General features: G+C 64.3%; 46 protein-coding genes, 2 tRNA genes and 6 pseudogenes. 26 read left to right on the top strand and 28 right to left on the bottom strand.

The window, feature by feature from the left end:
• Positions 1-164 precede the first annotated feature (164 nt).
• Positions 165-1,344: pseudogene (locus AC1DN0_RS24560) on the top strand (PDDEXK nuclease domain-containing protein).
• A gap of 461 nt (positions 1,345-1,805) precedes the next feature.
• Here the strand turns inward: AC1DN0_RS24560 and AC1DN0_RS24555 are convergent.
• Complete coding sequence (locus AC1DN0_RS24555; protein ID WP_441632917.1) at positions 1,806-2,069, bottom strand: hypothetical protein; 264 nt, start codon at positions 2,067-2,069, stop codon at positions 1,806-1,808.
• Positions 2,070-2,490: 421 nt separating this feature from the next.
• On the opposite strand from AC1DN0_RS24555, the gene AC1DN0_RS24550 reads away from it, so the two are divergent.
• Complete coding sequence (locus AC1DN0_RS24550; protein WP_441632915.1) at positions 2,491-3,651, top strand: hypothetical protein; 1,161 nt, start codon at positions 2,491-2,493, stop codon at positions 3,649-3,651.
• Between the two features lie 544 nt (positions 3,652-4,195).
• Here AC1DN0_RS24550 and AC1DN0_RS24545 read toward each other — a convergent pair.
• From AC1DN0_RS24545 to AC1DN0_RS24435, 23 genes are all read right to left on the bottom strand, one after another.
• Complete coding sequence (locus tag AC1DN0_RS24545) at positions 4,196-4,609, bottom strand: VOC family protein (protein ID WP_441632913.1); 414 nt, start codon at positions 4,607-4,609, stop codon at positions 4,196-4,198.
• Between the two features lie 70 nt (positions 4,610-4,679).
• Complete coding sequence (locus tag AC1DN0_RS24540; protein ID WP_441632911.1) at positions 4,680-6,140, bottom strand: N-acyl-D-amino-acid deacylase family protein; 1,461 nt, start codon at positions 6,138-6,140, stop codon at positions 4,680-4,682.
• Between the two features lie 12 nt (positions 6,141-6,152).
• Positions 6,153-7,139, bottom strand: coding sequence for a Bug family tripartite tricarboxylate transporter substrate binding protein (locus AC1DN0_RS24535; protein ID WP_441632909.1), 987 nt, complete (start codon positions 7,137-7,139; stop codon positions 6,153-6,155).
• An 81-nt stretch (positions 7,140-7,220) separates the two neighbouring features.
• Positions 7,221-8,303, bottom strand: a complete 1,083-nt coding sequence (locus AC1DN0_RS24530) for a threonine ammonia-lyase (protein ID WP_477111819.1) — start codon at positions 8,301-8,303, stop codon at positions 7,221-7,223.
• Between the two features lie 42 nt (positions 8,304-8,345).
• The gene (locus AC1DN0_RS24525) at positions 8,346-9,332 is read right to left on the bottom strand and encodes an N-carbamoyl-D-amino-acid hydrolase (protein ID WP_477111820.1); all 987 of its coding nucleotides are present in this window, start codon (positions 9,330-9,332) and stop codon (positions 8,346-8,348) included.
• A gap of 262 nt (positions 9,333-9,594) precedes the next feature.
• Complete coding sequence (locus AC1DN0_RS24520; protein WP_477146075.1) at positions 9,595-10,551, bottom strand: LysR substrate-binding domain-containing protein; 957 nt, start codon at positions 10,549-10,551, stop codon at positions 9,595-9,597.
• A gap of 123 nt (positions 10,552-10,674) precedes the next feature.
• The gene (gene hutG, locus AC1DN0_RS24515; protein ID WP_441632901.1) at positions 10,675-11,499 is read right to left on the bottom strand and encodes an N-formylglutamate deformylase; all 825 of its coding nucleotides are present in this window, start codon (positions 11,497-11,499) and stop codon (positions 10,675-10,677) included.
• The gene (locus AC1DN0_RS24510) at positions 11,496-12,500 is read right to left on the bottom strand and encodes a hydroxyacid dehydrogenase (RefSeq protein ID WP_441632899.1); all 1,005 of its coding nucleotides are present in this window, start codon (positions 12,498-12,500) and stop codon (positions 11,496-11,498) included. Before AC1DN0_RS24510 ends, hutG begins: the two co-directional genes overlap by 4 nt.
• A 79-nt stretch (positions 12,501-12,579) precedes the next feature.
• Positions 12,580-13,842, bottom strand: coding sequence for a Zn-dependent hydrolase (locus AC1DN0_RS24505; protein ID WP_441632897.1), 1,263 nt, complete (start codon positions 13,840-13,842; stop codon positions 12,580-12,582).
• Positions 13,839-15,545 carry an ABC transporter ATP-binding protein gene (locus AC1DN0_RS24500; protein ID WP_441632895.1) on the bottom strand — a complete coding sequence of 569 codons (1,707 nt, stop codon included), beginning with the start codon at positions 15,543-15,545 and terminating at the stop codon, positions 13,839-13,841. Before AC1DN0_RS24500 ends, AC1DN0_RS24505 begins: the two co-directional genes overlap by 4 nt.
• A 4-nt stretch (positions 15,546-15,549) precedes the next feature.
• Positions 15,550-16,386: an ABC transporter permease gene (locus AC1DN0_RS24495; RefSeq protein ID WP_441632893.1), complete on the bottom strand. Its 837-nt coding sequence runs from the start codon at positions 16,384-16,386 to the stop codon at positions 15,550-15,552.
• A 10-nt stretch (positions 16,387-16,396) separates the two neighbouring features.
• Entirely contained in the window at positions 16,397-17,383 is a 987-nt protein-coding gene (locus AC1DN0_RS24490; RefSeq protein ID WP_045242101.1) for an ABC transporter permease, read from the bottom strand.
• A gap of 78 nt (positions 17,384-17,461) precedes the next feature.
• Entirely contained in the window at positions 17,462-19,057 is a 1,596-nt protein-coding gene (locus AC1DN0_RS24485) for an ABC transporter substrate-binding protein (protein WP_441632891.1), read from the bottom strand.
• 80 nt (positions 19,058-19,137) lie between these two features.
• Positions 19,138-19,890 (bottom strand): LamB/YcsF family protein, encoded by a 753-nt coding sequence (locus AC1DN0_RS24480; RefSeq protein WP_441632889.1) that lies wholly within the window; start codon positions 19,888-19,890, stop codon positions 19,138-19,140.
• Between the two features lie 17 nt (positions 19,891-19,907).
• On the bottom strand, positions 19,908-20,912 hold the full coding sequence (locus AC1DN0_RS24475) for a 5-oxoprolinase subunit C family protein (protein WP_441632887.1): 1,005 nt from the start codon (positions 20,910-20,912) through the stop codon (positions 19,908-19,910).
• On the bottom strand, positions 20,909-21,733 hold the full coding sequence (gene pxpB / locus AC1DN0_RS24470; protein ID WP_441632885.1) for a 5-oxoprolinase subunit PxpB: 825 nt from the start codon (positions 21,731-21,733) through the stop codon (positions 20,909-20,911). Before pxpB ends, AC1DN0_RS24475 begins: the two co-directional genes overlap by 4 nt.
• Positions 21,688-22,914 carry a pyridoxal phosphate-dependent aminotransferase gene (locus tag AC1DN0_RS24465; RefSeq protein WP_477146074.1) on the bottom strand — a complete coding sequence of 409 codons (1,227 nt, stop codon included), beginning with the start codon at positions 22,912-22,914 and terminating at the stop codon, positions 21,688-21,690. Before AC1DN0_RS24465 ends, pxpB begins: the two co-directional genes overlap by 46 nt.
• A gap of 135 nt (positions 22,915-23,049) precedes the next feature.
• Positions 23,050-24,504, bottom strand: a complete 1,455-nt coding sequence (locus AC1DN0_RS24460) for an N-acyl-D-amino-acid deacylase family protein (RefSeq protein ID WP_441632881.1) — start codon at positions 24,502-24,504, stop codon at positions 23,050-23,052.
• A gap of 24 nt (positions 24,505-24,528) precedes the next feature.
• On the bottom strand, positions 24,529-25,482 hold the full coding sequence (locus tag AC1DN0_RS24455; RefSeq protein ID WP_477146073.1) for a dihydrodipicolinate synthase family protein: 954 nt from the start codon (positions 25,480-25,482) through the stop codon (positions 24,529-24,531).
• A gap of 57 nt (positions 25,483-25,539) precedes the next feature.
• The gene (locus AC1DN0_RS24450) at positions 25,540-26,262 is read right to left on the bottom strand and encodes a GntR family transcriptional regulator (RefSeq protein WP_441632877.1); all 723 of its coding nucleotides are present in this window, start codon (positions 26,260-26,262) and stop codon (positions 25,540-25,542) included.
• A gap of 49 nt (positions 26,263-26,311) precedes the next feature.
• On the bottom strand, positions 26,312-27,376 hold the full coding sequence (locus AC1DN0_RS24445) for an ABC transporter ATP-binding protein (protein WP_477111821.1): 1,065 nt from the start codon (positions 27,374-27,376) through the stop codon (positions 26,312-26,314).
• A gap of 2 nt (positions 27,377-27,378) precedes the next feature.
• A complete protein-coding gene (locus tag AC1DN0_RS24440) occupies positions 27,379-29,085 on the bottom strand; it encodes an ABC transporter permease subunit (protein WP_441632873.1) in 1,707 nt (568 codons plus the stop codon).
• 27 nt (positions 29,086-29,112) lie between these two features.
• Positions 29,113-30,162 carry an ABC transporter substrate-binding protein gene (locus tag AC1DN0_RS24435; protein ID WP_441632871.1) on the bottom strand — a complete coding sequence of 350 codons (1,050 nt, stop codon included), beginning with the start codon at positions 30,160-30,162 and terminating at the stop codon, positions 29,113-29,115.
• A gap of 122 nt (positions 30,163-30,284) precedes the next feature.
• On the opposite strand from AC1DN0_RS24435, the gene AC1DN0_RS24430 reads away from it, so the two are divergent.
• The 6 genes and pseudogenes from AC1DN0_RS24430 to AC1DN0_RS24405 all read left to right on the top strand — a co-directional run bounded on the left by AC1DN0_RS24430 (position 30,285) and on the right by AC1DN0_RS24405 (position 33,548).
• Entirely contained in the window at positions 30,285-31,064 is a 780-nt protein-coding gene (locus AC1DN0_RS24430) for a LamB/YcsF family protein (RefSeq protein ID WP_477143197.1), read from the top strand.
• An 88-nt stretch (positions 31,065-31,152) separates the two neighbouring features.
• Entirely contained in the window at positions 31,153-32,055 is a 903-nt protein-coding gene (locus AC1DN0_RS24425) for a dihydrodipicolinate synthase family protein (RefSeq protein WP_477146072.1), read from the top strand.
• Between the two features lie 222 nt (positions 32,056-32,277).
• A tRNA-Gly gene (locus AC1DN0_RS24420) sits at positions 32,278-32,351 on the top strand.
• 2 nt (positions 32,352-32,353) lie between these two features.
• Positions 32,354-32,432: transfer RNA gene (locus tag AC1DN0_RS24415), tRNA-Ile, on the top strand.
• 158 nt (positions 32,433-32,590) lie between these two features.
• A pseudogene (locus AC1DN0_RS24410) lies at positions 32,591-32,731 on the top strand (IS5/IS1182 family transposase); the annotation flags it as partial.
• 409 nt (positions 32,732-33,140) lie between these two features.
• Entirely contained in the window at positions 33,141-33,548 is a 408-nt protein-coding gene (locus AC1DN0_RS24405) for a hypothetical protein (RefSeq protein ID WP_441632865.1), read from the top strand.
• Here AC1DN0_RS24405 and AC1DN0_RS24400 read toward each other — a convergent pair.
• Positions 33,511-33,699: pseudogene (locus AC1DN0_RS24400) on the bottom strand (transposase); the annotation flags it as partial. The gene AC1DN0_RS24405 and the pseudogene AC1DN0_RS24400 sit on opposite strands and share 38 nt — an antisense overlap.
• A gap of 719 nt (positions 33,700-34,418) precedes the next feature.
• On the opposite strand from AC1DN0_RS24400, the gene AC1DN0_RS24395 reads away from it, so the two are divergent.
• Complete coding sequence (locus tag AC1DN0_RS24395; RefSeq protein WP_441632863.1) at positions 34,419-35,144, top strand: IclR family transcriptional regulator; 726 nt, start codon at positions 34,419-34,421, stop codon at positions 35,142-35,144.
• A gap of 22 nt (positions 35,145-35,166) precedes the next feature.
• On the opposite strand, the gene AC1DN0_RS24390 is transcribed toward AC1DN0_RS24395, so the two are convergent.
• The gene (locus AC1DN0_RS24390) at positions 35,167-36,069 is read right to left on the bottom strand and encodes an HpcH/HpaI aldolase/citrate lyase family protein (protein ID WP_441632862.1); all 903 of its coding nucleotides are present in this window, start codon (positions 36,067-36,069) and stop codon (positions 35,167-35,169) included.
• A 250-nt stretch (positions 36,070-36,319) separates the two neighbouring features.
• Here AC1DN0_RS24390 and AC1DN0_RS24385 point away from each other — a divergent pair, with 250 nt between their 5' ends.
• From AC1DN0_RS24385 to AC1DN0_RS24310, 16 genes and pseudogenes are all read left to right on the top strand, one after another.
• Positions 36,320-37,690, top strand: coding sequence for an MmgE/PrpD family protein (locus tag AC1DN0_RS24385; protein ID WP_441632860.1), 1,371 nt, complete (start codon positions 36,320-36,322; stop codon positions 37,688-37,690).
• Positions 37,687-38,223: a MaoC family dehydratase gene (locus AC1DN0_RS24380; RefSeq protein WP_441632858.1), complete on the top strand. Its 537-nt coding sequence runs from the start codon at positions 37,687-37,689 to the stop codon at positions 38,221-38,223. The genes AC1DN0_RS24385 and AC1DN0_RS24380 overlap by 4 nt, the downstream gene beginning before the upstream one ends.
• Before the next feature lie 26 nt (positions 38,224-38,249).
• Positions 38,250-39,464, top strand: a complete 1,215-nt coding sequence (locus tag AC1DN0_RS24375) for an acyl-CoA dehydrogenase family protein (RefSeq protein ID WP_441632856.1) — start codon at positions 38,250-38,252, stop codon at positions 39,462-39,464.
• Entirely contained in the window at positions 39,461-39,949 is a 489-nt protein-coding gene (locus tag AC1DN0_RS24370) for a MaoC family dehydratase (RefSeq protein WP_441632854.1), read from the top strand. Before AC1DN0_RS24375 ends, AC1DN0_RS24370 begins: the two co-directional genes overlap by 4 nt.
• Before the next feature lie 14 nt (positions 39,950-39,963).
• A complete protein-coding gene (locus AC1DN0_RS24365) occupies positions 39,964-41,211 on the top strand; it encodes a CaiB/BaiF CoA transferase family protein (RefSeq protein WP_441632852.1) in 1,248 nt (415 codons plus the stop codon).
• Between the two features lie 64 nt (positions 41,212-41,275).
• Entirely contained in the window at positions 41,276-42,187 is a 912-nt protein-coding gene (locus AC1DN0_RS24360) for an HpcH/HpaI aldolase/citrate lyase family protein (RefSeq protein WP_441632850.1), read from the top strand.
• 99 nt (positions 42,188-42,286) lie between these two features.
• A complete protein-coding gene (locus AC1DN0_RS24355) occupies positions 42,287-43,324 on the top strand; it encodes a Bug family tripartite tricarboxylate transporter substrate binding protein (RefSeq protein ID WP_477146071.1) in 1,038 nt (345 codons plus the stop codon).
• A 231-nt stretch (positions 43,325-43,555) separates the two neighbouring features.
• Complete coding sequence (locus AC1DN0_RS24350; protein WP_441632846.1) at positions 43,556-44,164, top strand: plasmid pRiA4b ORF-3 family protein; 609 nt, start codon at positions 43,556-43,558, stop codon at positions 44,162-44,164.
• Positions 44,165-44,196: 32 nt separating this feature from the next.
• On the top strand, positions 44,197-45,594 hold the full coding sequence (locus tag AC1DN0_RS24345; RefSeq protein ID WP_477146070.1) for an ISKra4 family transposase: 1,398 nt from the start codon (positions 44,197-44,199) through the stop codon (positions 45,592-45,594).
• Between the two features lie 136 nt (positions 45,595-45,730).
• The gene (locus AC1DN0_RS24340) at positions 45,731-45,973 is read left to right on the top strand and encodes a plasmid pRiA4b ORF-3 family protein (RefSeq protein ID WP_477146069.1); all 243 of its coding nucleotides are present in this window, start codon (positions 45,731-45,733) and stop codon (positions 45,971-45,973) included.
• Positions 45,974-46,568: 595 nt separating this feature from the next.
• Positions 46,569-47,009 (top strand): Hsp20/alpha crystallin family protein, encoded by a 441-nt coding sequence (locus AC1DN0_RS24335; protein ID WP_441635140.1) that lies wholly within the window; start codon positions 46,569-46,571, stop codon positions 47,007-47,009.
• Between the two features lie 15 nt (positions 47,010-47,024).
• Positions 47,025-47,432 carry an Hsp20/alpha crystallin family protein gene (locus AC1DN0_RS24330; protein WP_441635142.1) on the top strand — a complete coding sequence of 136 codons (408 nt, stop codon included), beginning with the start codon at positions 47,025-47,027 and terminating at the stop codon, positions 47,430-47,432.
• Positions 47,433-47,635: 203 nt separating this feature from the next.
• Entirely contained in the window at positions 47,636-48,202 is a 567-nt protein-coding gene (locus tag AC1DN0_RS24325; RefSeq protein ID WP_441635172.1) for an Hsp20/alpha crystallin family protein, read from the top strand.
• Between the two features lie 270 nt (positions 48,203-48,472).
• Positions 48,473-48,856 carry a hypothetical protein gene (locus AC1DN0_RS24320; protein WP_035866346.1) on the top strand — a complete coding sequence of 128 codons (384 nt, stop codon included), beginning with the start codon at positions 48,473-48,475 and terminating at the stop codon, positions 48,854-48,856.
• Positions 48,857-48,998: 142 nt separating this feature from the next.
• Positions 48,999-49,199: pseudogene (locus AC1DN0_RS24315) on the top strand (co-chaperone GroES); the annotation flags it as partial.
• Between the two features lie 174 nt (positions 49,200-49,373).
• Positions 49,374-49,870 (top strand): annotated as a pseudogene (locus AC1DN0_RS24310) (DUF4158 domain-containing protein); the annotation flags it as partial.
• Positions 49,871-50,525: 655 nt separating this feature from the next.
• On the opposite strand, the gene AC1DN0_RS24305 reads toward AC1DN0_RS24310, so the two are convergent.
• Positions 50,526-51,545: an IS110 family RNA-guided transposase gene (locus AC1DN0_RS24305; RefSeq protein ID WP_441635144.1), complete on the bottom strand. Its 1,020-nt coding sequence runs from the start codon at positions 51,543-51,545 to the stop codon at positions 50,526-50,528.
• A 121-nt stretch (positions 51,546-51,666) separates the two neighbouring features.
• Positions 51,667-52,584: an IS5 family transposase gene (locus AC1DN0_RS24300; protein WP_441635146.1), complete on the bottom strand. Its 918-nt coding sequence runs from the start codon at positions 52,582-52,584 to the stop codon at positions 51,667-51,669.
• Positions 52,585-52,722: 138 nt separating this feature from the next.
• On the opposite strand from AC1DN0_RS24300, the pseudogene AC1DN0_RS24295 reads away from it, so the two are divergent.
• A pseudogene (locus tag AC1DN0_RS24295) lies at positions 52,723-52,964 on the top strand (hypothetical protein); the annotation flags it as partial.

The raw sequence follows: 52,964 nt of genomic DNA, 5'->3' as shown, positions 1-52,964 counted from the left end.
GGCGGACTCCTTGTGGATTCCGCCGCACACTGGCACTCTGGGCTACGCCCTTCGCACCGATGTGCGGCGGCATGGATAACCAACCACTGTCAGATTTAGTCTAGGCTATTACAGGTGATGCGCCTGGCAGGCAAAATCGAGGGGCTTCTGAACGAGGTCGAGGCATGACCGACCTCGTATCCTCCAGTCCCGCCTACAGCGGCATCCACGGCGACATCGTCGTCTTGCTCGAGAGCGCCCGTCTCGTCGCCGCGCGCAGTATCAATGCACTGATGACGGCAACCTACTGGGAAATCGGTCGGCGTATCGTCGAGTTCGAGCAAGGCGGGCAAGATCGAGCAGCCTATGGACAAGCTCTGCTCAAGCGGCTGTCTGCCGACTTCTATCCGATTTGGGCGGGGATTTTCCGAGCGTAACTTGGAGCAGATGCGTTCGTTTTACCAAGAGTGGCCCCTTGAGCGGATTTCGCAGACAGCGTCTGCGAAATTGCCCCGCGCTCGAAAGTCGCAGACGCTGTCTGCGATTTCAGTGGGTACCGTGCTTTCGGAGTCACTGCGGTGCAATGCGGTTGACCTGCCTGCCCTTGCCAAAGCCTTTCCCTTGCCTTGGTCGGCCTATGTGCGTCTGTTGTCGGTTAAAAATGAGCAAGCGCGCCATTTCTATGAAACCGAAATCTTGCATGGAGGCTGGTCGGTACGGCAACTTGATCGGCAAATCAGCAGCCAGTTCTACGAACGTACCGCCCTGTCGCGCAACAAGGCTAGCATGCTGGAAAAAGGTGAGCTGGCCGAAGCTGGTGATGCGATCACGCCCGAGGAGGCCATCAAAGACCCATTCGTCCTGGAGTTTCTCGATCTAAAAGACGAATATTCCGAATCCGACCTCGAAGAGGCATTGATCCGACATCTGGCTGACTTCCTGCTTGAACTGGGCGATGACTTTGCCTTCATCGGACGCCAGCGTCGGCTGCGAATTGACGACAGTTGGTTTCACGTCGATCTCCTTTTCTTTCACCGTCAACTCAAGTGCCTATTGGTGATCGACCTCAAGGTAGGCAAGTTCAGCTACGCCGACGCAGGGCAGATGCACCTGTATCTTAATTATGCGCGCGAACACTGGATGAAGCCTGGAGAGAACCCACCGGTGGGATTGATCCTTTGCGCCGAAAAAGGTGCATCAGAGGCCCACTATGCATTGGAAGGTCTGCCCAATAAGGTGCTAGCTGCCGAGTACCAGACTGTGCTGCCCGATGAAAAACTGCTAGCTAAGGAACTAGCCAAAACGCGGCGAGAGCTGGAGTCGCGGCGCACCGGGAAGGATGGGGATACAGAGGGCGCGGAATGAAACGTGGCCGAAAAGTTCGCTATCGCTCTGACGAGCTCGCCGTCATCAAACTTCTGCTCTTTGCCGGCGGCCTAGGACCTGACCTGTCGTCCCGTAAGCGTTAGCATGACTGCCTCCGTTGAATAACGCGGCTGGACGCCGAGCGCCGGCCACGAGGCGCGTCAGGAGACGGGGAAGGGCCAGGCCGAGGCCCTAGAGTCACCAACCGGGATAAACGGTTCATGCGAATTCTGGCGGCAGTAGTGTGCAGAGCGGACAGCGCTGCGCCAATTTCTGGCTAGCTAATCGATGCCACAGCGAAATCTAATTGATAGCCATTGATCCTCACGGAAAATCCTCTGATGCTGGAGCGGGCTAATCATGGGTATTTTAATTTAACATAACCATCAGTCGCCGAAAAATGGACTCGACTGTTTGTAGGGTGCGAAACGTACCCCACGGCTTGGGGAACCGTCCAACCCTCAGTTGTCCGTCGGCGAGCGGGGGGTTGGAACCGGTGCAAAGTCGAAATGCGCGGCGGCATACACGGCATTGCACGCCCATACTTCTTCCCCTTCCTTATAGAAGGTGACCCATTTGCCGTCGCTGCCGCATTGGGCGCCGGGAAAAACCTCCTCATGGCCGTTGGGACCGTCCAGCGGGAAGGGCGCGTGGGGCGTGGCCCAGTAGTGGCCGCTCGGTAAAGCCAAGATCGATTTTCGGGACATTCTCTTCAGCAACGCCATGCGGTGTCACGCAACGCGCGATCCGCCCCGCCGCGGCGAACCGGATTGTGTCAATCCCGCAACGGCGTGGCACCGTCCCGAGACATCCTCGTGTAGCCTCACTGCCAATTACCTCCTGCTATACGGTGCAAGTTCGCCATGGCGCAATACCTCCAAATTGCAATCCGAGCCTTGGGCGTCGGCGCCATCCTTCCATCCGGCGCCTGGGCTAGGTGCGCCCCTCGGCCAGCGGATTACTATGCTATGCCGGCGGCAAAACGCGTTTCGTAATCTGCTGGCCGCGTAAGTGGGTATTCCTGGGAGGCGCCAAGACGCCCCGCTCCCCGAGTGCATATGCCTCATCAGGCATTTATCATTATTTATTTGCAAATGATAAATTATTCAGATAGGATAAATGCTGATAATCGCACCAGGAAGATGCATGTCCGAGCCGTCCGCCGCCTCCGAACGTTACACCTTTCGCCGCCCCGCGTTGGCGGCAAGCTTCTGCGCAGCCTTGGCCGGTGAGGGAATCCAGGATGCCCGCTCGGGCCTGTTCCTCGCGGCGCCGCGTCGGGTAGGGAAATCCACGTTCCTGCGCGAGGACCTTACGCCAGCCGCCGAGCAGCGCGGCTGGATCACCGTGTATGTCGACTTATGGTCGAACAAGGCGCACGACCCGGGCGAGCTGATCGCCGACGCCATCAAGCACAAAATTGCCGATCACGCCGGTGTCGTGGGCAAAGCCGCAAAGGCCGTCGGCCTCACCAAGGTCACCGTCATGGGCACCCTTGGGTTAGACCTCACCGCCACGGGATTGCCTGCGGGCGTCACGCTCACGCAGACCCTTGAGGCGCTGCGCAAGGCCGCCAAGCAACCGGTTCTCTTGATCGTTGATGAAGCGCAGCATGCTCTGACCACGGAGAAGGGCGTGGAGGCAATGTTCGGCCTGAAGGCGGCGCGCGACGCGATGAACGTTTCGGGCAAGGCCCCGGACCTCATGCTGGTCTTCACCGGCTCAAGCCGGGACAAACTCGCGCACCTGGTCATGAATTCACGCATGCCATTCTACGGCTCCCAGGTGACGCCGTTCCCGCTGCTCGATAGAAACTTTACCGACGAATTTACCAAGAGCGTGAACCGGGCGCTCGCCGCAGGCAACCAGTTTGAGCCGGAGGCCGTCTACGAAGCCTTCGTGATGGTCGGGCATCGCCCGGAGTTGCTGCGCCACCTGATTGGCTCGATCGCACTGGCGAACGAATCGCCAAACCTCAGTACCCGGCTCAAGGATGACGCGACGCTCGTCCAGGAGCGCTTGTGGCATGACGTCGAAAACGACTTCACATCATTGTCGCCACTTCAGCAGGCGGTAGTGCGTGTCATGGCTGGCAAGGATGGTCAATTCTCTCCCTTCGGAGAGAGCGCCATTTCCGCGTACAAGGCCCTTGTGCCGGATCATGTGAGCGTCAGCGCTGGGACGGTTCAAAATGCGATTGACGCCCTTCGTGAGCGCGAGATCGTATGGAAAGAGTCGCGAGGGTCGTACGAGATCGAAGATCAAGCGTGGCTGAATTGGCTCCGCGCCAGAGGCCTGACGTCCTGAAGAACGCGGCAATGCGATGCGCCAGGCGAGCGGTCACCGAAACGATGCCATCGAGCCAGGCGTTCAGTTCAGCCAGCGTGAAGCTACGCTGAGCCAGCGTCGCCGGCAGGGGGAACCGGCCGGTGCGGTCCCAATACAGGTCTTGACCTTCGATCCGAACCGGCCAAGCTCAGCGTAATTGAGCACATCCGCTTCAAGTACGCACCATGAAGAACGACGAGCCTACCACAGGTCACGCCAAGATTCGCAACTATGCTCTGCAGAGCATAATTGCGAATCTTGGCCGACCCTCGAGAGCGTCCGATTGATCTGCACCCAGTGTTGGCGAGCGAGACAAGAGCTCGATGTGACTGGGCGCGGGCCTGAGTGATGGCGCCCAAGCGGGTCCGAGTTCGAGGTCGCATAGCAAGCACCCGCGGCGCCACAGGGGGAGCTAAACACCGAGGGGGAGGCCCACGTTGTCACGTAGGTGCGTCAGGAACTGGGCAAGCGCCAGGTCAAGGTGGACGAGTTTTAGCTTTTCGAGGGATCGCGACGTTGTCGCTCACTGCGCGTAGATCGCCTCACTGTTACTGAAGCCCTTGATCTCGATAGGGTTGCCGAATGGATCTAGGAAGAACATGGTCCACTGCTCGCCCGGCTCGCCGGCGAAACGCGCTTGGGGAGGGAGCACAAACGCAGTCCCGGCGTGCGTGAGGCGATCGGCGAGAGCCTGCCAGTCCTGCAAGCCGAGGATGATGCCGAAATGCGGCATCGGGACCAGCTTGTCGCCGACGTGCCCGCTGAGTTCGGTCTTGAAGGGTGTACCCAGATGCAACGAGATCTGGTGCCCGAAGAAGTCGAAGTCGACCCAAGTCTCGGTGCTGCGGCCCTCGCGGCAGCCGAGGACGTCGCCATAGAAGGCGCGCGCCGTCGCGAGGTTGGTGACGTTGAATGCCAGGTGGAAGATGGATTGCATGATTGAAGTATCCAGCGAATAAGTAGAAGGGCGCCTCCCGATAGCGCCATGCCTGTTGCCGATGCACGGGCTAAGCACGGTAGGTATCCCTGCGGCGGATCACCGCCCCGGCACGGGCAGCTGTGCTCTCGCCGCCGCTCCACGCGACGATGCCGTTGACGATCACCGTTTCGATGCCTTTCGCGCGCGCGACTGGCAGCGCGAAAGTCGCCATGTCGGCCACGCCGGCGGCATCGAAGATGGTGATGTCCGCGAAGTTGCCGGGCGACAATATACCTCGCCCCGGTAGCCTGAAGTAGCGGGCCGTCAAGCCCGTCATCTTGTGCACGGCCTGCTCCAGCGGGAAAAGCCCGACGTCCCGGCAGTAGTGCCCCAGCACGCGCGCAAACGTGCCCCAGAGACGCGGATGCGGCGCGGCGTCGTGGGGCAACCCGTCGGAGCCGATCATGGTTTCGGGATAGGCGAGGATGCGCTGCACGTCCTGCTCGTCCATCAGGAAGTAGATCGCGCCTGCCGGCTGCAACGCGTCGACGGCGTCCTCGGGCGAGAGGCCCATCGTTGCCGCAATGACGTCGAGGTCCTGTCCGGCGAACTCGGGATGCGGGACCGAGCGCGTTACGATGACGCGGCTCGACACCGCGAGCCGGTCCTTTCGCAAAATTGTGGAACCAGCGTTGTATGGATAGCAGTCGAGTCCGATCGGCTGACGCTGCGCCGCACTAGCGATGTGCTCCAGCGTGTCGACCGAGCGTCCGTGGTTTTTTGGGCCGATCAGCTTGTGATGCGAGACCACGACTGGCGCGCCGCCCGCCGCGCCGACCTCGAACGCTTCGTCGAGCGCCTCGTGGATCCTATCGCCCTCATCGCGGATATGGCTGGCGTAGACACCGCCGTAGCCGCGCATGACCGCCGCCACGGCGGCCATTTCGCCAGTCGTGGCGGACATCGCGGCAGGATAGGCGGCCCCGGTCGAGAGCCCGATGGCGCCGCTCTCCATGGCGCCGCGCAGCAATGCCTGCATCGCCGCGATTTCCGCGTCCGTCGCCGCCCGGTCCAGCCGGTCCATCACCGCGGCCCGCAGCGTCGTATGGCCGACCAGGCAGGCCGCGTTGACGGCAGCGGGATGCTGCGCCAGCTCGGCGAGATAGTCGCCGAACGCGGGGTAACGAAAGAGGGCCGGGTCGTCGCCGAGCAGGTCAAGCGGCGGCGGAACGGTCTGTCCCGGGGGCGCACGCCAGGGTGCCAGGCTGATCCCGCAATTGCCGGTCACGACCGTGGTAACGCCCTGGCTGAGCTTGGCCGGCATCAGCGGATCGAGCGTCAGATAGCGGTCGTCGTGCGTATGCGAGTCGATGAAGCCGGGGGCGACGATGCGGTCCCGCGCATCGATCACCACCCCCGCGGAGTCGGACGCTAGCGCGCCCAGCGCCGTGATACGCGATCCGTCGACCCCGATGTCGGCGAGCCTGCGCGGTGCGCCGGTGCCGTCGATCACGGTGCCGCCGCGAATCAGTATGTCGAATTGCGCCATGTTCCGTGCGCCTCAGTCGATTGCCGCGCCGGAACTCTTGATCACTGCGGCCCAGACCGGCCGCTCCTTGCGGGCAAGATCGAAGAACGCGCCGCGCGGCCCCGTGGTRACCTCGTACGCCATGTCGGCCAGCCGCGCTTTCATGGCGTCCGAGTTGGCCGCCTTGTTGAAGGCCTTGTTGAGAAAGTCGAGGATCTGCGGGTCGGTCGCGGCGGGCGCGACATAGCCGGTCCATGCCACCGCCTGATACTCCTTCAACCCCGTCTCCGCCATGGTCGGCAGCTTCGGCAGGCGGCTGTCGCGGCGTGCACCGGTGACGGCGAGCGGCACGACGCTGCCGTTCTTCAGATATGGCGAGATCGACGTGATGTTCTCGAAGACCAGATCCACTTCGCCGCGCATCAGCGCCAGATCCGCTTCAGGACCGCCCTTGTATGGAATATGTGTAATGGACACACCCGCCATCGCCTTGAACATCTCGGCGCTCAGATGGCCCGTGGTGCCGTTGCCGCCCGAGCCGACCGAGAGCTTGCCCGGCGCGCTCCTGGCCAGCGTGATCAGTTCGGAGACCGATTTCACGCCGAGGTCCTTGCGCACCGCCAGCACGTTCTGCACGAAACCGGTCAGGGCTACGGGCGCCAGTTGCTTGTCAGCGTCGTAGGGCAGCTTCTTGTACAGGGACTGGTTGATGGCCAATGTGCCGGCGTTCGCGAAGCCGATGGTGTAGCCGTCGGCCGGCGCGTTGATCACAGCCTGCGTGCCGATGATGCCGGACGCGCCCGCGCGGTTGAGGACCACGATCTGCTGCCCGATATCATGGCCGACCGCATCGGCCAGCAAGCGCGAGACGATGTCGGGCGTCGTGCCTGCATTGAACGGGACGATCAGTGTGATGGGGCGCTCGGGATAGGCTGCGAAGGCGTTCGCCGTGAGCAGCATGGCAGCGGCCGTCAGTGACATCCGTCTGAGTAGCCGGTCGAAATGGCGGAGGAGAGACATGGTGGTGTTCCTTTCGTGGTAGGCAAGTTGGCATCAAGGCCGGCTCGCGCCAATGCGCGCAGGGCCGGTGACACGGCTGTCTCAGGTACCGTGCACGGCGGCTGCAGTGGGCTGCAGCATGTTTTGAAGCAAGGGCAGATCGATGTTGCCGCCAGACAGGACGATGACGCCGTCGCGGCCTTCGAGATCGATCACGCCGGCGAGCAAGGCCGCCAGCGCGACGGCTCCGCCGGGCTCGACCAGCAACCGAAGCTCCTCGAGCGCGAAGCGAATGGCGGCGCGGACCTGCGCATCCGTGACTGCCACCGCGCCATCGAGAAAGCGCTTGTTGATCTCGAAGGGCAGTTCGGCTGGCGTGGTGGCCTGCAACGCGTCGCAGAGCGTTGTGGCGCCCGCCGCATTGATTTCCCTGAGGCCGCTGCGCAGTGAGCGCACCGTGTCGTCGAAACCAGCGGGCTCGGCCGCGATCAGCCGCGTGCTTGGATTCAACGCGTCGACAACCAGGCCGCAACCGGCCATCAACCCGCCGCCGCCGCAGGGCGCGGCGAACAGGCCGAGGTTGTCGAGCGCGGCCTCGGGCAGGTCCTGCAACGCCTCGAGGGCCACCGTGCCCTGGGCGGCAAGCACCGCAGGATGGTCGCCCGGCGGAATCAGCGTGCCGCCGGTTTCGCCGAGCAGCCGCATCCCGATCGCCTCGCGGCTCTCGTGGAGGCGGTCGTAGTGAACGACGCGCGCACCCTGGGCCAGCGCGCGCTCGACCTTGTTGCGTGGCGCATCGATCGGCATCACGATGGTCGCCGCCACACCGAGCTGGCGCGCGGCCCAGGCGATCGCCTGTCCGTGATTGCCGGTGGAATAGGCGATCACGCCTTTCGCGCGCTGGCCGCCGCGCAGCGATAGCAGGGCATGGAAGGCGCCGCGTGCCTTGAACGAGCCCGTGACCTGCAGGTTCTCGCCCTTGAGCCAGACCGGCGCGCCGGCAATGGCGTCGAGTGCCGGCGAACGCAGCAACGGAGTGCGAACGACATGGGGCGCGATGTCCAGGGCCGCGAACTTGACGTCGGCGAAATCGGGGACGCGCATGTCACCCAGCATCTCGTGCCGGATCGCGTGCGCGGGTCGTGGTCGTGCCGGATGGATATCCAGGGTTTCGGTTGGCTGCATGGAGAAGGCCCGTGGGTGGTCGGAGAAAGACAGGAAACGGGATCAGCGCGCCGGCCAGGTCGGCGGAGCCACGCTGCCGACCTGGTCAGTGATGCGCGAATACGCCTCGACGCGACGATGCAAACCGAAGTTGAAGACGGTGGACCGGCCCAGTTTGCACAGGTCCAGGTTGCAGTCGGCCACGATGAGCTCGTCGTCCCAACTGGTGGCCTGCGCCATGATTTCGCCTTGGGGATTGACGATGATCGAATGGCCGAACATTTCGTGGCCGTCCTCGGTCCCGGCCTTCGCGACGGCAACCGCGAAACACGCGTTCTGATAGCAGCCCGCCTGAATCGACAGCTGGGAGTGGAACACGCGCAGGTGATGAGCCTCGAAGCCGCGATTCTCCATGTTCATGCTTGGCGTGTTGTAGCCCAGCATGACGAGCTCGACCTGCTGCAGCCCGAGCACGCGCCAGGCCTCTGGCCAGCGGCGGTCGTTGCAGATCATCATGCCCATGTTCACGCCCTCGGCCTCGCCGACCGGCGCCCGGACCACCGGAAAGCCGAGATTGCCGACTTCGAAATAGCGCTTCTCGAGGTGCTGTACCTTGCGCGCCGGCGCGTACTCTGCATGGCCGGGCAGATGGACTTTCCGGTACTTGAGGATCACCTCGCCCGACGGTGCGATGATCACCGAGGTGTTGAACCGGCGCTTGCGCATGACACCGGCTTCATCGGGTTCATAAGCGATCTCGGCGTAGCCCAGGTAAACCGTCAGGCCAAAGCGGCGGATTGCCTCGAACAGCGGCGCCGACTCCGGCGAGGGCAGCGCCGCCTCGAACCAACGGTCGGCCTCGTCGAGGTCCTCGTGGTACCAGCGTGGAAAGAACGTGGTCAGCGCGAGTTCGGGGAACACGACGACCTGTGCGCCGCGCCGATAGGCGCGTTCGAGCAGTTGGACCATCCGCGCGACCGCGATCTCGCGTCCTTCTGACTTCTGGATGGGCCCGAGCTGGGCGGCGGCGACGGTGATGATGCTGGACATGTAGCGGAGCCTCTGGTGCGATGGGGTAGTGTCGAGTATAGGGACGCGATACCGCCCTTGAAATGCCGCGCCCCGCGCGCCGGCGGTGTGTCCATCGGCACCGTCTCGCACGCCCAACGCATTGATTTGAAAAGAAAAAATGCGTTGGGAGCAGCCCCGGTTCGCAGCCGCCTCATAGCCCCTTGTTATGGGGCCTGGGCAATATGTGATGGGGCGCGGTGGTGGTCTGTGGCATGCGCGCCACCGCGCCGCCAACCGCCGCTCAGGCGAACATCGCCGGGCGCTGCGCATCCCCACGCGGTGCGGCGTCCAGCAGGTGCACGAGCGTGGCAAGAAAGCCTTTGGCAAGGGCCGACATCGGGCTCTGCCGCGAATGGATCAGGTAGATCTTGTGACTGAGCGCCGGGCTGATCGGCTTGAGCATGACGTCGTCCGATGCGGATGGCGTGTATCCGAACGACTCCACCAAGGCCACCCCGACACCCTGGCGCACCAGCGCCATGGCTTCGGGTGTCGAGCGAATCTCGATGTCCGGCGTGAGTGGCCCCTGGTCCGACGACAGGAAATGCGAAGAGAGCTGGCCGAAAGGGGTGTCTGCGCCATAGCCGATGAAGGTCTGACCGCGCAAGTCGCCGGTTGTCACAACGTCCAGCGCCGCTAGCGCGTGTCCCCTGGGCAGCGCGCACAGGATCCGCCCCTCGCCGATTTCCCGGGTCCGGAGATTCGCGCCGTCCGGCGGCGCCATCGATGCAATGCAGAGGTCTGCGTGCCCCTGCACCACGAACGGCAGCAAGGCGTCGAACGGCATGGGCCGGTAGTGGACACGGACGGCGGGATGCCGCAGCCGGAAGCGCTGGATGGCGCGCGGCATCAGCCATTCGCTGTAGCTCGGACTAGAGACAATCGACAGCGTGCCTTCCTTCTGTTCGCCCAGGCTGCTGGYCACCGCATTGAACTGGGCGACGCCCTTGAGGATAACCTCGACTTCCTCGAACAGCCGGCGCGCCTCCGGCGTGGGCTGCAGCCGTCCCTTGACCCGTTCGAACAGCAGGAACCGCAGGCGGCTTTCCGCGGTTGCCAGCACCCGGCTGATTGCCGGCTGTGACACGCACAACATGCGCCCGGCCTCGCTCAGCGAGCCGGTGACCATGATCGCGTGGAAGACTTCGATCTGGCGAAGGTTCAGGGGTATGGCGGGAGGCCTGCTAACGGCTGACATACAAGGGGGCGCCAAGGCACAAGCGCGGTAACGGCAAGAGGAGCCCGTGACGACGCAAGAAGCGCGCCATCGGGCGGCGGATCCACGCCGACCGTCGGGCGCGAGCGAGGTGTCAAGCCTGATTCAAGCCTGTGCGTCGGCCGCGAAGGGCCGCAGCGTTGCCATTGCCGCGAGCGCGCCACCCACCATGTCGCGCAGTGTTGGCCACAGCTTCGCGGCCAGGTCTTCACGGTAGCCGAACGGTGCCGCTTCATCCATGTAGATGGCCTGCGCCATTTCGAGTTGCACCGCGTGCACCCCCCGCTGCGGCTGGCCGTAGTGCCGCGTGATATGCCCGCCTCTGAAACGATCGTCGGCGACCCACGAGAAAGGACTGGCCGACGCGGCGGCGATGACGGCCTCGCGCAGCGCCGGCGCGCAACTGGCACCGCTGTTGGTGCCGATGTTCAGATCAGGCAAGCGGCCCGCGAACAGGCGGGGCAGCACGCTGTCGATCGAGTGCGCTTCCCACAACAGCACGTGCCCGTGCACTTGGCGCAGGCGCGCGATCTCGGCGGCCAGCGTGCTGTGATACGGATCCCAGTAATCGCGGATACGGTCCGCGACCTCGGCGGAGAACGGGGCCTCGGAATCGGGATACAGCGGCTCGCCCAGGAATGTGTCGCGTGGGCAAAGCGCCGTGGTGTTCTGGCCCGGATAGAGGCTTTCGCCGTTGGCGGGGCGGTTCACGTCGATCACGTAGCGCGAGTAGTTGGCTGCCACGACGGAGGCGCCCAGCGTTGTCGCGAACGCGTAGAGACGCCCCAGATGCCAGTCGGTATCGGCACGCACGCGCGCCACGTCTTGCATTTGCGCGGCGAACGCGTCGGGCAACAGTTCGCCGCCGTGGGGAATGGAGACTACCAGGGGAATGGTGCCCTGCGTCAGCTTGCAAACGGGGGGATTCATGACTGGACTTCCTTGGATGGCGTGATAACGGGAGCGCGCCTGCGCAACCACACGCGCGCGTCGAGAAGGTGTTTCGGTTGCCGCCCCGCGAACACGTCGATTATCTGTTCGGCGCATTGGAGTGCCGTGGCATGTAGCGCCTCCTCGGTGGAGCCGGCAAGGTGCGGGCTCAGCACGACGTTGTCGAGCCCGGCCAGCGGGGACGCCGCGGAGAGCGGCTCCTGCGCGAAGACGTCCAGTCCGGCGCCGAAGAGCCTGCCTTCCTTTAGCGCCGCGGCCAGCGCGTCTTCGTCGATCAGCCCGCCGCGCGATGTATTGATGACGATGGCGCGCGGCTTCATGTTGCGCAGCGCCTTCGCATCGAGCGTGTGGCGCGTGTCGGCACGCAGCGGACGGTGCAGGGAGACAACGTCGGAGGCCGCCAGCAGTTCGGGCAGCGCCGATACCCGCGTCGCGCCGTGCGCTTCGACCTCGCACGTCGGCGCGCTGGGCGACCACACCAGCACGCGCATGCCGAGCCCCGCGCGCGCCATGTCGCAGACCAGGCGCCCCGTGCGGCCGAAGCCGATCACGCCGAGGGTCTTGCCATGGAGCGAGAGCATCGGTGCCGCGTATCGGTAGCGCCAGTCTGACTGCCGCGTGGCTGCGTCGGCCAGCGGCGCCCGGCGCGCGACCGCGAGCATCAGCATCAGCGTGTGTTCGGCCACGGCGCCGATATTGGCGTCGGGCGTGGACACCACCGGGATGCCCAGCTCATGCGCATGTGCGACCGCGATCTTGTCGGTGCCAGTGCCATGATTGCTGATGACCGCGAGCCGCGGTGCGGCCTCGATCATCGCGGCGGTCAGACCTTCGCGCACGATCACAGCGTCGGCGCCGGCGACTTCACGGATGCGAGCGGCTTCGTCACCGGCTTGGCCCGGGCGCACTTCGAAGCCCGCGGCGCGCAGGCGCTCCGCACCGATCGGGTGGATGGGCTGGGTAATCAGGCAGACTGGCATGGGCGTTTCATGGGAATCAGGCATGGGTTGTGTTTTGAAGTGCGATGCGGGTTGTGCTGCCGGTCGTGCTGCAGGCATCCTAGCCTGCACGCGCTGCTAACGTGCCGGCCAGCAGCCGCGTGGCGACGGCGAAGTCGGCGAGGTCCATCGACTCGTCGGGGTTGTGGCTGCCATGGGCATTGCGCACGAAGATCATCGCAGCGGGTATGCCCTGGGCGGCGAACAGTGCCGCGTCATGTCCGGCGCCGCTGGGCATGGCCTGCGCGCGTACGCCGCCCTGGCTCGCGGAGCAGAGCAGGGCGTGCTGGAGCGACGGATCCATCTGTGCCGCGGCACTGGACGACGCGGCACCGAGATCGACTTGCACGTGGTGCTGCGTGCCAATGCCTGCCGCGGCAGCGTGTACCCGCGCATCCAGCAGGTCGAGCGTGGCGCGGCTGCGGGAACGCATGTCGATACTGAACTCGACCAGGCCGGCGACCTTGCTGAAATCGACCTGATCCGGGTCCGTCATGCAGCGGCCGAACGTCAGCGTGAGTTCATGCCCTTGCGCCTCGAGTGCGATCCAGTCCTGTTGCAGCGCGTCGATCAGCGCCGCGGTCGCGACCACGGCGTCTTGCCGGTGGCTGCGCGGCGTCGCGCCGGAATGCGCATAGGCTCCCTGCACGCGGGCATGCCGGTAGCGCTGGCTGCCGCAGATGCCGGTGACGATGCCGACGACGTCGCCCGCATCCAGCAGCACCGGTCCCTGCTCGATATGGAGTTCGACAAAACAATCGATGCGGTCGGCGCACAGATACGCCAGGCCCGCGCGGACGTCGTCCGGCCGTCCGCCGGCCTCACGCAGATGGTCGGCCAGGCTGCGCCCGGTGTCGGCACGCACGCTGTCAAGCGCCTGCGGCTCCAGTAGTCCGAAGGCGGCCTTGCTGCCGGCATAGGACACCGGAAACCAAGCGCTCTCCTCCGCGCGGATTGCGGCTACGGTGACGTCGCGACGCGGCACAAAGCCCGCCTTGCGCCAGCCAGCCAGCACGGCGAGACCGGCGACGACCCCGGCGGCGCCGTCGAAATTACCACCGCGCGGTACCGAGTCGAGATGCGAACCCGTCATGACCGCTGCAGCACCGCGATCCGTGCCCGGCAATGTCAGATAGAGATTGAGCGCCGCATCGGTCGCCACCTGCAGTTCGAGCGCGCGGGCGGCGTCGGCGACAAGCCGGTGCGCCCGCTGCTCGCCTGCGCCGTAGCTGTCTCGCGTGACGCCGACGCCGTCGAAACTTTGTTCGCGCAAGCGGTCGAACAGCGTGGTGGCGAGGGCGAAATCCGGTTCGGCGATGGTCATAGGATGGTTGCCATCGTGTCTGCCTGCACCTCGGCTTGCGTGGCCGTCTGCCTGGCAAGTGACGGATCCCAGTCACGCCCCGGCATCGCGTCGATGAGCTGGCGCGTGTAGGCATGCTGGGGTGTCTCGAAAATCTGGGCAGGGCTACCCTGTTCGACCACGCTGCCCCGGTGCATGACCAGCACCGCATCGCAAATCTGCGCCGCCACACGCAGATCGTGGGTGATGAAGACCAGCGCGATGCCGAGGCGCTGTTGCACGGCGCGAAGCAGCCGCAGCACCTGCGCCTGCACGGAGACATCGAGCGCAGATACCGATTCGTCGGCCACGATCAGCCGCGGCTCCATCGCCAGCGCCCGCGCGATGCCGATGCGCTGGCGCTGGCCGCCGGAGAACTGGCTCGGATAGCGGTCGAATGCCGAGGTATCGAGCTCGACGAGCTGCAACAGCTCGCGCGCTCTCGCTAGTGCCTGTTCCCGGGACACGCCACACGCGAGCGGGCCATCGCAGAGGATGCGCCCCACCGTATGGCGCGGATTGAGCGAGGCGAACGGGTCCTGGAAGATCATCTGGATATGGCGGCGTAAGGGCCGGAACGCGCGCTCGCTCAACGGGGCGATGTCGCGCCCATCAAAATACATACCACCGCCGTCGGTTCCGGTCAGCTTGAGCAGGCATTTGCCGATCGTCGACTTGCCTGAACCCGACTCGCCGACGATACCCAGCGTCTTGCCGGCGCCGACCGAGAAGCTCACGTCCTTGACGGCTTCGACCACGCGCTTGCGTTTGAACAGCCCGCCCGAACTAACATAGGTCTTGCGCAACGCATCGACGCGCAGCACTGGATATCCGTTCGCTGCGTCAGCCGGGTCATTGTGCTCGCGATCGCCCGGCCGGTGTGACGGCACGCTGGCGATCAGCCGCTGCGTGTAGGGATGGCGGGGCCGGTTCAGCACCTGGTCGGCCGTACCCTCCTCGACCAGCAGGCCCTTCTCCATTACGACGACACGATCCGCGATTTCGGCCACGACGCCAAAATCGTGCGTCACGAACATGACACCCATGCCTTTCTCGCGCTGGATGCGGGCGATCAGCGCGAGGATCTGCGCCTGCGTGGTGACGTCCAGCGCCGTGGTGGGCTCGTCGGCGATCAGCAGCGCCGGCTCCAGCGCCAGCGCCATCGCGATCATCACGCGCTGGCGCTGGCCACCCGAAAGGCTGAACGGCCAGGCATGAAACAACCCTGCTGGATCCGGCAAGCCGACGAAGTCGAGCAGTTCTAGTACACGGGCCTCGCGTGCCGGACCTGGATAGGCCGCATGGACGCGCATGACCTCGGCGATCTGCGCTCCCACCGGCTGCAGCGGGTTGAGCGCCGACAGCGGCTCCTGGAAGATCATCGCCATGTCCTTGCCGCGCATGCCGCGCAGCGCCGCCTCGTCCATGCCGAGCAGATCCTCGCCGTGCAGCAGGATCTGCCCCTGCTGCGGACGCAGATAGGTGGGCAGCAAGCCCATGATGGCGTTGGCACTCATCGATTTCCCCGATCCGGATTCGCCGACGATGCAGAGGATCTCGCCGGCGCGGATGTCGAACGACACATCGCGCACGGCATACTGGCGGTCGCCGCCAGCCGGAAGCGGGATGCTTAATCCGCGGATGGAGAGCAGGGCGGCGCCCTGGCCTGGATTGCCTGTAGCCACGGTATTAAGCTCCCCGCTTGCGCAGTTGAGGGTTGAGGGCGTCGTTGAGCCCCTCGCCGATCAGATTGATGGCCAGCACCGTCAGCATGATGGCAATGCCGGGCCAGAGGCTCATCCACGGCGCTTCGCGGAGCATCGTGCGCGCGGCGCCGATCATGAATCCCCAGCTCATCAGGTTGCGGTCGCCCAGCCCGAGGAAAGACAGCGCCGATTCGGTCAGGATGGCCGTCGCGGTCATCAGCGAGGCCGTCACGATAATCGGCGAGGCGGCATTGGGCAGGATCTGGGTAAAAATGATCCGGGCCGGCTTCTGGCCGATCACGATGGCGGCTTGCACGAACTCCCGCTGCTTGAGCGTCATGAACTCGGATCGCACCAGGCGCGCCACCGGCGGCCACGACACCATGGAGATGGCCCCGACGATCGAGTACAGCGACGGCTTGAAGATCGCCACCAGGACGAGTGCCATGGCCAGCTGTGGAATGGTCTGGAAGAACTCCGTTCCCCGCATCAGGGCGTCGTCCACGCGGCCGCCGTGGTAGCCCGCCAGGGCACCCACCACGATGCCGATCAGGACCGCCACAAGCGTAGAGATCACGCCGATCATCAGCGACACCCGCGCGCCGTAGGCGAGGCCCGCCGCGATGTCGCGGCCCAACATATCGGTGCCCAGYGGATAYGCGGTGTCGGCGAACGGGCCGAGCAGCGGCTCCGCCACCATCATCCATGGGGGATCTTGATAGAGCGCCGGGGCAAGGATGCCCGTCAGGATCACCACCAGCAGCAGCGCGAGGCCGACGGCCGCGCCGCGGTTGGCGACGAATCGATTCAGGAAAGACATGTGAGGCTCCTCAGGCTTGCTGGATGCGTGGATCGATCAGCCGGTAGGCGAGATCGGTGAGCAGGTTGAAGACCACCACCATCGTCGATGTCACCAGGAACACACCGAGCAGCAATTGATAGTCGCGCTGGAGCAGCGCATCGAACATCAGCCGTCCGATGCCGGGCCATCCGAATACGGTTTCGGTAAGCACCGCGCCGCCGGCCATCTGCCCCAGCTGGATCCCCGCGAAAGTCACCACCGGCAGCAAGGCATTGCGCAGCGCGTGATGGCGGATGGTCCCGCCCACTGAAACCCCCTTGGCGCGCGCCGTCTTGATGAAATCCATGCCCAGCACTTCGAGCATGGAAGCGCGCGTCAGCCGCGCGTAGACCGCCATGAAGAAGCAGCCGAGCGACGCGGTAGGCAGCACCAGGTGATGCGCAACGTCGCGCACGCGCGCCCAGCCGGTCAACGCGCCGCCGACCGTCTCCATGCCGTAGGGCGGCAGCCAGCCGAGGTGCAGGGAAAAGAAGAGAATGGCCAGCAGCGCCAGCCAGAACTGCGGCGTGGCATAGATCAGCAACGAACCCGTCATCAGCACGCTGTCGAGCCATGGATGTGTGCCCTGATAGCGGCTGCGCGAGGCCACCACGCCGAACAACACGCCGAACACAAGCGCGAAGGCGAACGCGCACGACATCAGCAGCAGCGTGGCGGGCAGGCGGTCGAGGATGATATCGAGCACCGGCAAGCGTTCACGGTACGAGTAGCCCAGGTCGAGGTGCGCCACGCCGTTCAGGTAGCTCGCCAGTTGCACATAGACGGGCTTGTCGAGGCCGAACTCTTGCCGTAGCTGCGCCACGTAGGTGGGGTCCGAGGCCCCCGATTCGCCCGCCAGCACGGCGGCCGGATCGCCGGGCGCCAGGCGGATCAACAGGAAGTTGACGACGACGACGCCCAGCACGACCAGGGCTGCCTTGCCGAGCCGCGCGAACACTGACAGTGCCTTATCCACGGAATATATTCCAAGAAAGTTGACGAGGAGGAGCGATGCGCCGTGCCACTTGCCCGGCGCACCGCCGCGCACGGGTGCTTACTTGTCGATGTAGGCATCGGCGAATGTGTCGTTAAGACCGATCGCCGTCTGGATCAGGTTGTGCACCTTCGCGTTGTAGAGCGTCGGAATCTCCATCTCGAACAGGTACCCGTTCGCCACCTCTTCCACGAGTGTCTTCTGGATGCTGGAGTACAGCTTCTGGCGATCGTCGTTAGAGGTCGCGGCGGCTGCCTTGTCCCACATCGCGTCAACCGCGTCGTTCCGGTATCCCTGGTTGTTGACGAATGCAGAGCCCTTGACCATGTTGCGGGCCAGGTAAAGACGCGAGACGCCCAGTGCCGGATCGCCATATTGCGACGTGAAGCTGAAGGTGAGGTCGAAATCGAAATCCGAGACGCGCTTGGCCCACGTGCCCGCATCCGCCGACTCTATCTCGACCTTGAAGCCGAGCTGTTCGAGGCTCTGGCGCGTGTACTCGCCGAGCCGGTCCCAGGTCGCGCCGTAGGGATACGACAGGATCTTGATCGGCGTCTTCGCGGGGTCGACACCCGACTCCTTGATCAGCGCGCGTGCTTTCTTCAGTTCGAAGTTGTAGGCCGGCACGTTGGCATCGTAGAAGGGCGTGGTGGAAGAAATCGGACCTGTGGCAACCTTGCCGAGACCGAGGAAGATGCTGTTCACGACGAACTTGCGGTTGATGGCCTCCATCACGGCCTGGCGCACCTTGACGTTGTCGAAAGGCGGCTTGCGCTGGTTCATCTGGATATAGGCCAGCTTGGAGAACATCTCCCAGCCCTTCGTCGTGTATTGCACGCCCGGCAGCGCCTTGAGACGTTTCACCTCCACGTTGTCCACGTCACCTGCACTCACCACCTGAACGTCGCCGCGCTCGAAAGCAACCGCGCGCGAGGCTGCATCGGGAATCACGTTGAAGACGATCTCGTCCAGATAAGGCTTGCCGGCTTGCCAGTAATCGGGGTTGCGCGTGAGGATGATGTACGCGCCTTTCTTCCACTCCTTGAACTTGAACGGGCCGGTCCCGATTGGCGTCTGGTTGGCCGGGTTCTTGGCGTAGTCGGTGCCGTCATAGATGTGCTTGGGCACGATCGGCATGTTGTCGCTGACGAAGGCTTTCAGAAACGGAGCAAATGGCGCCTTCAGCGTGATCTGCACCTTGTTTGGGCCAAGCGCCTTCACGGTGTCCACGAACTGCTCGATAATGACCCGCGCGCGCGGGTGCACCGTGCGCAGGAACTTGTCGACCGAGAACACAACGTCGTCTGCCGAGAACGGCTTGCCATCGTGCCACTTGACGTTCGGCTGCAACTCGAACGTGTAGACCTTACCGTCGGGCGAGATGGTCCAGGACCTGGCCAGGCCCGGCTTCGGCTTCATGTCCGGCGTCCACGTCAGCAGGCTTTCATAGATCTTGCCCGCCACGTATTGGGTGGGCGTTTGCTGATTGAGGCCGAGCATGAGCGTGGGTGGCTCGGGCTGCGCGATCGCGCGCAACGTGCCGCCGCGCGTCTGCGCATGCGCGCCGGTGCCAGCGAGCGTGCCGAGTGCCAGCGCAACGGCGCACGCCGCGAGGTTGAGCATGCGCTTGGGGCGCGGAGTCAGCTTGGAAGACATGAGGATCACCTCGGTGTGGGGAGGGTCGGTCGGGATGGGGCGCGCCGCGTGAGCGTTTCGTGCATCGGTGGCGGAATACGTCAGACGGGCCGCACGCCGATGCCATCGGCATCGAGCGCGGCGCGGATACGCGCCGCGAATACCGCTGCGCCGTGCTGGTCGCCATGGATGCAGAGCGTGTCGGCCGTGATGGGAACGGTCTTGCCTGCGAGCGAGATCACGCTGCCATCGGTCACCATGCGCTTGACCTGCGCGATCGATTCCGCCACGTCTTCGATCATCGCGTGCGGCTCGGAGCGCGGGGTCAGCGTGCCGTCGTCCTGGTAGCTGCGGTCCGCATAGACCTCGAAGGCCGCGCGCAGGCCCATCGCGCGGGCGGCGCTCGCCATGTTGGCGTTGGCGACGTAGACCATCAGCTTGGGATCGATGTCGTGCACGGCCTGCGCTACCGCCTTGGCAAGCGCCGGGTCGCGCGCGGTCATGTTGTAGAGCGCGCCGTGTGTCTTCACGTGGTGCAGGGGGACCCCCACCGCGCGGGTGACGCCCAGCATGGCTCCCACCTGATACACAATGAGGGCATAGACCTCGTCTGGCGTCATGGCCATGGCGCGGCGGCCGAAGCCTTGCAAATCGGGGAGTCCCGGATGCGCACCAACCGCCACGCCGGCGGCCGCGGCCGCACGGACCGTCTCGAGCATCGTGTCCGGATCCCCGGCATGGAATCCGCAGGCAATGTTGGCGGAGGTGACATGCTGCAGGATCGCGCGGTCGTTGCCCATGACCCAGGGCCCGAAGCTCTCGCCCATATCGCAGTTGATATCGATGAACGGCATGATGAATTCCTTTTGCGTTATGGGATGGGGAGGCCCAGCGCCTTTGCGGCCAGCACCTTGACGCGGGCAAAGCGATCTTCGACTTCCAGGCAGAGTGCCTCTGCCTCGGCTTGGGTGATGGCCTGGAAGCGCAGCGCATCGCCTGGCAGGGCCTGCGCCAGCGAGGGCAGGTCGGCACTGGCGACATAGGCCAGCTTCGGATACCCGCCGGCGCTCTGGCGGTCGGCCATCAGCACAATAGGACTACCGCCCGGTGGCACTTGGACGGTGCCGAAGGTCACGACTTCGGAGATCATTTCCAGTGGCTGCGCCAATCTCAACTCCGGACCTTCCAGCCGGTAGCCCATGCGGTCGGATTGGGCTGAAACCCGGAAACACGCGGATTCGAAGTCGTGCCGCGCCTGGCTGGTGAAGGACTGCCACTGCGGGCCAGGCACGAAGCGCAGCCCCTGCGTGGCCGATGACAGTGGTGCGGTGTCCGGCGCCGCCGCGGCGACGAAGGGCATGCCGCTCTGGATCATCATGCGCTCAAGTTCCAGGACTTCTCCTCTTGGCGACGCCACCGGCACCCGGTCGCCGCGGCGCAACGCGCGGCCTTCGAAGCCGCCGAAGCTGCCGCGCACGTAGGTGCTGCGGCTGCCCAGCACGAGCGGGGCATCGAATCCACCCCGCACCGCGAGGTAGGCGCGAGCACCGGACCTGCGCTCTCCGAATTCCAGGCGTACGCCGTGGCGCAACATGACGGCACAGTGCATGGGGATCTGGGCGCCGCCCGCGGTGACCCGCATATCCGCGCCGCTCAGGGCGATCAAGGTGTTGCGGGAGAAGCTGACGCAGGGTCCCTTCAGCGTGCATTCGAGGGGAGCGGCCTCTTCGCCATTGCCTACCAGGGCATTGGCGACGCGGTGCGCCCACTCGTCCATCGGCCCATTGACCGGTACGCCATAGCGCTGGTAGCCGTTGCGCCCCGTGTCCTGGAGGAGGGAAAACACCCCGGGCTTTTCAACCAGCATATGGTTCATTGGTGCGGCTCCAGCAGCGCTTCGAACTCGCGCGGCGTGACCGGCATGAATTGCATGCGGTCGCCGATCTGCAGGCGCGTCGGCGGGCTCTTGCGGATGTCGAACAAGGTCCAGGGCGTGCGGCCAATCAGGTTCCACCCGCCGGGGGATTCAGTCGGGTAGATGGACGAGATCCCGTTGGCGATCGCCACGGCCCCGGCCGGCACACGGGTGCGCGGCACTGCGCGCCGTGGCACCTGCAGCCTGGGATCCAGCGGACCGGCGAATGGGGTGCCCGGCGCGAAGAAGAACGTGTAGAGGACGAGCGGCACGGCGGTATGCAGGCGGATGACCTCGCCGGTGGAGATACCGCATTGGTGCGCGACGTCTTCCAGGTCGGGGCCGTACTCGCCGCCATAGCACACCGGAATTTCCACCAGGCGTGCGGTGCCCGCGATCCTGGGCACGCCTTGTGACAGGAGATGGTCTATGGTCGCGCTCAGGGACTGCGAGGCGGAGCCCTCGCAGCGTGGCAACTGGGCGGGCAGGTAGTGGACGGCCACCGTGGTGAACGCCGGCACGACGTCGACGACGCCGGGCAGGACGCGGCTGGACAGCCATGCCGTCACCGCGTGCACCGTCTGGCTGACTTCGGCATCGGCCCGGTTGCCCAGGCGGATCAACAGGCAGCGGTCGCCGGCGGGCTCGATGTGCCATCCGTCGCGCAGGTGCTGGTGCGCAGGCGCGGGCTCCGCCGCGCTCCCGGATTGCGCCGGTGCATCCATGTCCGCCGCTTTCATGGCCTGGACAGCCTGCAGCAGGCCCGGACGATCTGCTCGCATGCCATGCGCAGCCGGTCATCGGAAACCGCATACGCAAACCGCAGGTACGGCGCCAGGCCGAATGCCGTGCCAGGCACGACCGCGACGCCCGCTTCCTCCAGCAGGTAGCGCGCCAGGTCCRGGTCGCTTTCGATGATGTCGCCGCTCGGTGTGCGCATGCCAAGCGTGCCGCTGCAATCCGCATAGAGGTAGAAGGCCGCGGGTGGCGTGCGCATGGTCAACAGCGGTGCCGCCCCCGCGAGCAGATCGACGGCAAGGTCCCGGCGCCAGCGCAGGCGCGCCATCCAGTCCTCCAGGAAATCCTGCGGCCCGTCGAGCGCGGCGATGGCGGCGGCCTGGCTAACCGAGCTGGGGTTGCTAGTGCTTTGGGATTGCAACATCTCCAGCGCTTTGACCAGCCACCGCGGGCCGCCGGCATAGCCCAGCCGCCACCCCGTCATGGCGTAAGCCTTGGAGACGCCATTGACGGTGAGCGTGCGCGCCTTCATGTCCGGTGCCGCCTGCGCAAAGGAGCAGAACTCGCCTTCGAACACGATCTTTTCATAGATGTCGTCGGACATCACCAGCACGCGGGGATGTGCGCGCAGCACGTCCGCCAGCCCACGCAGTTCGTCGGCGGCGTAGAGCGATCCGGAAGGATTGCAGGGCGAGTTCAGCATCAGCCAGCGTGTCCTGGGCGTGATGGCGGCGGCGAGTGCGTCCGGCGTGAGCTYGAAGCCATCTTCGGCCGCCGGCGTCACCACCACCGGCGTACCTCCGGCAATGCGCACCATCTCGGAATAGGACACCCAGTAGGGCGCCACGACGATGGCCTCGTCCCCGTCATTGACGGTTGCCAGCAGGGCATTGAAGAGAATCTGCTTTGCGCCCGTCGCGGCAATGACCTCGCTCTCGTTGTAGTGCAGGGCATTGTCACGCACGAACTTGCGCACTATCGCGGCCCTGAGTTGGGGCGTGCCTGCCACGTTTGTGTAGCGCGTATGCCCGTCCATGATGCCGGCAACGGCAGCCTGCCGGATGTGCGCGGGCGTATCGAAGTCGAGTTCCCCCTCGGCCAGGCTGATGACTGCGCGGCCTTGCGCCACCATGAGGCGGGCGGCTTCGGCAACAGCCCCCGTGGCCGACGGCCGCGCGGCGCTCAGGCGGGACGCCAAGCGGGTATCTAAGCTAAGAACAGACATGGCTTGCGCTGCTTTCCTATACGCGCCCATGGGGATCGATCGATCGCACATGGCATTGCGTTGGTGGTTGATATGAGGCTTGTGTGCCATTGGTATGCCAATGGAGTGCAAGCAATACACGTGCCAAACGGATTGCTACGCTTGCACGGCCTGTGATGGTGTCCTGGTCAGTACACGTCCGGCGCGATCGTCCCGCACGTCTCCTTTTGCGAAAGCCAGCCGTCCGTTGACCCAGACGCTCTCGATACCTGCCGATAGCGTGGCCGGCTTGGCGAAGGTCGCGCGATCCCCGACCGTGTCCGGGTCGAACAGCACAAGATCGGCCGCCTGGCCAACGGCGATATGGCCGCGGTCGGCGATGCCGAGCTCGCCGGCGGTCAGGCCGCTCATCTTGTGGATTGCCGTGACCAGCGGGAAAAGCCGCTCCTCGCGCGAGTAGTGGCCCAGCACTCGGGGAAATGTTCCCCACAGGCGCGGGTGGGGATGCTCGTCGTGCGGCATGCCGTCCGAGCCGATCATGGCTTTGGGGAAGGCAAGAATGCGGCGCACGTCGCCCTCGTCCATCATGAAGTAGACGGCGCCGGCGGGTGCCAGGCGCGCGGCGGCTTGTTCATCGCCGCAGCCCATCTCGCGCGCGATATCGGCGAGCAGCCTGCCGGCATGTTCCGGATGTGGCGTGGACCAGCTGACCATCACGGCGGCGGCGCGCGCCACGAACTCCGGCCGCAGTACCGTGGAAGACGCGTTGTAGGGGTAGCAATCAAGCGATACCGGCTGCGTTTGCATCGCGGCTGCGATGTGCTTCAGCGTCTCGGCGGAGCGCCCGTGATTGGCGATGCCCGCCAGCTTGTGGTGCGAGATCAGAACGCGTACGCCAAGCCGCCTGCCTATCTCGAAGGTTTCATCCAGCGCATCGATGATCTTCTCGGCTTCGTTGCGCATATGGGTGGCATAGAGCGCGCCATGGGCCCGCAGGGGCTCGCCTACCGCGACGATTTCGTCGGTGGTGGCAAGCCGCGCGGGCGGATAGAAGGTGCCGGTGGACATGCCCCAGGCACCTGCCTCGAGCGCGTCTGCCAGCAGGCGCTGCATGGCATCGCATTCGGCCGGGGTGGCCGGGCGTTCCAGGTTGTCCATGACGCTGGCCCGCAGCGTCAGGTGGCCCACAAGGCAGACAGCGTTGACCGCGGTCCCGTTCGCGTCCAAGGCGTGGAGGTAATCGCGGAAGGCAGGAAAACGTAGCCATTCCGGCGTGGCGATCAGGTCCAGCGGAGGCGATATGGCGGTGCCCGGCCGCGCAGGCGCCAGGCTGAGTCCACAGTTGCCGGTGACGACGGTTGTCACGCCCTGGGACAGCTTCGCCGTCATCGCGCCCGGCATCAGCAAGGCGCGGTCGTCGTGCGTATGGACGTCGATGAAGCCAGGCGCGGCAACCCGGCCACGGCCATCGATGCGTTCCACCGCGCTGGCGTGGGCAAGCTCACCAACGGCCGCGATCTTCCCGTCCTTCACGCCCACGTCGCCAACGAAGGCGGGTCTGCCGCTGCCGTCCACGATCGATGCGCCGGTGATACAGAAGTCGAAAGTCATGCTGTTTCCCTGTCTCCCCTGGCGTCAGTGACCAGCCTGGCCGGCGTTCGCCAAACYGGCTTCCAGGCGGCCGATCAGCCGCTCCAGCTCCGCAAGGTCGGTTGCGTCCAGCACCGGTCCGGGCTTGCGCACCGCGGCACTGGCGATCGCACCGCGCCGGCGCAGGGTTTCCTTGCGCAGTGCCAGGCCGATGCCGTACTGGAACTCATGGCGCAGCAGTGGCAGGTACAGATCGAACAGGTCTTCGGCTTCACCGGCCTTACCCTGGGCGAAAAGGTCGCAGACCTGGACCAGCATCTCGGGGTAGGCGAAGCCGGTCATCGCGCCATCCGCGCCCCGCAGCATCTCCTGCGGCAGGAACAGGCCGCCATTGCCGGCCAGGATGCTGATGCGACGCAGGCCTTCCGCCTCGCTTTGGGCACGAATCTGCGAGAGCTTGCGCAGGCCGGGTAGCTCCTCGTGCTTGAACATCACCACCTGCGGGAATTCCCGCACCATCCGCAGGACGACGTCGACCGAGGTGTAGACGCCGGTGGCCTGGGGGAAGTCCTGCAGGCAGATCGGCACATCCGGTCCAAGCAGGCGCGCAATGGCGGCGTAGTAGCCATAAACCTGGTCGTCGGTCCTGAGGTTTGCCGCTGGCGCCAGCATGACCCCGGCCGCGCCGAGCGCCATCGAGGTCCTCGCCAGGCGCTCCACATGCTGATTCGACGCGTGGCTCACCCCGACAACCACCGGCACCCGGCCATCGACCCGCTCGAGGATGCGGCGCACGAAAATCATGGACTCCTCCTCCGACAGCTTGGGCGCTTCGCCCATCATGCCGAGGATGGTCATGCCCGCGACCTTCTTGCCGAGGTAGAAATCGACCAGGCGGTCGGTGCTCTCCAGGTCGAGCGCCCCCTGTTCCGTGAAGGGGGTCGCGGAGATGATGAAGACGCCCCTTGCGCTTTCGTCAATGCGCGATGTACTTGTCATGGATGAATCTGCTGGTTGATGGAGCGTTGATGGACGCATGGTTGGCAACACACGAAGTCACAGGTTTGTATGGCGCGCTACCAGGCCGGCGCGTGCGTTGGCAAGGTGCAGGCTCATGGCGGCGCGCGCCGCATCGGCGTTGCGCTCGGCGATGGCCTGCAGGATGGCGATATGCTCGCGTGCGCAGGGCTCGAAACGCTCGGGTGCGCCGTTCTGGTCGAAGCATCTTGCCTTGATGCGCAGGTCATGGATCGTCTGCGCCAGCATCTGGTTGCCGCTGGCCGTGGCGACGGTGTCGTGCAGCAGGTTATCGATCCTGTGGTTCTCGTCCTTGGTGGTATTGCGCGCCAGCAGATGCGCCTCCACCTGGGCGATGACGTATTGCGCATGCTTGGGGTCCATCCGGGTCGCGGCCTGGGCGGCGGCTTCGCTTTCCAGCAGGCCCCGCATTTGGAGAATCTCCAGATACTGGCGCAGCGTGGGCTCCTTGATCATGAGCTGCCCGCGCGGCGTGCGCACGGCAAAGCCGCCGCCGATGAGCCGGCTCATGGCTTCGCGCAGCGGCGTGCGCGAGATGCCCAGCGTTGCCGCCAGCGCCCGTTCCTGCAGTGGCGTCTCGGTGCGCAAGCGGCCCAGCTGGATCATGTCAAGCAGCGTGTTGTAGGCATCGCCCGCCAGGTCGGGGATGTCCCCGGCGGGCGTGGTCGAGGTCAGCGCGATGTCGTCCAGCTCGCTTGCGGCAGCRCCGTGGTCAGTCTCGATTTTTGTCAGTGTTTTCATGTTGGTGCGGTAGTGAATATGCTGTCGCGCTACTGGTGCTCACCGACCCTCATTGGGTGGCGAACACCATGGCGTCGCTGGGGCTGAACCCCCAGGCTACGAGCCGCCCGGGCTCGTGATCGGTACCAGCCATGCCGGCAGCCGCATAGGCAACGATGGTCCTGTCCCGCCAGGCGATGAATACCTTCCAGTGCAGGCCGCAGAAGGTCGACGCGACCACGCGGCCCTCGTGCCGTACGTCCGACGCGCCAAGCTGCGCGCCAACGCGCACGTTCTCCGGCCTGATCCCGAGCACGCGGGCGGGTTCTCCGAGGAAGTTGCATTCGCCGAGGAAGCCCGCGACGAACGGCGTATCGGGCGAGCGGTACAGTGCGGCGGGCGCGCCCGCTTGCACGATGCGGCCCTGGTCCATGATGACGATGCGGTCCGACAGGTTCATGGCTTCCTCCTGGTCGTGGGTGACGAAGACCACCGTCAGGCCGAGGTCGTGGTGCAGCTTCTTGAGCTGCAGCTGGATCGCCTGCCGCAAGTTCTTGTCGAGCGCGCCAAGCGGTTCGTCCATCAGCAGCACGTCCGGCATGAAGACCAGCGCGCGGGCCAGCGCGACGCGCTGCTGTTGCCCGCCTGAGAGCTCGCGTGGCAGGCGCGCTGCCAGGGCCTGCAGGCTCACCAGCTCGAGCGCTTCGCCGACGCGCCGCTTGATGTCCTCATGGTTGAGGCGCCGCATGCGCAGCGCAAAGGCTACGTTCTCGAACACCGACATATGGGGGAACAGCGCGTAGTTCTGGAACACCATGCCGATATTGCGTTCGGCGATCGGCGTGTGGGTGACGTCGCGGCCGGCGATGTGCACGCTGCCGGTGTCGGGCATTTCGAAGCCGGCGATGATCTTCAGCAGCGTGGTCTTGCCCGAGCCCGAGGCGCCAAGCAGGGTACAGAATTCGCCGCGTGCCACCGATAGCGAGACTTCCGGCAGCGCGACCGTGCTGCCGTAGGACTTGCGCACGGCGCGCACCGAGATGTCCTTGCCCTGGGCCTCGGGGCGCTCGGAGAGCTGCAGCGCAGGCGCCGCAGCATAGGGCGGGGACGCGGTTGGCGAGAGGGTGGCTTGCATCGTCATGCTCCTTTCTTCTTTCCCAGCAACTGGTTGGCCATCAGGATGAGCGCAGTAGCGGCGATCAGCACGCAGGACGCGGAGATCACCGTTGGATCGAAATCGTGCGCCAGGCCCTCGTACATCAGCTTGGGCAGGGTGCGGTTACGGATGGTGGTGAGGAACAGCGCCATCACGACATCGTCGAACGAGGTCACGAAGGCGAACACCGCGCCGCCGACGAGACTGGGCAGTAGCGCCGGCAGCATCACCAGCCGGAACATAGTCGGCCACGGGGCGCCCAGGCTCAGCGCCGCCAGTTCCAGGCTGGGATCGAAACCGCGCAGCGCGGCGCGCACCGTGATGTAGACGTAGGGCGTGGCGAGCACGGTGTGGCCGATGACGATGGCCAGCGAGTTGGCCACCCAGCCCAGCGGCGCCAGCAGGTAGTAGAGGGACACAGCGGTGATGATCGCCGGCACCGACATCGGCACGACGAACAGGGCATCGAGCCAGCCCTTGCGCGCCGACGCCATCTTGTGCACGCCCAGCGCCGCGGCGGTGCCAAGCAGGGTAGCCAGCACCGTCACGATCGCGCCAACGCGCAGGCTCGACCAGAGAGCATCGAGCCATTTGGCGTCGTCGAAGAAGCTGGCGTACCAGCGCAGCCCATACTGCGGCGGCGGGAACACCGGGAAATCGGTGGTGCCGAAGCTCATCGGGATTACGATGACGATCGGCAACACCAGGAACACGGCGCAGGCAATGCCGGCGGCCACGGCGAGCCGCCCGCCCGGGGTGCGCGCCGTGCCAGGCGTGCTGCTGCCCTTGCCGGTCGAACCGGCGATCAGCTTGTCCAGGCCGAACAGGCGATTGAAGAGCCACAGCGATGCCAGCACCGTGAGCAGCAGCACGGCGGCTAACGCCGCGGCCAGGCCCCAGTTCAGTTCCTCGGTGATGTTGTAGGAAATCAGCTCGGCCACCATGCGCTGGGCCGGGCCACCCATCAGCGAGGGCGTGATGTAGTAGCCCACCGCATTCATGAAGACGATGATGCCGCCCGCCACCACCCCGGGGCTGGTTAGCGGCAGCACCACGCGGCTGAAGATGCTCACCGAACCCGCTCCGAGACTCTGCGCGGCCTGCACCAGGGTGTGGTCCAGCGAGCGGAACGAGGCATAGAGCGGCAGCACCACAAAGGGCATCAGCACATGGGTCATGCCGATCATCACGCCGGTGAAGTTGTAGAGGAAGGCCATCGGCTGGTCCAGAATGCCGCTGCCGGTCAGGAGGGCATTGAGCGGCCCGTTCTTGCCCAGCAGCGCGATCCAGGCAGAGGTGCGCACCAGCGCGCTCGACCAGAACGGCAGCAGCACCGCGAAGAACAGCAGCTTGGCTACATTGGGCCGCACGCTGGCCATCAGGTAGGCAAGCGGGTAGCTCATCAGCACGCAGGACAGCGTCACCGCCGCGGCGATGGTGAAGGTGTTGCCCAGCACGATCCGGTAGATTGGCGTGTCGATCAGGTGGCGGTAGTTGGCCAGCGTCGCCACGCCGTCCTGATAGAAGCCTTCCTTGAGCAGGCCCGCGATGGGCCCGACAAAAAAGCACAGCAGGAAGAGCAGCAACGGCAAGCTGGCGAGCACCGCCGCGCGGCTCGGACGGCGGCGCGCCTGCCTCACGGCGGGTGCGGTCGAGGCGGGGGGAAGGGGCAGGGCGGTGCCTGTCATGATGCAGTTACCTCGCGGTGGTACGAATCAACGTGCGCGGATCTGGTTGTAGCGCTCGACGATGGCCGGCCCCTGCTTTTCCCAGAATTCGGAGTCGAGGAACAAGGCGCTTTTCAGCCGTTCGGGCGTGGAAGGCAGGCGCTGCTTGCGGGCCTCGTCGATCAGAGGAAAGGCGGCTTCGGCGGTGGGACCGTAGGCGATGTGCTTGCTGAATTCGGCCTGGTTCTTCGGCTGGATGATGTAGTTCAGCAGCTTCAGGGCTTCGTCGCGATGCGGCGCACCCTTGACCAGGGCGAAGTAGCCAACCTGCGCCACGGCGTTGCCCCAACCCATCTGGATCGGCAGCCCGGAATCGATGCCGGCCTGGAAGCGACCGTTCCAGCCCAGCGCCATGACGACCTCGCCGCTGCCTAGCGCGTTGACCGGCTCGGCGCCGTTCTTCCACCACATGGCGACGCTTGGCTTGATCTTCTCGATCTGCTTCATGGCGCGGTCCACGCCAGCAGGCGTGGCGAGCACCTTGTAGACGTCGGCGGGCGCAACACCGTCGGCGATCAGCGCGGCCTCGATGACGGTGGCCGGATCGTCCTGCAGCGTGCGCTTGCCCGGGAACTTGGCCACGTCCCAGAAATCCGCGAAGGTGGATGGCTGGAGCTTGCCGGCCGGAAATGTCTTGGACGAAAAACCCACCACGGTCGAGAAGATCTCGGACGGCACACCATAGTCGTTGCGCGCGCCGCGGATCACGTGCTTCTGATCCACCATCTCGGGCGTGATCTTTTCGAATACGCCCAGCTTGATGCCGCGCGTCAGCCGCGCGCTGTTCTCCGTCACCACATCCCAGTTCACGGTCTTGGTGTCGATCATGGCGCGGATCTTTGCGACTTGCGGATCGGTGTCTTCCGTCAGCTTGACGCCAGTGTCCTTGGCGAACGGCTTCAACCACGCCTCGCGGATCGCGCCCTGGTAGGCGCCACCCCAACTCGCGAAGTTCAGTTCCGCCGCGTGGGCTGCACCTGCCAGCAAGGCCGCGGCAGCTGCCGCGGTACTAACCATTTTCTGCAACTTGCTTGTCATGCTTTCTCCAGTTGAAACGCCCGATTTTGGGGATGCGGCCATCAGGATTCTGCTGCCCGGCAAATGGCATGCATTTTGCGTGCCAGTGGTATACCAAGCGGCGCCGGGTGGCGTTTCGGAGAATGAAAGTGCGGGAAGTCGATCTGAATTCAGACCTGGGCGAGAGCTTCGGCCCTTATGAAATAGGGGACGACAGCGCCATGCTGGCGATCGTCACGTCGGCCAACGTGGCCTGCGGCTTTCACGGTGGCGATCCCGTCGTCATGCACCAGACCGCGGCCCAGGCACTGTCGCGAGGCGTCGATGTTGGTGCGCACCCTGGCTTTAACGATCTGTACGGTTTTGGCCGGCGCAAGATCGTCGGGGACAGTCCCGGTGACATCGAGAAGATGCTGATCTACCAGATTGCCGCGCTGCAGGGGATGGCGCAGGCCGTGGGCCATCGCGTGACGCACGTCAAGCTCCATGGCGCCCTGGCCACGATGGCCTTCGAAAGCCCCGAGCTATCCGACGCACTCATCGGCGCCATGCGCGCCCTTGACCGGGATCTCGTGCTGGTCTGCACGCTGCACAATGAAACCGAGCGCGCGGCCCGCCGGGGCGGCGTGCGCATGGCCTGCGAGGTCTTTGCGGATCGTCTCTATGGCGACAACGGCTTAACGCTGCCGCGCAACCAGCCGGGCGCCGTCATCCACGACCCGGGCGTTGCGGCGGCGCGTGCCTTGCAGATGGTTCGGGAGCAGGCGATTCATACCGTTGGCGGCCGCAAGGTCGACATGCGGGTCCACACGATCTGCGTGCATGGCGACAACCCGCAGGGAGTTGCCATTGCCAGGGCGGTGCGCGCGGCGCTGGAAGGCGATGGCGTACGCATTCGTCCGCTCAGCCAGCTCGATTTCTAATCCCGATCCTGTTCGCATTCCAGCCGATTCCTAGGTCGGCCACCTATTTTTTTCCACAGCTAACGTCTCAACATTGACCCGAGGCACTATGAAATCTCAAGATGAATCTCTGGCGCGCGCCCGCGGCCTGTTCAATATCGCAGTCACGCCCTTCGCGGCGGATGGCAGCCTGGRTCTCCCCGCGCTGACGGAGAACGTCGAGCGCATGCTGGGCCTGGGCTACGACGGGCTTCTGATTGGCGGCACCTACGGCGAATTCCCGGCCATGAATACCGCCGAGCGCGCAGCGCTCTTCCGCCACGCCATGGACGTCGTAGGCGATTGCGTGCCTGTATTGCTATGCACCGCACATGCCGATGTGCGCGTGGTGAAGGAACTGACCTCGTTGGCTGGCGAACTGGGCGGATTGCCCATGTTGATGCCGCCGTTCGTGTCCGAAGTCACCGATGGCCAGATCGTGCGCTTCTTTGAGGAAGTGGCGCCGCTCTCCAGAACCGGCGTGATGATCTATAACGCGCCGGGCGTCGGTATTACGCTATCGGTGCCGCTGATCGAGCGCCTGTGCGATGTGCCCCAAGTGGTCGCACTCAAGCAGGGCGATCTCAATCCGACCACGGTCGATCAACTCGTCGGGCGCGTCAGCGGCCGCATTCGCGTACTGGCCGCATCCGATCTCGTGATGCTTGGGCCGCTGGTACTAGGGTTCGACGGTGTCAGCTCGACCAACAGTTGCGCGCTGCCTGAGTTGGTCAAGGCTACATACGATGCGGTGCGCATTGGCAACGCGACGGACGCCGGCGGCCTGCATCGTCGCTGGTACCCCATGCGGGCGGTCGCCCGCAAACTGGGCCAGCCCCAGTCCACCAAGGCTGCCATGAATCTGCGCGGCTGGCGCGGCGGTCATGTGCGGCAGCCGCTGCAGGACCTCGATGCAGCCGGGATCGAAGCCGTGAGCGAAGCTTTGCATGCCAGTGGCATGGTCACCATCTGACGACGACAGTGGCGCAGCTAGTGTATTTGGAGGTACAAAGAGATCGTTTTGCACCGCAAGCAGCTGGGCGCTTCAGTCTCGGCCATTGCGTTTGCGCACGAATGGCAAGCCGATTATCCTGGGGCCGTAATTCGAGGCTGGCGCAGAACGGTTAAGGTTGTCTAACTGAACAAATCGTGCCACGACGATTGGGGGGAGTTGCTATCATGCCGCGCATCGCGCGCGGGTGTAGCTCAACGGTAGAGCAGAAGCCTTCCAAGCTCGTGACGAGGGTTCGATTCCCTTCACCCGCTCCATCGGGCCTCTAGCTCATGCCTGGTTAGCGCAGCGGACTCATAATCCGTTGGTGCCGAGTTCGACTCACGGGAGGCCCACCAATAAGTTCAAGGGGTTACGGTATTTGCCGTAACCCCTTTTTTTTGTGTCTGGGGACTTCCTGGGGACTCTTTTTTTCGGGTCCGGCTTATGGCCGCGGCCCCTTCCACTCGCGCGCCGGCACCGGTGCAATGGCCACGCGCGTCCACTGCCGCGTATCCGCATCATCAAGCGCCAGTTCGGCCACATGAAGGTGCGCTACCGTGGCTTGATGAAGAACACGCAGCAACTGCAGACGCTGTTTGCCTTGAGCAATCTGTGGATGATGCGCCATCGACTGCAGCCGGGCGCCAAAGGATGAGTGCGCCTTCGACGATGCGAAACACGGGCAACAACGCCGGTAATGATGCCGAAGCCGGTGCCGTATTCTGGCCGAAGCACTCATCAAATTCATCTTGTCACGCTCACACTGTCAGCACGAACCTGCTGACGTCGTTTTGAACACGGAGGCCTGAGTTAGGGCCAGCGAGGAGCCAGTCGGCTCGGCTGCTAAAGGCGAGAAGCCGACACTCAACCGACCGCGCGCGATGGCAGTACCGCACCGGCACCTTGCAGTTCAGGACGCACTGAAAGCATGGCGCGCCGTGAGCTATTGTGCAGTCCCTATGAAAGGGGGGTACGACGCCGGCTGCCGATGTGCGATCCTCTTCCGGTTTCAATAATGGGCGGCGATGCCTTATCGGACGGGATCGACGCGTCGCTTACAAAAAATGGACGGAGTCAAACAGGGTCAAGGGTTCCTGCGCTGCACTCACACAGGCGCGATGGTTTCCCATGTCATTCATTGCGGTTTGAATAGCACGATGACGCTTGCAATGGAGGGCCATTGGTCCGCCGCCAAGGCGGAAATCATCGCGGAGTTCCAGGCCGCGTATCCCGATCCGTTGCCCGACCGAAGTGCGCTCAGAAATGCACTTGGTGAGTTCGGCCTCGCCGACTATCACTGGAGCTGGATAGCCAAGGCCAACCTCACGGCGTCGGATGAGTATCAGTGGTTCTACCTGTGCGCCGAGGAGAAGGTGCAAGGTGTCTGCATCATCTATCACCCTAAGCCTATTGATCCTTGTATAAATGACGACATCACCACAACTCGGCCTGCTTCCAGCACGCGGCAATGATGTTGGCGCATTGTTGTGCGCTGCGCAGCCGATTGCGGGCGGTCGTTTTGAGTTCGGTGAGCGAGTGTGGGCAGAAGTTGGCCAGGGCATGGCGCTTGAGCCAGGCCCAGAGATACTCCACTGGATTCAGGTCCGGGCTGTAGGGCGGGACCGTATCCTTGAGTTGCGGCAGACCCAGGCCGTGATCGAGGACACCGCTACGCGCCGGCGCTGGGCCTTGCCCTATGCCGCGGTCATCGCCGACGCCAACGCTGCGGCCCAATCCCCGCCACACGACCCGCCGCCACCGCCCCGTGCACAGCGTGCTGACTTCATGGTTGGTGACACGGTGGCCTTTACCGACCAGCACCTGCACGAGCGCATCGGCACCGTCGTGCGTGTCAACCAGAAGACCGCGTCCGTACAGTGCAATCTCGACGAAGGCCACTGGCGGGTCTCCTTCGCGCTCCTGCGTAAAGTGGTCGATCTGTAGCCATCATCCACGAGCAGAGGAAGGCGTCAAGTCCATTATGGATGGGTTCCGCTGACGCTTACCGTAGTCGCGAGCGTCGTGTCATCGAAGCCTCCGCAGAAGCGTCGACCATTACGGCACAAGATTAGTTGAATTCGCCCATTGCGTTACAACTTTAGTTGACGCCCCGGCCGCGATAGACACAATTTTGGCTAAAATGAATGTCGGCTTCCAGGGCTTGCGCGACAAGGGTTCGCAGGGAATCTCGCCACGCACGACGGTAGTTACAACTTTACTTGTGCAGGCGTTGAGGGTGGGCTGAAAGGCAAGCGCCTGGGCGACGCCGGCCGGTCCGAAGCATGGCAAAGACAGCGCCGGAGAGGCGCGCGGGCCAAGGAGGGACTGCTATGGACAGCGGAATGGTCAAATCGGCAAATCGGGTGTTCGATCTGCTGGAATTGTTCGAGCGGGTGCGCCGGCCCCTGCGCGTCGGCGAGATCGCCGAGCGCCTCGGCATCCCGCAGTCCAGTGTCTCAATGCTGCTCCGGACCATGGTGGCGCGCGGCTACATGGAGTTCGACGCCCAGCTTAGAACCTATTGCCCGTCGGTCCGGGTCGCGTTCCTGTGCGGATGGACCACAAGAAAACAAGGCACCGGCGCCTCGGTCCACGACGCCCTGCGCCGGCTTTCGAGCGAGACCGGCGAGACGGTGATGCTGGGCCGCCAGAGCGGCAACATGCTGCAATACCTGTCCGTCATCGAATCCAGTCATGCTTTGCGCCTTTCGGTATCGTCGGGCACCATCCGGCCGATGCATCGCACCGCGATCGGCATTATGCTGATGAGCCGGATGGAAGACGAACAGATCGGGCGGCTGCTGCGGCGCTACAACGCCGAGGTGGCCCCGGGCGAGCCGCCGGTGCGCACTGACGAGATCATGCGCGCGGTGGAGCAGGCGCGCCGCCAGGGCTACTACGAGTCGGCCAGCCTGGCATCGCCGGGGGCCGGTGTGATCGCCACGCTGGTGGCAACGCCGATACGCGGCCAGTGGCTCGGCATCGGCACCGGCGGCCCGGTTGCGCGTTTACACGCACGCCGCAAGAAGTTGCTGGCCGCCGTGCTGGCGGTAGCGCAGGACTGCTGAGCGCCGCAGCAGCGGCGCGAAATCAGCGGCCGGGTCGTTCCCTGCGCGCCCGGATGGCATCACGCCGCGCTAGCAGGCGCGTGGCCTGCGCTAGGTGCAGGCGCTCGACCATTCGCCCATCCAGGTTGATCACACCCGCCGCGGCATGCTCGGGTCGCGCGAAGGCCGCGATGATCGCCTGCGCCTCAGCGGTGGCGGCATCCGATGGCGTGAACGCCGCGTTGGCTGGATCCACCTGCGACGGGTGGATCAGCGTCTTGCCGTCAAAGCCCATCCTGCACGACTGCAGCACTTCGTTGTCGAAACCGGCGCGGTCGCCGAAGTCATTCCACACACCGTCGAGCACGTCCGTGCCATAGCGCTTTGACGCCAGCACTACCGACATCAGCCAGGGAAGCAGATACGCACGGTTGTCGCCCGGATATACGCCGGTTTCCTTGGCGAGATCGTTGGTGCCCACGACCAGGCACTCGAGCTGTACCTGCCGGCGCTGGCCGGCTTGCAGGATGCCGTCGAGGCGATGGATCGCGGAAGCCGTTTCGATCATGGCCCACAGCTTGGGGGCAGGGCCATTGGCAATGGCGCCAATCGCCTCGGCAAAGCGCTCCAGGTCTGCACCGGTGTCGACTTTCGGCAGCAGGATCGCATCCGCCCCGCAGGCGGCGGCAGCGCGCAGGTCGGCATCGAATTCGGCGGTTCCCAGGGCATTGACCCGGATCACAGTCTCATGCGTCGCAAACGGCTGCGCGGCAAAGGCGCTGGCCAGGTTGTCCCTGGCCTGGCCTTTCATGGCCGGCGCCACGGCGTCCTCCAGGTCGAACACGATGACGTCGCAGGGCAGGTTGCGGGCCTTCTCGATGGCGCGGGTATTGGTCGCGGGCACATACAGCACGGAGCGGCGGGGCGCGGTCTTGTTCATGGTCATGAGATGTAGCGTCGCCGGTGGCGACGTGGACGTGAAGCGTTGAGGGGCAGTGCGGCCATGGCGCGGCACCGTGCGCCGCGAATGGCCGTGGATGAGAGTTTCGATCCCTCACGCATCGGCTTCCATCACATATGTGATCGATGCACTGGGTCGGAATCCATCACATATGTGATGCCGGGCCCGTCGGCGTTCGCCAATACTCGGTCCAATCGACAACAACATGGCGCCGGCAACGCGGCGATGCTTCCGAGTGGAACCTGACCATACCATCGACAAGACAGCGGCCAGCGCCGGCTTCACGCGGGCGCTGGCCGGCTGGATCAGCACGGTCGACGATGCCGAGCTCGGCGCGCCGGCTTTCGCCTGGGCACGGCACGTCATGCTCGACTGGATCGCCGTTACCCTCGCCGCCGCCCCTGAGCCGCTGGTCGAAATGCTCGTGGCCGAATATGCCGGCTCGCGGGATCTGCCGTGCGCGCTGGTGGGCAGCCCGTTGCGCGCCGATCCGGCGCAGGCCGCGCTGATCAATGGCGCTGCCGGCCACGCTCTCGACTTTGACGACGTCGCCTCGGCGATGCACGGCCATCCGACCGTGCCCGTGGCACCGGCGGCACTGGCGGTGGCCCAGGCCGCCGGCGCCAGCGGCAAGGCCCTGCTGCGCGCGCTGATATTGGGGCACGAAGTCGAAACCCGGGTCGGCGAAGTGGTTGGCGCCGAGCAGTATCGCCTCGGGCTGCACCCGACCGGCACCACCGGCACGCTGGGCGCCGCCGCTGCCTGTGCGCGGCTGGGTGGACTCGACCCGGCCGGCACGGCCCACGCACTCGGGCTCGCCGCGACGCAGGCAGCCGGGCTCAAATGCATGTTCGGCACCATGGCCAAGCCGCTGCACGCAGGCAAGGCCGCCATGAATGGCGTGATGGCGGCCCGCCTGGCGGCGCGCGGGTTCACTGCCAATGCCAGCGGCATCGAGTGCGAGCAGGGCTTTGGCCGCACCCAGGCGCCCGCTGCGCCGGCGTTCCCGGCCACCTTCGAGCGCCGCGCAGGCATGGCGATCGAACGCACCCTGTTCAAGTTCCATGCGTCCTGCTACCTCACGCACTCCACCATTGAAGCCGTGCGCCAGGCTTGCCGTGAGCACCGTATCGACCTCGATGCGCTCGAGTCGATGACCATCTTCGTGTCGGGTCCGCATCGCGGCGTGTGCGATATCGCCAACCCGCAGACCGGCCTGGAGATCAAGTTCGCGATCCAGCATCTTGCGGCGCTGGCGATGGACGGCGCGCCAACTGCGTCGCTCGCCCTGTATTCGCCCGAGACCGCGCTCGCGCCGCGCTATGTCAGGGCGCGGCAGCGGATCGCCCTGCAGGTGGTGTCCGGCCCGGACCGCAACGCCGCCACGGTCGAGATCCTGACGCGCGACGGCCGCACGCTGCGCGCACAGGCCAATGTCGCGGTGCCGGCCGCGGACCTTGCCATGCAGTGGCGGCGCCTGGTCGACAAGGCGCAGGCCATCGTCGTGCCGCGCATCGGCGCGGCCAAGTTCGCGAAGCTCGTGTCGGTGGTCGACACGCTGGACCAGCTTCCTTCCGTCGAACCTTTGTTTGAGGCAATGCAATGACATCCACCCATCCCGCCATCGAGCGCGTTCCCGAGATCCCCGCCGATCCTGTCGTCGCCCGCCTGAAATCAGAAGCCTGGCTGCGCGCCCGCGGCAACCGCTACGAGGATTTCGAGCCGGGCCGGCGCTTCGACCATCACTGGGGCCGTACCGTCACCGCGTCGGACAACACCATGTTCTCGGTGCTGACGCTGCACTACAACCCGCAATACACCAACGAGGCGGTGGCACAGGCCAATGGCCATGCGGGCGTGCCGGTCAATCCGCTGCTGGTGTTCAACACCGTGTTCGGCCTGTCAGTGGAAGACCTGTCCGAGGGCGGCGGCCCCTTTCTCGGGGTCGACGAGCTGGCCTATCTGCGGCCGGTCTACCCCGGCGAGACGCTCTATGCCAGCTCCGTCGTGGTGTCGCGCAGGCCGGCCAGCAACCGCCCCGGCTACGGCATCGTCACGTGGCACACGCATGGCACCAATCAGCAGGGCGATGTAGTAATCGAGTTCAAGCGTACCAATCTGGTCAGGATGAGGGGATAAGCATGTCAGGAGACGGTCTGGGGTACATGACGGAAGCACGTTGCATGATCCGCGATGCGGCGCGCGAATTCACGATGAAAGAGGTGCTGCCGGTTGCCAACGCGCTGGACGGCCCGGATGCGGAGATCCCGATGTCGCTGCGCGACAAGATGGCCGAGATGGGCTACTTCGGCATCACGATCCCGGAGGAGTACGGCGGCCTGGGCCTTGGCATCTTCGAGTATTGCCTGATCTGCGAGCAGCTGTCGCGCGGCTGGATGTCGGTGGCGTCGATCGTGGCCCGTGCGCAGGGCGGATGGATCATGAAATCGATGCCCGAGGACATGCGGCGCGAATACCTGCCGCGCGTGGTGCGTGGCGACTTCCTCAATGCCAGCGCGCTGTCCGAGCCGGATACCGGTTCCGACCTGGCGTCGATTTCGTGCCGCGCCGTGCTGGATGGCGATGAATGGGTGCTGACCGGCAACAAGTACTGGTGCACCTTTGCCGACGGCGCCGACTACCTGATCCTGTTCGCGCGCACCTCGGCGCCACCCTCGCCCGACAAGCGTTGGGAAGGCATTTCGTGCTTCATGATCGAGAAGCAGCGGGGCGGCTTCCCCGCTGGCATGACCGGCTCGCCGATCCCCAAGATCGGGTATTTCGGCTGGAAGACCTTCGAGCTGGCGCTCGACGGCGTGCGCGTGCCGAAGCGCAACCTGATGGGTCCCGAGGGCAAGGCCTTCCTGCTGATGGCCAAGGGCCTGGAGGGCGCCCGCGCGCATACCGCCGCCCGGGCGATCGGCCTGGCGCAGGGCGCGCTGGAAGACGCGATCGGCTATTCGCTGGAGCGGCGCCAGTTCGGCATGCCGATCGCCGAATACCAGGCGATCCGCTTCAAGATCGCGACGATGGCCACCGAGATCGAGGCTGCGCGTCAACTGCTCTACTTCGTCTGCAACGAGATCGACAGCGGGCGCCGCTGCGACAAGGAGGCGTCGATGGTGAAGTACTTCGCCTCGGAGATGGCCGAGCGCGTGACCTCGTCGGCGCTGCAGATCTTCGGCGGCGCGGGCTATACCACGCTGTTCCCGGTGGAGCGCTACTGGCGCGACGCGCGCCTCACCAAGATTTTCGAAGGCACTTCCGAGATCCAGCAACGCATCATCGCCAACAGTCTGCTTGGCAAGTCCGAGGTCGAGGGCATGATCGCCAGCCGCGCGTTCGGCGGGCAGGTCCGACAGTCGAAGGAGGCGGCATGAAACTTTGCGCACTCACCAGCCCCGACGGGTACTTCGAGCACTTCGAACCGGGCATGCTGATCCGCCATGCGCGCGGCAAGACCGTGACCGAGATGGACAACGTCATGCTGACCAACATGGTCATGAATACGGCCGAAGGGCACTTCAACGAAGACGCCATGCGGCGTGCCGCCGGCGGCATCTTCGCGCAGCGCGTGGTCTTTGGCGGGATCAACCTGTCGATGGTGCTCGGGCTTGCGGCGCAGGACACTGCCGAGCATTGCCTGCGCGAACTGACGCTGAACAAGATCCGCCTGTCGCATCCGGTCTTCCACGGCGATACGCTCTACGCCTTCACCGAGGTGCTGGGCAAGGAGGACGGCGACCGCGAGGATGCCGGCGTCGTTCGCTTCCGCCACTACGGCGTGAACCAGGACGACAAGCTGTGCGTGCAGGCGGAGCGCACCGCGCTGATCAAGCGCGAGAGCCACTGGGGCGGGCGATGAGCTCAGAGGGGCGCATGGATGGCCATGCAGATGGCCGCCCCAAGGGCGCGCTCGACGGCATGGTGGTACTCGACCTGACCCAGATGCTGGCCGGCCCTTATTGCTCGATGATGCTCGCCGACCAGGGCGCGCGTGTGATCAAGATCGAGCCGCCCGGGGGCGACCAGACCCGACGCAACGGCCCGCATCTCGAGGGCGCGTTGCGGATGGAGTCCGGCGGTTTTGGCGGCTACTTCGGCTCGATCAACCGCAACAAGGAATCGCTGGTGCTGGACCTGAAGCAGTCCGCCGGGCGCGAGACCCTGCTGCGGCTCGTGCGCAGCGCCGACGTGCTGGTCGAGAACTACCGCGCCAGCGTAATGGAGCGCTTCGGGCTGGGCTATGAACGGCTCGCCGAGGAGAACCCCAGGCTGGTATATGCGGCGCTGCGCGGCTTCGGCGACCCGCGCAGCGGCGAGAGCGCCTACGCGGGCTGGCCCGCCTACGATCCCGTCGCGCAGGCAATGGGCGGCATCATGGGGATAACCGGCCCGCAGCGCGGCGGCGCGCCGACCAAGATTGGCCCGGGCGTTGGTGACATCGTGCCGGCCATGTTCCTGGCCTACGGCATCGCGGCGGCGTGCTGGCACGCCCAGCGCACCGGCCGCGGCCAGTTCGTGGATGTGGCCATGGTCGATGCCGTGCTCGCCGTATGCGAGCGCATGGTGTTCCAGTACAGCGCCTCGGCGCAGGCGCCGGGACCCGAGGGCAACGGCCATCCGCTGCTCTGCCCGTTCGGGCTCTTTCCGGCCAGTGACGGCTTTATCAGCCTTGGGGTGCCAAACGACCGCTTCTGGCGGCTGCTGGTGAAGCGGATGGGCAATCCGCCATGGGCCGGCGATGCGCGCTTTGCCACCAACGAATTGCGCGTGCGGCACCGGGCCGAGGTGGAGCAGGCGGTCGCCGCCTGGACGGTGCGCCATACCAAGCGCGCGCTTGCCGAGATGCTGGGCGGTGAGGTGCCGTTCGGCCCGGTGTTCGATGCCGCAGACATCTTCGACGATCCGCATTTCCGCATCCGCGGGATGCTGGTCGAAGCCGAGCAGCCCGGCGCGGCGCGCGGGCTGACCATCGCCGGCAGTCCGGTGCGCATGAGCGCCACGCCCGGAGGCGTACGGCATCGGGCCCCCATGACCGGCGAGCACACCGACCGCACCCTGGCCGACCTCGGCTTCGATGCCGGCGAGATCGCCGCGCTGCGCGCGGACGGCGTGGTGCAGTAGGCGCGGTGGGGCCACGCCGGGACGACCACAGACAACACTAGTACAACAAGTAGGAGACAACATCATGCAGGAAAAAACCAAGCGGCTGCGCCGCTGCCAGCTGTCCGTGCCGGGCTCGAGCGAGAAGATGATGGCCAAGGCCGCGGGTATGGGCGTGGACTTCGTCTTCCTTGACCTGGAAGACGCGGTGGCACCCAGCGAAAAGCGCCCGGCACGGCGCAAGATCGTCGACGCCCTCAATGGGCTGGACTGGGGACGCACCACGCGCTGCGTGCGCATCAACGACCTGACCACCGAGTATGCCTACGAGGACATCATCGAAGTGGTGGAGGGTGTAGGCCGCAATCTCGATGTCATCATGCTGCCGAAGGCCATGTCGGCGGCGGATGTGCAATTTGTCGACAAGCTGTTGTCGATGATGGAGAAGAAGCTTGGCCTGCGCCACCGCATCGGCATCGACGTGCTGATCGAAGAGGTGGAGGCAATGATGAACGTCGAGGCCATTGCCGCGTCGACGCCGCGGCTGGAATGCCTGATCTTCGGCATGGGCGACTACTCGGCCAGCCAGGGCGTGTCCATGCGCGACATTGGCGGCAGCGGCGGCTATCCGGGCGACATCTGGCACTACCAGCGCCAGCGGCTGACGATTGCCGCGCGCGCGCACCGGCTCGACGCCGTCGATGGCCCGTTTGCGGATTTCCGCAGCCCCGACGCATTCCGCGAGGAAGCGCGCCGCGCCATGATCCTCGGCATGGTGGGCAAGTGGGCCATCCATCCGTCGCAAGTCGAACTCGCCCAGGACGTCTTCTCGCCGGCCGCCGCCGACGTGGCGCGCGCCCGCGACATGATCCGCGCCTATGACGAAGCCCTGTCGCAAGGACTGGGCGCAGTCCAGTACGGGGGCAAGATGATCGACGTCGCTTCGGTCCGCATCGTCAGGAACCTGGTGCAGCGGGCCGACCTGATCGGCATGTAGCGGCATGCCATTCCTGCCGGCCGTGCGTCATCGCCACGGCTAACCCGTGCGCCCGTGAGCCGTCGTGGGCGCAGGCTTGATGTATTCGGGAGTAGACCCATGCGTTCCATTGTTCGTCCGGGCAACGACTTGCCCGCCGATACCGTAGACTTTCGCCGGCGCACGCTGCTGGGCGCAGCGGCCGGAGCGGCCGCGTTGCCCTGGCTGCTGCCTCGCTCCGCGCTGGCCGCCGACTGGCCCTCGCGCCCCATCCGGATCATCGCCGCGCAAGCGCCGGGCTCATCCAACGACAGCTCCGCGCGCGCGTTCGCCGAGTTCTTTTCCAACAAGCTGAAGGTGCCGGTGGTGGTGGAAAACAAGCCGGGCGGCATCGGCATGATCGCCGCGGAAGCCGTGGCGCGCTCCAAGCCCGACGGCTACACGCTGCTTTGCACCTTGCACAGCCAGCTCGCCCAGGCGCCGGTGTTGCTGAAGAAGCCGCCGATTGATCCCTCACGCGACCTCACGCCGGTGGCGTCCATCAGTACCGGCGTTGGCGTGATGGTGGCGACCAAGGGGCTGCAGGCCAACACGTTCAAGGAGTTGATCGCGCTGGCGCACAAGCGGCCCATCAGCGTGGGCAACTACGGCATCGGCTCGGGCTGGCAGTTGATGGTGGCGCAGCTGAGAAAGCTGACCGGGGCCCAGTTCGATGTCATCAACTACAAGGGCACCGGCGCCATGGTCGGCGACCTGATGGCCGGCCATATCGATATCGGCGCGGGGTCGCTGCTGGGGATGTCGGGCGGGCTGTCTACCGGCGCGTTCAAGCCGCTGCTGGTGATCTCAGGGCCGCGCTCCCCGAAGCTGCCCGGCGTGCCGACCTGGCTGGACGAAGGCATATCCGATCCGATCTTCAGCAACCTGGCCGAATGCAATATGCTGCTGGGCCCCGCCGGGTTGTCTGCCGAGATCGTCAACAGCCTGGCGACGCTGGTGCGGCAGTCGGTCACCGAGTCGGAAGCCGTCAGGAACGTGCGGGAGCAGCTTRGCAGCCAGGACACGCCCTTGACCGGCGAGGCCCTGCAGCAGTTCATCGCACGTACCTGGCCGACCTACCAGGCCATGACCAGGACGGTAGGGCTCAAAATGGAATGATGGCCGCGCTGGAACCGGGCGCGCTCATGGCGCGTACCGGTCCTTCGTTTGTTCAGCTGCAGTGCGTCCTTGCCTTCCTTGGCCGCCCAAGGCTCCAGCGCCTTGCTGTTGCCGGAAGCCGTCAAGAATCCCGGGACGGTCTCTGCCAGGGCCAAGACACGAGAGCGCGCCAAAGCGGGGGCTGAGATCAGTCTTCACGCTAGAGCATAATGAGCCACCTACAATGTGTGCATGTCCTTCGATCCTCAACCGGCGATCTCCGTCCTCCAGTTGCGAATCAGCGTGCGAGGCTTGAGCCCGCCGGCTTGGCGGCGCGTCCTCGTTCCCGAGCACTTGATGCTCGCGCAATTGCACAAGGTCATCCAGGTAGTCATGGGGTGGACGGACGAACACCTGCACCAGTTCACCATTCGTGGCAGGCGTTACGGCGAAGCCCACGACGGCGTCCTGCAATTCTCCACGGTGGCAAACGAGCTAACGCTGGCCGCGTTTAGTCTGCGCGAACACGAAGGCTTCATCTACGTGTACGACTTCAACGCATGGTGGCGCCACGATGTACGGGTGGAGCGGCGCATGCTGCGGCCGCGTCCTTGCCGGCTGCCACGTTGCGTGGCCGGTTGCGGGCCTTGCCCGCCAGAGGACATTGGCGGGATCGACCAGTATCTGGAGAGCAGGGGCGAACGGAGTGAGTATGAGTTCCTCGATTGGCTCGAGTCGCTGCGCGAGGGACCAATTGTGCTGGACGACCTGCGGGATGAGGTCGACCAATGGCTGGTTTGGCTGGATCGGCGCTTCGACCGTCGGACCGCCAATGAACGTTTGCCACAGATCCTGGCATAGACTGCCTGCCCAGACATGCGCGGGAGGCCGTCATGCGGATCAGCTTGCAAGTCGTAGTGGAAACCGAGGGTGACACGCCTGCCACCATCACCGAGATTGCGCGGCTCGAGCGAGACGACCTCGATGCCGGCTCGCTGGGACTGCACCTGGCGGAAGCCAAGTCATTGCTGAGCCGGCTACAGCGCACAATGATCGAGGCGCAGGTTGCCGAGGCGATCGCCCGGACCAGCGTTTGCCCTGCGTGCGGTGCACAGCTGGCTTGCAAGGGTCACCATCGCCTGGTCTTCCGCTCGACATTCGGGCGGATGTCGATCGACAGTCCCAGATTGTATTCATGCCGACGATGCACGGGCGGAGCACAGACCTTCAGTCCGCTCGCCCTCTGTTTGCCCGAGCGGGTCAGTCCAGAGCTGCAGTATCTCGAGGTCAAGTTTGCAGCGCTGATGTCTTATGGCCTGACAGTCAACGTCCTGCGGGAAGTGTTGCCGCTCGATCATGTGCTGGCGGCCAGTTCGATTCGGCGCCAGGTCACCGCGCTCGGTCGCCGGCTGGAAGTGGAACAGGCCACCGATGCCCGGCAGCAGGCGGAGATGGCGGCGAGCGTCGGTTCGCCCGATATCCCTGAGCCCAGTCCGGTCCGCGCGGTTGGCATTGACGGGGGCTACCTTCGGCTGGTGGGACACAGGCGTCGCCAGGACGGTTGGTTTGAAGTGAATGTCGGCAAGTCAATGCGGGATCAGGATACCGGCCATAGTTTTGCCTACGTGCACAAGCTGGAGCACCGGCCGGCCGATCGTATGATGAATTTTCTGCTACGGGAAGGTGTGCAACCCAGTCAACCGGTCACCTTCCTGTCGGACGGAGGCGATACCGTACGGTTTGCACAGCTTGGCTTTGGTGACCGCGGTGAGTACGTCCTCGATTGGTTCCACATCGCCATGCGGGTACAGAACCTCGAACAGATGATCAAGGGCCGGCCGGCGCACCGCGACGGTCCGAGCAATGCAGCAATGATCAAGGCGCTGCATGGCGCCAAGTGGCACCTATGGCACGGCTGCCCCTATCCAGCGTTGCGCCGACTGGAAAGCCTGGGCTGGGATATGGATGCCAAGGCTAGTCCCGAGGAGGCCAAGCTCCTCGGCAAGCTCGAGGAATTTATCGGCTACCTSGACAACAACCGGCACTTCATCGTGAACTACGGTGACYGYTATCGGCATGGRGAGCCSATTGCATCRGGKTTYGTCGAGTCWGCCGTCAACCAGGTGGTCAGCARGCGGTTCGTCAARCGRCAGCAGATGGCCTGGCGRCCSMGGCAYGCGCACAACCTMCTRCAAATCCGRACGGCCGTGCTCAATRACCAGYTCCGRTCKCACGTTGAACGATGGTATCCCTCCATCGCCAGAGCAGAAAACCACCGCAGTGCCGCTTAGTCAGCCCCCGCTTTGGCGCGGTCTCAGCGGGTTGCGTTACACCAGCGATCCGCCGGACCAATGTTGAGGCCTAACGGTCTTTGAGACGACAACGCAGGATCCTGCTCCGCAGCTTCCTCAAATCTGTGCACCTAGAATGATGTCGGAATCAGTTGGCTACCCGGACTTGGCCCTGGCTCTACCGGTTTGCCTGGCTGGCGAAAACGCTTGCCCTCCGGAAGACGTTGGCGGGCCACACGGATATGCGGAATTCCTTGCAGCGCTTCGGGACAAGACCCACGAACAGCACAATGACTTCCGGTCGTGGGTTGGCGGCGTATTCGACCCAGTTGGCTTTGATGTGAATGCGGTCCATGCGAGGCTGCGGGCGATTCGGTGACGCCTGCTGGCCTTTTGTGTCAGATGAGACCGCGCCAAAGTGTGGGGCTACGGTCAGTCTTACCTCAGAGGATAATGAGACACCTACAGTGTGTTCACGTCCCTCCCCCGCAAGCGATCTCCGTTTTCCAGTTGCGAATCCACCTGCGGGGATTGACTCCGCCGCTTTGGCGACGCGTCCATTCCTTGAGCGGTGGGAGACGAACTGGAGAATCCGGATGGCCCATGCCGCATGGCGTCGTGGTTTCGGCCACCGCGTTTCACATGGTTCCGTTACGAGCCCCAAAGGCGTTGTGCCCCCAAAAGCACAAAATGGCAGTGCTTGTGCGCAAGATGCCTTGCACGCCTAGCCGAAATTCGCTCGCCCATTTGCGCCAAGTCCTCGCATTCGGGAGATAGGCGCGGCCAGGACTCCTTCAAGAGGAAATTGAATGCCGCCCCCTTGAAAACCGGCGACAGATTGCCTAATTTAATTTCGCCCAGGCAGCCGCGATGTTGCGCGCTGCGTGTTTCTGTTTGTTTGCCAGCAGTTTGGCAGGCGAGTGGGAGCGCATAGGCCCGTTCGCCTCCTTGCTGCATCAAAGGAGGATACGATCATGAGTGATCTCTTTTTCGGGACCGACCTCTTCAGCGAGTTCGACCGCCTGCAGCGCCAGATGGCGAGCTTGTTCGGCGGTTTCCCGTCCAGCATCCGCTCCGAGCGATCCGGCGCGTTCCCTGCCGTCAACGTTGGCACCACGGAAGATTCGATCGAAATCGTCGCATTCGCTCCTGGCATCAAGCAAGACAAGCTTGAGGTGTCGATCGACAAGGGCTTGCTGACGATCAGCGGCGAACGCGAAGCCGCGCACTCGGAAAATGACGCCGAGGTACGGCCGTACGCGCAGGAGCGATTCGTCGGCCCCTTCCGGCGCATCGTCGAACTGCCGCAGAATGCTGACCCCGACAAGGTACAGGCGCACTACGCCAACGGCTGCCTGTCGATCAGCATCGGCAAGCACGAATCCTCGAAGCCTCGGTCGGTCACTGTCCAGTAACGTGAGGAGAATGCCATGAGCGACACTACCCAAGTGGTTGAGCGCGGCCAAGGCGCGGTGGCGCAACGCCAGGAAGAGAGGCCAACGCGCAAGATCACGCTGCTTCCCGCCGTTGACATCTTCGAGGACAGCAACGGCGTCACCCTTTGGGCGGATCTGCCGGGGGTCACCAAGGACAGACTCAATGTGAGTGTCCATGATGGCACCCTGAACATCGAGGCAGAAGCCGTGGTGCCGACCCCGGCCAACCTGCGAGTGCAACACGCGGAAATTCGCGAGCCGCACTTCGCCCGCGCGTTCGCCCTGAGTCCAGAGTTCGATACGTCGAAGATAGACGCGCACTTGCAGGATGGCGTGTTGAAGCTGACGATCCCGCGCCGAGACGAGGCACGGCCACGTCGCATCGCGGTTAGCGTCGGGTGAGATCTGTCGTGCCATTCACGGGGTCGAAACGGCAGGGTGGCGTCCGGGTGGGCGCCACCGTCGGCCCTTAGAAGACGCGGATGACCGTATCGGCGGCCTCACCACCAGGGTTGGGTCTTGCGGCGTCGCCGGTGGCCGGGCGCGACCGGTCGTTGCCGGCGGTCATTCGTACCCATCAACTGAGCATTCGGCAGGAGGGTAAGATGAAAACGGAACTGGGCAAATGGAACCCCTTCAAGTTCCTGCGGAAGACGACAAGTGACAAACAACCAATGGGGGATGCGTCCAACGTGCCCGCGCCGAGGCACGGCACGCCCGACTGGGCTGACGTTGCGCGACTGTTTTCTAGCGATCCCTGGCGAGCGATGGGAGAATTCCTGCACGAACCGTTCGCGAGCTTCGGTGGTTTGGATCAATGGTTCGGCGACTTTAGTTCGTCTCGCTTCCAACCTCGGATCGATGTGGTCGACGATGGCACTGCCCTGAGAATCACAGCTGAGTTGCCGGGCATGGACCGCGAAGACCTCCAGACCACCATCGAGGATGGCGCGCTGGTGTTGCGGGGCGAGAAGAAGCAGGACATTCGGAGCGAAGAAAACGGCTGCTACCGCCTGGAGCGAGCGTACGGCGCATTCATGCGCAGTATTCCTCTGCCGGATGGTGTCGACGTGGATCACGTTGATGCGAAATTCGAAAAAGGACTGTTGACACTACGCCTCCCCAAGACCGGGTCGTCGCGCTCTGCCGTAAGGACGATCGAAGTGAAGTGAGCTGATGTCTGCAATCCTGAGGAATCGTATGCATTTGCGCGAAGCGTGCTCCACGCAGGCGGGCAATCCTGGCGGCCGCGGAAGGAGGCGGCTGACGCGGAACGCCAGAGGCGGGCGCAGCCCCTTTGGCGCGCGCGGTGCTTGGGGCTGCACGCTACGGGCTTCCAATGGGGCTCATTGCAGCGGCGAAGCAAGGCGCGACTTTGCGTTCTTGAAATCGCCGGACTCGCCCCTATTTTGGCGGCAATGTACTGTCGGATGGAGACTTCCATGGAGTTCGATTCTGAGTGGCTGACGCTGGGCAAGCATCGGGTACAGCTCAAGTGCGCGCGCGGCTTCCCTACCGAGCGAACGCGGAGTGTGGCGGAGCTGGCCAAAATGGCCATTGAGAACAACCTGAGCGCGGGGGCCCGCTTGGTCGAGGTCACCGCAGAAGGCGAGAAGGCCTATGTGATCAGTGTCGGCACGACCTTCGCGAAAGACAGGGAGGCGGCGCCCCACCTGGAAGTGGCATTGGCCACAATGTTCGGCTTAGCGCCCGAGCAGGTCAACATAGACGTCGTCGTGGTAAGTCAAACGGAGGTGGATATGCACTTTGGCGTGTATGAGCGGATGCTGGCCGAAAAGCTTGGCGCCGTGCCACCCATTCAGTGAAGCGCCAGAATCGGGTTTCTGGGCCAGTGACGCTTGTGCCGCGAATCCAGGCATCGGCGTTAAGGCCTTCAAGCACGAACAGTGTCAGGACTGGTCGGCCCGTCAAGCTCATGATCACAGTGATTGGATGAGGAGCAAGGCTATGAACATCCGTCCACTACACGATCGCGTCATCGTCAGACGTCCTGACGCAGAACACAAGACGGCCGGCGGCATTGTCATCCCCTAAACTGCCGCCGAAATGCCGGACCAGGGCGAAGTCCTGGCCATCGGTCCCGGCAAGCGCCTGGGCGATGGCCGTGTCTGCGCGCCTAGCGTGAAGATCGGCGAGCGCGTGCTATTTGTGGTAATCGTCCTTTTCCTGCAGATTGATACGGTTATAGTCAGCCCCGAGGGGGTGGGTTGCAGCCCATTCGCCTGACCTTATTGCGGCCGTCCGAGCACTTGTCGTACAGTTTTGTCCCGAACGACACCCAGAAAGTGCAGATATAGGCATTTGCGTATCGCTACGTTGGCAAGATGCGCCGCGGTCGGCCTACAGCTCGTTTGCCTCCGGGCCTTCGGTCGGCCGTTGGACCGGTTTGCTGCCGTTCCGCGCAATCTCCTTCAGTACGTGTGCGAAGCTTTCTCCGCGCCGTTGCTGTCGATCGCCAGCCTGAAGACGCTGTACCAACGACGCCCGACGTTGTACGAGCATCAGCAATGGGTCAAGGAATCACCAGCCAGGCCGCTTTGCTGGAAATGCTCCGCGTGCAAGCCGCCGCAGCGGCACACGTGGATGAACTTGTCACCACCGCTCAGCGATGGCTCTACGATCGGTGCCGCCTCATTCCCGGCCAACGCCAGATCAGCGACATGGCACGGCATGCATTTTCCGCCTACAAGGCGCAAATGCTCGCAGCGGTCAACCGCGCAGTGCCGGCGGCCACGCTGCAGCACTGCATGGAATCTGTCCGCAGTCCACGGGCTGACGGCTCTGCAACGCACCTCGAGTGGATCAAGGCGCCTTCCAGGGTGGAATTTTGCCACCGTCCTCGGCTAGGCTGGCTGGCCCTTCAGAGATTGCCGAGATCCTGTATGGCTACCGTCGAGCGTACCGCCTACGCTGGCCCTCTCACCATTAAGCTAGACCTGTCTGCTTTTCACATTCTGAGGAGAAGTATGCGCAGCACTGAGCACCCAGCAGCCAAGGACGCGGCGGCGCAAAGCTTGATCCAACGGTTGCTTTCTTGGCTTTGTATCACTGTGCTTATGTTTCCCGGGGCGTTGTTGCATTAATCGAATCTGAAGACAAAATGGCCCCTGTGGTCCGAAAATCAGGCAATGCGGACGGACTGCGGGCGTGCGAGAGCCGCCATGCGGTTTATATGAACGCCTCCCGTTTGCGAAGGGTTTTATATGAACGCCTCCCGTTTGCGAAGGGTTTTCGTGTGTTTTGACAGACAGGATGGGTGCAGCTTTATATCCGGCCTTGTTGCAGCCTGATACACTGCGGGCCCCTATGAAATCCGCTGACCCGCGCCTCATTTGAGCAGCGAGCTCGAAGCTCTTAACCGCATTCAGGTTTAGCGAGTCCCGGTCCTACCTGTTTTGTCATCACACTCGATTGCCTGCGCAACCTTTGACGTGTCATCCTGAGTAAAATTGATCTCCTACGCACCGCTACCGTTCATGCTGGTTTCACGCTCACATGACCTCTTTCATACGGACGGTCGTGGACCAGGATCGCCCATATGATCCTCGCCATCTTGTTGGCGAGCGCCACGGTCACCACGTTCGGCGGCCTGCGCTTGCTGATCTGCTCGACCCATGGCCCGGGTTCCTTCGCGTGAGTCAGCACGCTGCGCGCGCCATGAATCAGCAGTGTGCGTAAGTACGTGTCGCCCCGCTTGCTGATACCCAGCAGCGTCACCTTGCCGCCGGAGCCGGTTTGCTTCGGAACCAGGCCGATCCAGGCGGCGAACTCCCGGCCCGACCTGAACGCCGTCGCATCACCAATTGTTGCGACGGCCGCTGTTGCCGTCAGCACGCCAACGCCGGGAATCCCGGTAATCGCCTTGACTGCCTTGTCCTCCTGCATCCATTGACGCAGCCGCCGCTCGATCTCAGCGATCTGTTCGTCCAGCTTCGTCAACCCGCTCCACTGCTCGCGTAGCGTGTCGATCAGCACCTTCGGCAGGCGATCTGCGACTCGTGCGAGAACGGCCGGTATCGCTTTGTCCAGAGTGGCCCGGCCCTTGCCCATCACTTCACCATACTCGGTCAGCAGGCCGCGCAGACTGTTGATCTGCATCGTGCGAAACTTCACCAGTTGCTGCCGCATTCGGTGCAGCGCCAGCACCGCTTGCTGCGCTTCGGTCTTCACCGCCACCGCCTTGCTGGGTTGCTGCACCGCCAGCCAGATCGCCCGGGCATCAGCCGCGTCGTTTTTGTTGCGGATATTGAACGCCTTGGCGAACTCCGCCGGCATCAGCTTCACCTGATGCCCCATCCTTGTCAGTGCTCGCGCCCAATGTTGGGCGCCGCCGCAAGCTTCCATGCCGATCAGGCAAGGCTCGCGGTTCGCGAAATGCGCCAGAAAGGCCGCTCGCTTGATTGGCTTGTTCACGATTTCACCCGTTTCCGCATCCACATAGCGCAGTTGAAAGACGGCCTTTGCAATGTCGATCCCAACTGGCGTAAGCTTCATTTCGGACCCTCCGGTTTGCCTGTGAAGACCTTTATGATCCTCCATCTTGCCGCTCTGATGCCGCAGGCCCGTGAGGGTCAGTCCTTTGTCACTCCCACCGCTCACGGGGGAGGCGTTCATATCATTTGAGCACGCCTACGCGGATCGCCACCTCGGTTGCTTGCGAGCCGATACCGCGCGCCCACAGGCGATTGCCCGTGAGCGTTTTGAGCCGATACATCAGGTTCTCGACCAGCGAGCGGCGGTGGTAGCCGCAGGCCTTCTTCCATTCCCCTCGCCCGTTTCGCGAAATGGCGTCAATGGCTTCATTGCGCCACTGCGCGCCAGGCGTTCTCTCAGACCAAGGCGCAGCCCCTTCGCGCGGAGGGATCGACGGTTGCGCGCCGCGGGCCTCGATTTGAGCTTGGCACTGCCTCGTGTCATACGCGCCGTCACCGCCGACGGTTCCGATGGGCACGTCTGCGGGGATCTGATCGAGCAGATCGGGCAACACGTCGGCATCGGGAACATCCTGGTGAGTCATCAGTGCCGCGCATACCTGGCCGGTCTTCGCGTCCAGAGCCAGATGCACCTTGCGCCAGGTGCGCCGCTTCGAATAGCCGTGTTTGCGCACTTTCCATTTGCCTTCGCCATACAGCTTCACGCCGGTGCCGTCCACCAGCAAGTGCATCGGCTCGCCGGTGTGCGAGGCGGGCAACTTCACCTCAAGCTCCTGCGCGCGGCGGCTCAACGTCGTGTAGTTGGGTACCGGCAGGTCGGGAAAAGCGAGCTCGCGCAGGCTACGCGCGAAGCCCTGAAGGGCCCGCAGAGGCAAATGGAAGACTTGCTTGATCCCGAGCAGCATCTGAATCGCTGCGTCCGGGTAGACGTGCGGCCGCCCCCGCCTGGGCGCTCCGCCCTGGGGCGCCGTGTTCAGTACGCTCTGGTCAATCCACATCGTCACGTCGCCCCTGGCAATCAAGCCAGCGTTGTACTGCGCCCAGTTCCTGACGCGATAGACGCCTTTGGGCTCGCTTCGCTTGTGTACATCCTTGCGCATCTTCTCGGGAAAAAATCGAGAATCTACGCAAGTCGGCGAAGAGTTAACAGAGGTACCACCCCGGCTGTTGCGCGTAAACGTCAGCCCGCGCGGCAGCCGGATTTATGCAACAACACCTTTCCCGGTGTGGCGCTAGGGATGGACTTCAAGATCTACTTCCAACCACAATTTAAATTGAAAATAGTTATCGGGGTGGGGAGGATTCAAGAAGGTGATGCAAACAAGTTTCTGTCGTTCGAAAAAATGGCTGACCGTGATGACGAACGATTCGTTATCCTTGTTCTAAGCAGCCGAGGAGGAAATGTTGAGGCCGCTTTCCGAGTCGTCGATGCATTGGATAAGGTACCGCTTTCCGAGTCGTCGATGCATTGGATAAGGTA

The organism is Cupriavidus sp. 05N39 (assembly GCF_056397325.1).
Note: the sequence above shows the minus strand (reverse complement) of the source record. Positions and strands in the feature narration are given on the sequence as shown.

Excerpts from the sequence above, each read along its gene's own strand:
- AC1DN0_RS24530 (WP_477111819.1), bottom strand. The coding sequence starts at position 8,303 with ATGCAGCCAACCGAAACCCTGGATATCCATCCGGCACGACCACGACCC.
- AC1DN0_RS24325 (WP_441635172.1), top strand. The coding sequence starts at position 47,636 with ATGAAAACGGAACTGGGCAAATGGAACCCCTTCAAGTTCCTGCGGAAG.
- AC1DN0_RS24505 (WP_441632897.1), bottom strand. The coding sequence starts at position 13,842 with ATGACCATCGCCGAACCGGATTTCGCCCTCGCCACCACGCTGTTCGAC.
- AC1DN0_RS24390 (WP_441632862.1), bottom strand. The coding sequence starts at position 36,069 with ATGACCATGAACAAGACCGCGCCCCGCCGCTCCGTGCTGTATGTGCCC.
- AC1DN0_RS24525 (WP_477111820.1), bottom strand. The coding sequence starts at position 9,332 with ATGTCCAGCATCATCACCGTCGCCGCCGCCCAGCTCGGGCCCATCCAG.
- AC1DN0_RS24405 (WP_441632865.1), top strand. The coding sequence starts at position 33,141 with ATGGACGGAGTCAAACAGGGTCAAGGGTTCCTGCGCTGCACTCACACA.
- AC1DN0_RS24360 (WP_441632850.1), top strand. The coding sequence starts at position 41,276 with ATGCAGGAAAAAACCAAGCGGCTGCGCCGCTGCCAGCTGTCCGTGCCG.
- AC1DN0_RS24395 (WP_441632863.1), top strand. The coding sequence starts at position 34,419 with ATGGTCAAATCGGCAAATCGGGTGTTCGATCTGCTGGAATTGTTCGAG.
- AC1DN0_RS24475 (WP_441632887.1), bottom strand. The coding sequence starts at position 20,912 with ATGAACCATATGCTGGTTGAAAAGCCCGGGGTGTTTTCCCTCCTCCAG.
- AC1DN0_RS24330 (WP_441635142.1), top strand. The coding sequence starts at position 47,025 with ATGAGCGACACTACCCAAGTGGTTGAGCGCGGCCAAGGCGCGGTGGCG.
- AC1DN0_RS24435 (WP_441632871.1), bottom strand. The coding sequence starts at position 30,162 with ATGACAAGCAAGTTGCAGAAAATGGTTAGTACCGCGGCAGCTGCCGCG.
- AC1DN0_RS24365 (WP_441632852.1), top strand. The coding sequence starts at position 39,964 with ATGGATGGCCATGCAGATGGCCGCCCCAAGGGCGCGCTCGACGGCATG.
- AC1DN0_RS24540 (WP_441632911.1), bottom strand. The coding sequence starts at position 6,140 with ATGGCGCAATTCGACATACTGATTCGCGGCGGCACCGTGATCGACGGC.
- AC1DN0_RS24375 (WP_441632856.1), top strand. The coding sequence starts at position 38,250 with ATGACGGAAGCACGTTGCATGATCCGCGATGCGGCGCGCGAATTCACG.
- AC1DN0_RS24460 (WP_441632881.1), bottom strand. The coding sequence starts at position 24,504 with ATGACTTTCGACTTCTGTATCACCGGCGCATCGATCGTGGACGGCAGC.
- AC1DN0_RS24350 (WP_441632846.1), top strand. The coding sequence starts at position 43,556 with ATGTCCTTCGATCCTCAACCGGCGATCTCCGTCCTCCAGTTGCGAATC.
- AC1DN0_RS24485 (WP_441632891.1), bottom strand. The coding sequence starts at position 19,057 with ATGTCTTCCAAGCTGACTCCGCGCCCCAAGCGCATGCTCAACCTCGCG.
- AC1DN0_RS24430 (WP_477143197.1), top strand. The coding sequence starts at position 30,285 with ATGAAAGTGCGGGAAGTCGATCTGAATTCAGACCTGGGCGAGAGCTTC.
- AC1DN0_RS24380 (WP_441632858.1), top strand. The coding sequence starts at position 37,687 with ATGACATCCACCCATCCCGCCATCGAGCGCGTTCCCGAGATCCCCGCC.
- AC1DN0_RS24300 (WP_441635146.1), bottom strand. The coding sequence starts at position 52,584 with ATGCGCAAGGATGTACACAAGCGAAGCGAGCCCAAAGGCGTCTATCGC.
- AC1DN0_RS24550 (WP_441632915.1), top strand. The coding sequence starts at position 2,491 with ATGTCCGAGCCGTCCGCCGCCTCCGAACGTTACACCTTTCGCCGCCCC.
- AC1DN0_RS24440 (WP_441632873.1), bottom strand. The coding sequence starts at position 29,085 with ATGACAGGCACCGCCCTGCCCCTTCCCCCCGCCTCGACCGCACCCGCC.
- AC1DN0_RS24445 (WP_477111821.1), bottom strand. The coding sequence starts at position 27,376 with ATGCAAGCCACCCTCTCGCCAACCGCGTCCCCGCCCTATGCTGCGGCG.
- AC1DN0_RS24545 (WP_441632913.1), bottom strand. The coding sequence starts at position 4,609 with ATGCAATCCATCTTCCACCTGGCATTCAACGTCACCAACCTCGCGACG.
- AC1DN0_RS24480 (WP_441632889.1), bottom strand. The coding sequence starts at position 19,890 with ATGCCGTTCATCGATATCAACTGCGATATGGGCGAGAGCTTCGGGCCC.
- pxpB (WP_441632885.1), bottom strand. The coding sequence starts at position 21,733 with ATGCGAGCAGATCGTCCGGGCCTGCTGCAGGCTGTCCAGGCCATGAAA.
- AC1DN0_RS24320 (WP_035866346.1), top strand. The coding sequence starts at position 48,473 with ATGGAGTTCGATTCTGAGTGGCTGACGCTGGGCAAGCATCGGGTACAG.
- AC1DN0_RS24370 (WP_441632854.1), top strand. The coding sequence starts at position 39,461 with ATGAAACTTTGCGCACTCACCAGCCCCGACGGGTACTTCGAGCACTTC.
- AC1DN0_RS24555 (WP_441632917.1), bottom strand. The coding sequence starts at position 2,069 with ATGGCGTTGCTGAAGAGAATGTCCCGAAAATCGATCTTGGCTTTACCG.
- AC1DN0_RS24335 (WP_441635140.1), top strand. The coding sequence starts at position 46,569 with ATGAGTGATCTCTTTTTCGGGACCGACCTCTTCAGCGAGTTCGACCGC.
- hutG (WP_441632901.1), bottom strand. The coding sequence starts at position 11,499 with ATGAATCCCCCCGTTTGCAAGCTGACGCAGGGCACCATTCCCCTGGTA.
- AC1DN0_RS24340 (WP_477146069.1), top strand. The coding sequence starts at position 45,731 with ATGATGTCGGAATCAGTTGGCTACCCGGACTTGGCCCTGGCTCTACCG.
- AC1DN0_RS24305 (WP_441635144.1), bottom strand. The coding sequence starts at position 51,545 with ATGAAGCTTACGCCAGTTGGGATCGACATTGCAAAGGCCGTCTTTCAA.
- AC1DN0_RS24510 (WP_441632899.1), bottom strand. The coding sequence starts at position 12,500 with ATGCCAGTCTGCCTGATTACCCAGCCCATCCACCCGATCGGTGCGGAG.